Genomic DNA, 52,078 nt, shown 5'->3' on the forward strand with positions numbered 1-52,078 from the left:
GCTGGCTGTCGGACAGCGTATCGGTCTCGTTGAAATGCAGGGTGTATTCCTTGTCGCCCTTCAACACCATCATGTGCTTGAAGAACAGCACGAGGTCCGGACCTTCGTCGAACGAAGACAGCACGGCAAGCGCCGATTCCAGTTCCAGCGCCCGCCGGCGGGCATCCGGGTCGCCGGCGGCGGCAGCGCGCGCCAGGTTGCACATATGGATGACTTCCTTCGGCAGCACGCAGCCGATGCCGGTGATCGCGCTGGTGGCGCCGCAATTGACGAAGCCGTGGAACACGCAGGTATCGACGCCGATCATCAGCGTCACCTCGTCATCGCGGCTGGTGATGTTTTCCGCCGCATACCGCATGTCGTCGGCGCCGCCGAATTCCTTGAAGCCGACGAGATTGGGATGTTCGGCACGCAGCGCGAAAAACAGGTCGGCGCGGGTCGCAAAGCCGTAATACGGGCTGTTGTAGATGACCGCCGGCAGATCGGGCGCTGCAGACAGGATCGCCTTGAAATGGTTCTTCTGGGCGGCGATCACCGATCCGCGCGACAGGACGCGCGGGATGACCATCAAGCCTTTTGCACCGACCTTCTGGGCATGGGCGGCATGGGCAACGGCCAAGGCCGTGTTGACGGCGCCGGTGCCGACGATCACTGGTACGCCGGCCTTGACGAGACGTTCGACACCTTCCATGCGCTGCGCGTCCGTGAGAAGCGGCCAGTCGCCCATCGAGCCGCAATAGACGACGGCAGACATGCCCTTGGCGATCAGTTCCTTGCCCTTGCGCACCAGCGCATCGAAATCCGGGCTGCGATCGTCGTTGCACGGCGTCATCAGCGCGGGAATTACACCTGAGAAAATATTGGCCATTCTTTCACACTCCTCTTGCGAGCAAGCGCCCCTGCGCCGCCGTGTCCGCGATTATAAATACACGATAAATTTTATTTGTCGACAAGAAAAATACAAAACTTCATAAATCGATATCCAGCTGGCCGCGCCGGCTGAAAAGTTTCTGGATCTGCGAGACGATCTGCTCGGCATGGAGCTTGCCCAGGCGGTCGGCTTCCGTCAGATCCCGCGCCGCAATGGCCGCGATGATCTCTTCATGCTCATCGACGAAACGCGGCGGCAGCCGATCCTCGTAGGATTGGTAATAGAGCCGCAGGATGCGCCGGCCCTCATCCAGCAGCCGGTTGAAGAGGCTGATGAAATATGGGTTACGGCCGGCCTCGGCGATGGCTGCGTGGAAGGCGGCGTTGGTGGCGATCATGGCGAGCGCATCCTGCGCCTGCACCGCCGCGGCAAATTCCGCCTGCCGGGCATGGATGATCTCCAGGTCCGCCTCGCGGTGATATTCGGCAGCCAGACGCGTGGTGACGCGGTACATCAGCACCAGCGCATCGAAGAACGTATGCATGTTGATGAAATCGATGGTGGAAACCCGCGTCGACCGGTTGGGCAGGGTTTCGATCAACCCCTCGCTGGCAAGCCGCACAAGCGCCTCGCGGATCGGCGTGCGGGAAATGCCGAAGCGTTCGGCGAGATACACCTCGTCGATCGGACTTCCCGGGGCCATTTCCAGGTCGAGGATCTCGTCGCGCAGGACGTCGTAGACCATTTTTACACCGGAACCGCGTTTGCGCTCCGGTCCGGAACCTGCTTCAGCCATTGGCACCCCCTATGTCGACATCAGGGATACATGAGTGGCCAATCATCGGCAATCGCGCGGGCTGCTTCTGCCAGATCGGCTACGAATCCGCAAAGGGGTAGGTCGGTGGAAACATGTCCTTGACGGCCGGATGACCCCAAGTGCGTTCCGGATATTTGGCAACCAGACCTTCGAACTGCCGTTGGGCCTGTCTGCGGGCTTCATGCACATCGAAGCCTGGGACGTCTCCATCGCGCATCGACAGGCGGCCATCGACAAAAACCGCCCGCGTCACCCGGCCCGTCGCCCCGAAGATCAGCGACTGAACGGGGTCGACCGTCGGCACAAAGCCGCTGTCGCCCAGGTCGAAAATGGCGATATCCGCTTTTGAACCGGCCTGCAGACGGCCGAGATCGCTGCGGCCAAGCGCTTCGGCACCGCCGATCGTGGCCGCGTCGAACACCTCCGATGTCGCAAGCCCCTGTTCGTCGCCCTCGGCGAGGCGGCCCATCATCAGTGCCACGGCCATGTTCAGCACCATGTCCGGCGGTGCGGTATCCGTGCCCATGCCGATGCGGATGCCGAGGTCGCGGCAGCGGCGGAACGAGCGCAACAACTCGCCGCCCCGCGCATAAACCAGCGGGCAGTGGGCGATGGTGACACCGTGGCGGGCATAGAGGTCGAGATCCTCCGGCTCGGCCTCGACCGCATGCGGCGCGATCAGCCGCTCGTGCAGCAGGCCGTGCCGGGCGAGCCATTGTGGTGCCGTCGCGCCGTGCAGGCGTTGCACGGTTCGCCGCTCCATCTTGCCCTGCGCCATGTGCAACCGCACCGGCAGCCCCATCTCCGCCGACGCCGCCATGGTGCGCTTCAGGAGCGGCAGCGTGCAGGTCTCCACCCGGTCCGGCGCCAGCATTGCCTGCACCAGCCCTTCGTATTTCCCGGAGATCCGCCCGGCAAAACCGATGGCGTCCTCGAGCCCGCGAAGGCCACGGGCTTCGTCGAAGACAGGCTCCAGCACGCCGGGTGCCTCGCAGACCATGCCGCCGGAGCGATAGGCCGGCCCCAGCCAGACACGCAGCCCCAGATCGCCGGCTGCCGTCGCAGCCGCATCGAATTCGGCAACCGTTTCCGCCCATTCGCGATAGAACAGCGAGGCGATCGGTAGTGCCGTGGTGATGCCGTTGCGCAGCAGCTGGCTGAAGGCGTAACGCTTCTGGAACGCCAGTTCCTCCGGCGAATACATCTCGTACGGGCCACGATCGACATAGCTGCGCGGCCAGACACGGCCCGTCGCCCAGCCGGGACCGTAGTCCACCGTGAGGAGCGTCGTATCGAGATCGGAGAGCGCGTCGAGATCGATGAAGCCGGGCGACACGAGCATGTCGCCCAGATCGATCCGTCGCGCCACCTCGCCGGGAAAACGCGGGCCGACATAAACGACATCCGCCCCCTCGATGACGATTTCGCCGTCGCGCAACAGCCGGTGGCGACCATCGGCATGGGCGACGATCCATCGGGCCGATAGCGCCGTGCGTCCCTCGGGTCGCGCACCGAGCACAAGTTCGGACAGGCCTGTGGCAATCTCGCGGTCCGAACTCATGCTGCCCCCGCCAGATCACCCGCCCTGTCGCACGCAAAGGCATAGGTTCCCGCCTTCGAGATGCGAAAACCGTCGGCCGGGCGCCCGCCGCTCGACTCGTCTGGCAGTTTCGTCCCGGCGACAGGAGCCTGTTCGAGCATGGCGCGCTTCAGAATGCGACGGATGGCATCGGATATGGAGAACGTGGATTTTCGGGTCTTGACCCGGGAAGTGCCTGCCATGATCGTCCTGATCCGGATTGCGACGTGCGTTGAGAGGCGCCCGGTGATGGATAGGACTTTTCACTGTCTTCGTCCATCGCCCCGGAGTATCGGCAACGGCAAGAAAGGCCGGCCTGCGTCTTCCAAATCGGCGCCGGATTGTTTGAAGTCGCGGGGATTCGGCTGTAAACGTGGCCAAAATCGCGTCCGGTGAGTGCCGGACGATCCGAACGGGCTGGAGACACATCCTGGATTTCGAAGACGACACGCCATCCGATGCACCGACGCCGCGCATGTTCTCCTGGGCGCGCAACTCGACCATCTATCGCATCGAAAAGCGTATGCACACGCAAAAGCAGCTTTTCGAGGCGATAAGTCGCAAAGCCAGGGAGAAATTCGAAGGCATCAGCGCCGCACAGGTCAAGGCACTGGCGGATTCGGCCGTCCAGTTCGCCTACGACAACAAGGCGCTCGACGACACCGCCTTTGCCGAAATCAGCACCCGTTCCGGCACGCGAAGCGGCAAGTCGAAACGCGCCATCGCTCAAAAACTATCGCAGAAGGGCGTTGCGAAAGAGACGATCGCGATAGCCGTCGCCGAGGCGGACGACCTCCAGGCGGCCATCGCGCTTGCGCGCAAGCGGGCGTTCGGGCCGTTCCGCAAGGGTGACCTCGACGAGAAACGCAAGGCGAAGGAACTCTCGGCCTTCGCCCGGGCGGGTTTCAGCTTCGACATCGGCAAGCGCGTGTTCGAGATGTCGCTCGACGATGCCGAAGAGGCCTTGGATGCGGGTCGCGGCCTCTAGAAAAGTTTCGGCTCAAAGCCTGGGCGTCAGGGCGCAGCGCAGCCTCAGCCCGGGTTACGTCTGGATCGGCCAGGCGACGATCGGCGGCTGGCCGCGGATGCCGCTGGTGTTCCTCGTCGCCATCATCGGCATGTATGTGCTCTTGCGCCACACCTTGCTCGGCCGCTCGATCTTTGCCGTCGGCGGCAACCAGGTGGCATCGAATTCCGCCAGCAACCGGGTCCATCGCGTCAAGATATTGTCCTGAGGGAAAGCGCCGGGCCCATCTCTGCCCGGCGCCTGCGTTTCTCAGACGCGCTCGAAGGCGACGGCGATGCCCTGGCCGACGCCGATGCACATGGTGGCGAGCGCGTATTTGCCCTTGCGCAGCGACAGTTCCAGCGCTGCCGTGCCGGAAATCCGGGCGCCGGACATGCCAAGCGGATGGCCGAGCGCGATGGCGCCGCCATTGACGTTGACGCGGGAATCGTCGTCGGAAATCCCCAGTTCGCGCAGCGTCGCCAGCCCCTGGGAAGCAAAAGCCTCGTTCAGTTCGATGACGTCGAGCTGATCGACGCCAAGGCCGAGGCGGGCCGTGAGCCTTCTGGATGCCTGCACCGGGCCGATGCCCATGATGCGCGGCGGAACGCCGGCCGCCGCGCCGCCCATGATCCGGGCAATCGGCGTGAGGCCGTATTTCTTCGCCGCCGCCTCGGACGCGATGATCAGCGCCGCCGCGCCGTCGTTGACGCCGGACGCATTGCCGGCGGTCACCGTGGCTCCCTCGATCCTGTTGACCGGTTTCAGCCTGGCCAGCGCCTCGATGCTGGTGGCACGCGGATGTTCGTCCCGCGATACGACGACCGGATCGCCCTTGCGCTGCGGCACGCTGACGGGGGTGATTTCCCGGGCAAGGCGACCGTTTTCCTGCGCCGCGGCGGCCTTCGCCTGCGAGCGGACGGCAAAGGCGTCCTGATCCTCGCGCGACACCTTGTAATCGATCGCGACATTGTCGCCGGTCTCGGGCATGGAATCGACGCCGTACTGTTTTTTCATCAACGGGTTGACGAAGCGCCAGCCGATGGTGGTGTCGTAGATCTCGGCATTGCGCGAAAAGGCGCTTTCCGCCTTCGGCATCACGAACGGAGCGCGGCTCATGCTTTCCACGCCGCCGGCGATCATCAGCTCCGCCTCGCCGGCCTTGATGACGCGGGCAGCGGTGATGACGGCATCCATGCCCGAGCCGCACAGGCGGTTCATCGTCGTGCCGGGCAGGGACACCGGCAGGCCGGCGAGAAGCGTCACCATGCGGGCAACGTTGCGGTTGTCTTCGCCGGCCTGGTTGGCGCAGCCATAGATCACGTCGCCGGCCGCTTCCCAATCGACGCCGCCATTGCGCTCGATCAGCGCCTTCAGCGGGATGGCGCCGAGATCGTCGGCGCGAACGGCGGACAACGATCCGCCGAAGCGGCCGATCGGCGTGCGGATATAGTCGCAGATGAAGGCTTCAGTCACTTTTCTCTCCCTGGAGCGCCGGCACGATAAGATCGGCGACCGGACCATCGATATGCAGCCTGGCGCCCGTCATCGCCTGCAATTCGTCAAAACTCATGGCGGCCAGTTTTTCGCGCAGCACGAAACGCCTGTCCTTGATGTCGATGACGGCGTGGCTGGTATAGACTCGGGTGATGCAGGCGACACCGGTCAGCGGAAACGTGCATTTTTCCACCAGCTTCGGCTCGCCCTTCTTGGTGACGTGTTCGGTGATCACCGAAACCTGCTTCGCGCCGTGTACGAGGTCCATCGCGCCGCCGACGGCCGGAACACCCTTCGTGCCGACCCGCCAGTTGGCGAGATCGCCGTTTTCGGCAACCTGCAGCGCGCCGAGGATGGCGACGTCGAGATGGCCGCCGCGGACCATGGCAAAGCTGTCGGCATGGTGGAAGAAGGCGGCGCCTGGCTTCAACGTCACCGCCTTCTTGCCGGCATTGATCAGGTCCCAGTCCTCCTCGCCGGCGGGCGGCGCCTCGCCGAAATTCAGGATGCCGTTTTCGGTGTGGAAAATCGCCTGCCGGCCGGGCGGCTGGTAGCGGGCAACCATCTCGGGAAAGCCGATGCCGAGGTTCACATAGGCGCCGTCGCGGATGTCCTGGGCGGCCCGCCAGGCGATCTGGGCGTTGGAAAGCTTGATGTCTTCGCAGGTATCGACGGTCATACGTAGGCCACTCCGGCGCGGATGAGCGCTTCTTCCTGTTGCGGGTCGGCAACCTCGACGAGACGGTCGACGAAGATGCCGGGCGTCACCACATGCTCCGGATCGATCTCGCCGGCCGGCACGATGCGGGAAACCTGCACGATGGTCTGGGCGGCGGCCATGCACATCAGCGGACTGAAGTTGCGGGCGGCCTTGTTGTAGGTGAGGTTGCCGTAGGTATCGCCGAGTTCGGCCTTGACGATGGCGAAGTCGGCTTTCAGCCAGCGTTCCTGCACATAGGGACGACCGTCGAATTCGGCGATCACCTTGCCGGCCGCCAGTTCCGTACCGTAGGCCGTCGGGGTGTAAAACGCCGGAATGCCTGCGCCGCCGGCGCGGATGCGCTCGGCAAGCGTACCCTGCGGCACCAGTTCCAGCTCGATTTCGCCAGCGAGGTACTTGTCGGTGAAGGCGCGCGGATCCGACGATTTCGGAAACGAGCAGATCATCTTGCGGACCCGCCCGGCGTCGATCATCGCGGCGATGCCGATGCGGCCGTTGCCGGCATTGTTGTTGATGATGGTGAGGTCTTTCGATCCCTTGTCGATCAGCGCGTGAATAAGCTCGATCGGCGCCCCGGACCCGCCGAAACCGCCGATCATGACCGTCGCGCCATCGCCGATATCGGCAACCGCCTGCGCCAGGCTTTCATTCGTTTTGTCCATAAGCAAGCTCCATTGCCCACCATTTCTACGAGTTTGGAGATACGCCCCGAAGACATGGACCGCAATGCGTTTGTGCGCTATGTCGATATTTGTTCGATTATCGCACATACGGAGGCCCGCAATGGCAGTCAAGGAAAGGGACATGATGGGCAGCCTGGCCAAGGGGCTGAAGGTCGTCGAAGCCTTCACGGCGGAGAACCCGCGGCTCAGCATTGCGCAGGCTGCCGAAATCGCCGGCCTCGACCGCGCCACCACGCGCCGATGCCTGCTGACGCTGGCGGAACTCGGCTACTGTGCCTATGACGGCAAGTTCTTCACTGTGACACCAAGGGTTCTCCGGCTCGGCACAGGGTGCCTTGCGACCATGCCGCTGCCCCGGATCGTGCAGCCGTTCCTCGACGTGCTGTCGGAACAGATCGGCCAGAGCACCTCGGTTTCCATCCTCGACGAAACCGAGATCGTCTACATCGCCCGCGCAGCGCAGCGGCGTGTGATGTCGATCGCCCTCATGCCCGGCTCGCGCCTGCCGGCCTATTGTACATCCATGGGGCGCGTTTTGCTCGCCGCCGCCGGCGAGGAGACGACACTGCGGCTGCTCAAGGCCTCGCCGCTCGTGGCCCGGACGGAGTACACGGTCACCGACATCGACACGCTGATGGCGGAGATCGCCAAGGTGAAGGAGCGCGGTTTTGCAGCGATCAATCAGGAGGTCGAGATGGGGCTGTGCTCGATCGCCGTTCCGCTGAAGGCAGCCAACGGCAGGACGGTCGCCGCGCTCAATGTCGGGCTGGCGGCGGGCAAGGCAAGCATGGAGGATATCGAGCATATGTTCCTGCTGCCCCTGCTGCGCATGCAGGCGGAGTTGCGGCAATCGCTCATCTGATAGCAGCCACGAGTGTCTTGATCAGGGTTGGCGGCCGGATACGATCATTGCCGTGACCGCCCGCTGGGCGCGCCGCCCTTCGAGCGCATGCGCTTGCGGAAAGCAGTGGGTTTTTCGTTGAACCGTTCGCTGAATGCTTCATAGAAACGCGAGGCGGAGCCGAAGCCGGACTCGAAAGCCACGTCCGTGATCGACAGATCCGTGGCGATCAGCAGCGATTGCGCCGTGTCGAGGCGATGGCGGACAATCGCCTGGTTGATGGTCAGCCCGACGGCACGCTTGAACAGCGTCATGGCATAATTCGGGTGCAGGCCGGCATCGCGCCCCACATCGTCGGCGGAAATGTCGTCGAGGGCGTTTTCCGCGATAAAACGCAGCATGCGCTCGACATTTTCGATGCGTTCGCCGTCATGATGGTCAAGACTGGCAATGGCCGAGCCTTCCTCGCGCAGATCACGCCAGCCGTCGCGCTCTATGCGCAGAACCCGCGCCGTCAGTTCGTTGCGGACGATCTCCGTCAACCCTTCGTCTCCGGCCAGCAATTCCTCGCGCCAGCGCAAAAAGATGTCGTGGTCATACGGGCGAAGCTCCGTCGCCTCGATCATCGCGCCGCGAAACACCGCATCGCGAAAGCGCGTCAGGTTGGCAAGACCGAGGAAGAAGGACATCGGCACGTAGAGGCAGACGAAACGGGTTCCTTCCGCCCGGTCGATCACCTGATGCGGGATCATCCCCCAGAAGAGGCAGAGACGGCCCTTGCCGACCGTCAGCTCGCGGCCGTCGAACCAATAGGTCATGTCGCCTTCCAGGACGAAATTCAGCTCGATCTGGCTGTGCATGTGTGGGCCGGGCATGCGCTGGACGAGCAGCGCCTCGCCGGCGCAAAACCGGTGATCGCCGAAGATCACCAGCGGGTGCCGCGGATTCTGATCCGGGTGAACAGGAACGGATTCGTCTTGCGAAACGAGACGTGGCGCGACCATAACTTAGGATACCGGAGAAGTTAGCCGAAAAATCGGTAGATTATTACGGCTTTGCGCCAGATTATCAAGCTCAGCTGACGTGTGGATCCTGTGGGACCTGGATCAAGACCCGTTCTGCCATGCCAAGCATACCGGTCATAGGGAGGAAAACATGACCCTTTTCAAAAGTTTGCGCCTGCTCGCGCTGTCTGCGACGCTCTTGTCGACCGCCGCATTTGCCGGCGAAATCACCATCAATTCCGACCATTCCGACCCGGTGCCGAAGAAGGCCATGGAAGAGCTGATCGCCGACTTCCAGAAAGCCAATCCTGACGTCACCGTCAAGTGGAACAATTTCGACCACGAGGGCTACAAGTCGGCCATCCGCAACTTCCTGACCGCCGATGCGCCCGACGTCGTTGCCTGGTACGCCGGTAACCGCATGGCGCCCTTCGTCAAGGCCGGCCTGTTCGAGGATGTCACCGATGTCTGGACGGCCAATGGCCTCGACGAGCAGCTGAAATCGTCGGCCCCGTCGATGACCATCGACGGCAAGAAGTGGGGCATGCCCTACACCTACTATCAGTGGGGCATCTACTACCGCAAGGACATCTTCGCCGAACAGGGCATCACCCCGCCGAAGACCTGGGCGGAGCTGCTCGCCGCCTCGGAAAAGCTGAAGGCCGCCGGCGTGACGCCGTTCACCATCGGCACCAAGGCGCTGTGGCCGACGGCCGGCTGGTTCGACTATCTCGACCTGCGCGTCAACGGCTACGAATTCCATATGGATCTCACCGCCGGCAAGATCCCCTACACCGACCCGCGCGTAAAAACCGTGTTCGAGAAGTGGGGCGAACTGGTCAAGGCCGATTACTTCATCGCAAACCATGCCGCCATCGACTGGCAGGATGCCGTTCCGCAGCTGGTGCAGGGCAAGGCGGCCATGTACCTCATGGGCAATTTCGCCGTCGCGACCTTCAAGGATGGCGGCCTGAAGGAAGAGCAGATCGGCTTCCTGCAGTTCCCTGAAATCACCCCCGGTATTCCGGTGGCGGAAGAAGCGCCGACCGACACGTTTCACATCCCGTCGGGTGCCAAGAACAAGGAAGACGCCAAGAAATTCCTGGCCTATCTCGCCTCCCCGGCGGTTCAGGCCAAGATGAACGCGACTCTCGGCCAGCTGCCGGTCAACAACACGACCCAGAAGCCGAAGGACGTCTTCCTGGACGCAGGCTTCACCATCCTGTCCAACGCCCACGGGCTGGCACAGTTCTATGACCGCGACGCCCAGGCCGAAATGGCCAAGGCCGGCATGGAAGGCTTCCAGGAGTTCATGGTCAAGCCGGACAATCTCGACCGTATCCTCGAGCGCCTCGAAAAGATCCGCGCCCGCGTCTACAAGTAGGACATCGTCCTTCCAGCATCGGGTGCCGCGGGCATGATCGTCCGCGGCATCTGATGCTCTTTCCTTCCTTTTTCCAAAGGTGCAGCCGTGAGCAACACCGTTTCTCCTTCGTCCAGCTTCTGGAAGAAAAACCAGCAGAAGCTGGCGCCCTGGCTGTTTCTGGCACCGGGCATCCTGATGTTCGTCATCTATGTGCTGGTGCCGATCGTCCAGTCGATCTGGATCAGTTTCCACGACTGGGACGGGCTTGGAGAAAAAGTCTGGATCGGTCTTGGCAACTATGTCGAGCTTCTCGACGACGACACGTTTTACGTCGCGCTGAAGAACAACCTGATCTGGCTGGTGCTTTATCTCCTGTCGATCCCGGCGGGTCTGGCGGTCGCCCTGTTCCTGAACCAGACCGTCACCGGCATCCGCCTCTACAAGTCGCTGTTCTTCTTTCCCTTCGTCATCAGCCAGGTCGTCGTCGGCCTGATGTTCACCTGGTTCTATGCGCCTGACTTCGGCCTGTTCTCCAAGCTGATGGAATGGGTGACGGGCGAACAGATCGCCGTTCTCGCTGACGAACGCTACGTCACCTACGGCATTATCGTCGCCGGCCTCTGGCCGCAAACCGCCTATTGCATGATCCTCTATCTGACCGGCCTCAACACCATCAATCCCGAGCAGGTGGAAGCCGCCCGCATGGATGGCGCCAAGGGTTTTCGGCTGTTGTGGAACATCATCCTGCCGCAGCTGGGTCCGGCGACCTTCATCGCCATGGTTGTTACCGTCATCGGATCGCTGCGCTCCTTCGACCTCGTTTCGGTCATGACGGCCGGCGGTCCCTACGGATCGAGCCAGGTGCTGTCCTACTTCATGTATGAGCAGGCGCTGTCGGAATACGGCTTCCGCATGGGTTATGGCGCGGCCATCGCAGTCGTCCTGTTCCTGATCATGATGGTCTTCATCTCGCTGTTCATCGTGCGCATGCTGCGCCAGGAAAGGAGCGCCTGATGTTTCCGACACCCATCGAGAAATCCCCGCGCACCATCCGGATCGCCTACAAGATCGCCCTGCCGATCGCGCTCGTCCTCTGGCTGCTGCCGCTGATCGGCGTTGCCATTACCTCGGTCAGGCCGGCCGGCGACCTCGCCGCCGGCAACTACTTCGGCATTCCCTCCGGTTTTGCCGGGATCGAGAACTACACCGCCGTCTTCCGGGATTCGCCGATCGGCCTCTACATCCTGAATTCGTTCAAGGTGACGATCCCGACGGTGATCGGCGCCGTGGCACTGTCCTGCCTCACCGGCTTTGCGCTGGCGGTCTACAAGTTCAAGGGCAACCTGATCCTGTTCTTCCTGTTCGTCGCCGGCAACTTCATCCCGTTCCAGATCCTGATGGTGCCGGTTCGCGACATGACGCTGCGCGCCGGCCTGTATGACACGACGCTCGGCCTGGTGCTGTTCCATGTCGCCTTCCAGACCGGGTTCTGCACACTGTTCATGCGCAACTTCATCAAGGGCCTGCCCTTCGCGCTGATCGAATCCGCCCGCGTGGAAGGCGTATCCGAATGGCGGATCTTCCGCTACGTCGTGCTGCCGTTGATGCGGCCGGCCATCGCGGCACTTTCGGTGCTTGTCTTCACCTTCGTGTGGAACGACTATTTTTGGGCGACCGTGCTCGTGCAGGGCCAGCATGCCATGCCGGTAACGGCCGGCCTCTATTCGCTGAACGGCCAGTGGGTTGCCGCCTGGCACCTCGTTTCCGCCGGATCGATCGTCGCAGCGCTGCCGCCGGTCGCCACCTTTTTCCTGATGCAACGGCATTTCATTGCCGGCCTGACGCTTGGAGCCACCAAGGGATGAGTGAAATCGTGACTATCGGCGAGGGCGATTTTACCCTTTGCCTTCGCCTGCCCGAACGCGGCATGCCGGAAATCCTGTCCTTCGGCGGACCGGCGGTGACCCCCGACCCATTGTTCGATATCGACCGCTCCAGCCGGATCAACGGGATGGATGTCGCCGTGCCCTCCACCGTGCTGCTGCCAACCGGCGGCATGGGCTTCTTCGGCTGGCCTGCGATTGCCGGCCATCGCGGCGGCCGGGATTTCGTCGCGCAATTCGACGGCTGGATGGTGGAGCGGAGCGGCAATCGCACCGTTCTCAACGGCACCGATGCGGTGGCCAGGCTCGCCATCGCCATCACGCTCACCGCCCATGCCTCGGGCCTGATCTCGATGGCGACCCGGCTGACCAACCGCGGCGACGCCGCCTACCAGCTCGACCGCTGCATGGCCGCCACCTTCCTCGCACCGGCCGGCGACGTGCAGCTGATGAGTTTCACCGGCATCTGGGGACGCGAGTTCCAGACCCGCCGTGAGCTTCTGGGCAACGGCATCTGGTCGCAGGAAAGCCGGCGCGGCCGGACGTCGCACGATCGTTTCCCCATGCTGTTCATCGAGAGCGAAAGCCAGGTTTTCGGCGTGACGCTCGGCTGGAGCGGCAACCACCAGATGGTCATCGACCGCACCGACGACGGCCGGCGGCTGGTGCATCTCGGCGAACTGTTCGAGCCCGGCGAAATCACTCTCGCGCCGGATGAAAGCTACGAAAGCCCGGTTGCTTATGCCGGTGCGGATACGGAGGATTTCCATGCCTTTGTGCGCGAGGAGCTGACGCAATGGCCGGGCGGGAAAATGAGCCCGCGCCCGGTGACGCTGAACACCTGGGAAGGCAATTATTTCGACCACCAGATGGTTTCGCTGAAGGCGCAGGCCTCGGCCGCGGCCGAACTCGGCATCGAGCGTTTCGTGCTCGACGATGGCTGGTTCGGCAAACGCGACGACGATACGACCAGCCTCGGCGACTGGGATATCGATGCCCGCAAATATCCGGATGGGCTGAAACCGCTGGTCGACCATGTGACCGGCCTCGGCATGCAGTTCGGCATATGGTTCGAGCCAGAAATGGTCAACGCCGTCTCCGAGCTTTACAGGGCGCATCCGGACTGGGTGCTGCAGATCGATGGCCGTCCGCTGCTCGAATCCCGCAATCAGCTGGTGCTGGACCTGACGCGGCAGGAGGTTTCCGACCACCTGTTCGCCAAGATCGACGCGGTGCTGGCCGATCACGCCGTGTCCTACGTGAAATGGGACATGAACCGTGACCTCACCCATCCCGGCGGTCGCGATGGCAAGGCCAAATTCGCTGCACAGACAAGGGCCGTCTACGCGCTGATGGACAGGGTGCGTGCCGCTCATCCCGATGTCGAGATCGAGAGCTGCGCGTCCGGCGGCGGCCGCATCGATTACGGCGTGCTTGCCCGCACCCAGCGCGTCTGGACCTCGGATTGCACCGATGCCCTGGAGCGGCTGGAAATCCAGCGCGGCGCATCCGTCTTCGTGCCGCCGGAAATCCTCGGAAGCCATATTTCGGCGATCCCCAACCACCAGACCGGCCGCCGCCATACGCTCGCTTTCCGCGCACTCGTCGCCCTCGCCTATCATTTCGGCGTCGAACTCAATCCGCTGGAACTGATGGATGGCGAGCGCGAGGAACTGACGGTCTATATCGAAACCCATAAGCGACTGCGCGGCCTGCTGCATGCGCCGGGTGCGGCCTTCCGGCTGGACCCCGTCGACGGCCGCTACGTCTGGGGCGCCGCCAGCGCCGAAAAGATCGTCGTCATCGTCGCCCAGGGGCCGCAGATGGTCGGCGAACAGCCGGCGCCGCTGAAACTGCCCGATCATGTCACGCAATTCGGCGGCAAATGGACGGTTACCAACCTGCTGCCAGCCAAACCGCAATTCATCCGCATTTCCGAGGGGCAGACGAAATTGCTGGCCGGCGAAATCGGCTTTGACCTGGCGAATGCGGGCCTCGCCGGCCTGCCGCTGCCGATGCTGAGGCCCGAAAGCGCCATACTCCTCGAACTGGAACCTGCAAAGGGAGACAAGACCCATGGCTGATGTCCGGCTGCACGACGTCAAGAAACAATTTGGCGCCCTGAGCATCATCAAGGGCGTCGATCTTGAGGTCAGGGATGGCGAATTCTGCGTCTTCGTCGGCCCATCCGGCTGCGGCAAGTCCACGCTTTTGCGGATGATTGCCGGTCTTGAGGACATCACCTCCGGGGCGCTGTCGATCGGTGGGCGGGACATGACCACGGTCGGCCCCTCCGAGCGTGGCGTCGCCATGGTGTTCCAGTCCTATGCGCTTTATCCGCATATGACAGTTGCCGAAAACATCGGTTTCGGCCTGCGCATGACCGGCCACTCCAAGCAGACGATCGCTGAGCGCACCGCCGTTGCGGCCAGGATGCTGCAACTGGAGCCGATGCTGCAGCGCAAGCCCGGGCAACTGTCCGGCGGCCAGCGTCAGCGCGTGGCGATCGGCCGCGCCATCGTGCGCAATCCGGACGTCTTCCTGTTCGACGAACCGCTGTCCAACCTCGACGCGGCGCTGCGCGTGCAGATGCGCGGCGAGTTGTCGAAACTGCATCACGACCTGAAGGCGACGATGATCTACGTCATGCACGACCAGGTCGAGGCGATGACCATGGCCGACAAGATCGTCGTCCTGTCGGCGGGCAAGATCGAACAGGTCGGCACGCCGCTGGAACTTTATCACCGACCGAACAATCTCTTCGTCGCCGGTTTCATCGGTTCGCCGAAGATGAACTTCCTCAAGGTGACGGCAGCTCCGGCCGATGACGGCGCCACAAACGTTACGCTGCCCGGCGGCGTGTCTCTGACCGTCGCCGGTGGCGGCGCCGCCGGCGACATGACGCTCGGCCTGCGCCCGGAACATATCGACGCCACCGGCAAGGGTGACGTCGTCATCGAAGGCAAGGTGCGGCTTGCCGAATATCTCGGCTCGGAAACGCTGTTCTTCGTCACCCTCGCCGATGGTTCGGAAGTCGCGGCCAAGGCCGACGGCCTTGCCAGCGCCAAGCCGGGCGACACGCTGCGGCTCGGCATCAACGCCAAGGCCTGCCACCTCTTCAACAAGGACGGCATTGCCGTGATCAACGGGGATCTTTCTCGATAATGCTGGGTGTCTGTTATTATCCCGAACACTGGGACGAGACGCGCTGGGCGGAAGATGCCCGTCGCATGGTCGAGCTTGGCATTTCTTTCGTGCGTATCGGCGAGTTTGCCTGGTCGCGGCTTGAGCCTGCGCGTGGGGAATTCGATTTCGGCTGGCTCGACCGGGCCATGGATGTTCTCGCCGGGGCCGGCCTGAAGATCGTGCTCGGCACGCCGACGGCGACGCCGCCAAAGTGGTTGGTGGACGAGTACCCCGACATCCTGCCTTATGACGAACAGGGCAAGGTGCGCGGTTTCGGCTCGCGCCGTCACTATGCCTTCTCATCGCAGACCTGGTGGAAGGAGAGCGCCCGCATCGTCGAGATCGTCGCGGAACGCTACGGCCGGCATCCCGGCCTTGTCGGCTGGCAGACGGACAACGAATATGGCTGTCATGACACCACGCTCTCCTGGGGCGCCGAGGACCTGAAAAGCTTCAAGCGCTGGCTGCGGCTGCGCTACCAGTCGACCGACCAGTTGAACGAAGCCTGGGGCACGGTGTTCTGGTCGATGGAACTGAACAGTTTCGACGAGGTGGCGCTGCCCAACCTGACGGTGACCGAGCCCAACCCGGCCACGCGGCTCGATTTCTGGCGTTTCCACTCCGACCAGATCGCCGCCTACGACAGGATGCAGTGCGACATCATCCGCAAGCATTCGCCGGAGCGCTGGATCACCCATAACTTCATGGGTTTCGTCTCGGATTTCGATCATTTCAAGGTGGGCGACAATCTCGACCTCGCATCGTGGGACAGCTACCCGATCGGCTTCGTCGAAAAGTTTCCGTTTTCGGAAGAGGAACGCAATCGCTGGGCAGAGACCTCGCATCCTGACATCGCACCCTACCACCACGATCTCTACCGTGCCGTCGGCAAGGGGAGGTTCTGGGTGATGGAACAGCAGCCGGGGCCGGTGAACTGGGCACCGTGGAACCCCGTGCCGAAGCCCGGCATGGTGCGCCTGTGGACCTGGGAAGCGCTGGCACACGGTGCCGACGTCGTCAGCTATTTCCGCTGGCGGCAGGCGCCTTTCGCGCAGGAACAGATGCATGCCGGCCTCAACCTGCCGGGCCTCGATGAATTGTCGCCGGGCGGCATCGAAGCCGGTCAGGTCGCCGAGGAGCTGAAGGCACTCGGCCCCCTGCCGCAAACCGGCAAGGCGTCGGTCGCGCTCGTCTTCGATTACCAGAGTTACTGGACGACGATGATCCAGCCGCAAGGCAAGGATTTCCGCTACGAGGAACTGTGCTTCCGCTGGTACGAAGGTTTGCGCCGCCTCGGTCTCGATATCGATTTCGTCCGGCCCGGCGCCTCGCTGGAGGGCTATGCCCTTGTTGTCGTACCCTGCATGACGGAGGTGGACGTCGCGACGGAATCCGCCTTCAAACGGGCGACCGGCCGCATCCTGGTCGGCGCACGCACAGGGTCGCGGGACCGCAACTTCGCGATCCCGAAAAACCTGCCGCCAGGTCCGCTGGGCGAAAGCACCGGTAACCGGGTCATCCAGACGGCAACGCTGCGTCCGGGTTTGTCGGATGCGGTGTCCGGAACGGTTTCCGGCGCCGGCATCCGCTGGCGCGAATATCTGCAGACCTCGGCCGATGTGCTGGGCCGTTTTTCCAACGGCGATCCGGCGCTGACCGAAAACGGACGGATGTTCTACCTCGCCTGCTGGCCCGATGCGGCCCTGCTGGCAAACGTGCTGACACTCGTCGCGGAAAAAGCGGGGCTGCAGCTTTTCCCTGTTCCGGACTTCATCCGCATCCGCCGGCGGGGCAACCTCACCTTTGCCTTCAACTACGGCACGGAAGACTGGGTTCTGCCCCTGGAGGCGGACATCGTCCTCGGCAATCGCACACTCAAGCCGCAAGGCGTGCTGGCGTGGAAGATGGGTGACCGCCAGCCCTGATCGCAAGCACATTGGTGACGATCGGCGCCGGGCACCACCATTCCCCAAACCGGCGCGCCCCGCGGCCATGGAAAGCTTCGTCTGAAACAGGCCGCCGGCCCTGAGAGCCATCGAGACTTTCCGGCTTTCTCCGGAGACAACCATCAAGGGTTGTGATTGGATGGAGATCTCTACAATTTCACCGGATCCGGCACGGCCAGTTCTCAGCCACCCTTCATCCCCTTCCACATACTAAGTTTCGCTGATCATTGATTTAAACCACGGATGTCAAGCCTGAATTTAATAATATTTGTAATTTTGCAGATTCTAACGTTAATGCACCATTAACGTGTATATGCAAAAATTAGCAGATACGCAGCAAGATCGGCGAGATCCTGCGGCGACCTTTTTCAGCGGCATGTGTGGGACGAGTCCCCCGGAAGGATCGAGATGATCGGGATAACAGGTAGCAAGATGAAGGCGCAGGTCGCGGCTTTGGCGACCTTGAAGGCAAACGTCATGATCGCCGACAGCAAGCTCAACATCGTTTACATGAACGATGCGGTGCGCAAGCTGCTGACAGCCGCCGAGCAGGACCTCAAGAAGGAACTGCCCCGCTTTGCGGTGGACAAGCTCATCGGCAGCAACATCGATATCTTCCACAAGCAGCCGTCCCACCAGCGCAACCTGCTGGCGCGGCTGACGAAGCCGTACAGCGCGACGATCCGCGTCGGCAGCCACAGTTTCGACCTGCATGTGGTGCCGATCATGGAAGGCACGAAAATCACCGGCTTTGCGGTCGAATGGGGGGATGCAAAAGCGCGCCTGCTCAATCTCGACTACCAGAACCAGATAGCCGCCATCGGTCGGGTCCAGGCGATCATCGAATTCACGCCGGACGGGCACGTGGTCAGCGCCAACGAGAATTTCTGCAAGGCGATGGGTTATCGGCTGGATGAAATCATCGGAAAACATCACAATCTTTTCGTCGATCGTGCCTATGCCACCGGCCCGGCCTATGCCGAGTTCTGGAAAAATCTCCTCGGCGGTCAATTCCAGGTCGGGGAATTCGACAGGGTTGGCAAGAACGGCCGGCAAGTGGTTCTGAACGCCTCCTATAATCCGATCATGGACGAGCACGGAAAACTCGCCAAGATCGTGACATTCGCAACGGATGTCACGGAGCGTGTGCACGCGGTGACCACGATCGGGTCGTCTCTGAGCGACCTGGCGGACGGCAAGCTGGACTTCCGGCTCGAAACGCCCTTCGCCAAGGATTTCGAAAGCCTTCGGCACACTTTCAACGAGGCGATCGAAAAACTCGGCAGCGCCCTCGGTTCGGTCTCGGAGACGACCGGCAGGATCGACAACGGAACCCGCGAGATCGCCGCCGGGGCGAACGACCTGTCGAAACGCACCGAACAGCAGGCCGCCTCCCTGGAAGAGACCGCCGCAGCGCTGGACGAGATCACCGCCAACGTCAACAACTCCACCAAGCGCACGGAGGAGGCCCGCTCCGTTGCCAGCCAGGCCAATCATTCCGCTACCCGCTCGGCGGAGGTCGTTTCGCATGCCGAAGAGGCCATGCGGAAAATCGAGGAAAGCTCGCAGCAGATTTCCAACATCATCGGCGTCATCGACGAGATCGCATTCCAGACCAATCTTCTGGCGCTGAACGCCGGTGTCGAGGCCGCCCGCGCCGGGGAAGCCGGCAAGGGTTTTGCCGTCGTCGCCCAGGAGGTCCGGGAACTGGCGCAACGGTCGGCGCAGGCGGCGAAAGAAATCAAGGGGCTCATCCAGAACTCGACCACAGAGGTCGAAAGCGGCGTGAGGCTGGTTCGGGATGCCGGGGAAGCGCTGAAGACGATCGGCAAGTTCATCGTCGAGATCAACGCCCATATGGAAGCGATCGCCACATCCGCCAAGGAGCAGGCGACGGGGCTTGCCGAAGTCAACGTCGCCGTCAACTCGATGGACCAGACGACGCAACAGAATGCCGCCATGGTCGAGCAATCGAATGCGGCGTCGAATGCCCTGCAGGAGGAGGCCGTTCGCCTGCGCGAACTGGTGGGACAGTTTGCACTGCTGGCCACAAGCTCATCCCAGGTCGCTGCCCTCCGCCAGTCGGCTCGCGCCATGGCACGGTCGTCGCGGTCGGTTGCGGCACCCTCTGTGCCGCGCCGGGCCGCGGCCGCCGCATCGGCCTCCGACAGCTGGCAAGAGTTTTGACCGACGGCGGCGGGACTTCAGCTTGCTTACTGCTGTCTGAGGACAGCATCGACGACGAAAGCGCGGAATTGCGGCAGAGATTGTTGCCGTCTCCGTCGAACTTTCATCGCTCGGTCACCGGCACCGCCACCGCTGACGATGTCAGGCCTCCGCGACGTAGCAGGGATATTCCGCCTTCTGCTGCCGTGACAGGCCAGCATCGATTTCCACCACAACGAGGGGGCTTTCGGCGAATGTCTGCGCAAGCCTGCTTCCATCGGGAGCAAAAGCCAGGCCGCGCCCGCCGAAAGCCGGACTGTCGGCCGACTTGCCGACGCGGTTGGAGCTGAGAACATAACTGCCCGAAACGATCGCGGCCATCGCAGCGGCCGTCTCCCATTTCTCGTGCGACAATTCGGTGGCGCGGGGAACGGCGATCAGGTCCGCACCGGATCGGCCGTAATGGCGGGCATGCTCGTTGAACATCAATTCCGTGCAAAGCAGCACGCCGACCTTGACGCCAGCCACCGCGTGGACGATGAAACCGCTTCCGTCTCCGCCAAACCAGGCCGCTTCGTACCAGCCCTCCTCCTCCGGAAAGAACTGCTTGCGGTGGAGCGCCCTGACTTGGTCTCCTTCAAGAACGAAGGCCTCGTTCGCCAGCCTGCCGGCGAACGGAACAGGGCGGGATGAAATGATCGCGGGCACGCCGAGCGTTCGCAGGGCGGCGAGGCCCTGCTCATGCAGGGCAACGCTTGCACGCGCAATACCGTCATCGAACTGGTGCGCGGAGGCGATCCAGGTGCCGAAAGGCATCTCGTTGGTGATGAGGATATCCGGCCTCGCCTCCCTGACCTGCCGGCTGAGGATGTCCCACGTCTCTCCGGCCGGCTCAAGCCCCTCCGGCCATTCGACAAAAGCGCATCTTGCCATTCTGTTTCCCCCTGGCCCAGAGACTATGACGGATGCCGATGGATCGGATCCACCCAATAGACCTCCTCCGGCTTTTCGACCGGATCGACATCGGTGATGTTGACGACCACGGCCTCATTGTCCGAACGCACCAGGACACATTCCAGCACATTGTCGGGATCGGCGTTGATTTCCTGATGCGGCACGTAGGGCGGCACGAAGATGAAGTCACCCGGGCCCGCCTCGGCGACATATTCCAGCCTGTCGCCCCAGCGCATGCGCGCCTTGCCGCGAATGACGAAAATCACGCTTTCCAGCGCACCGTGATGATGGACGCCGGTCTTGGCATTCGGCTCGATGGCGACGGTGCCGGCCCAGATCTTCTGCGCACCGACACGGGCGTGATTGATCGCCGCCTGACGAAACATGCCAGGGGTCTGCGCCGTGTTGGAATCGAGCTGGTCACCCTTGATGACCCGTATGCCGTTGTGCTTCCACCGATCCTCATGCTCATGGCTGTGATCGTGATCCGTCATCGCTGCCTCCGCCTGTTGTCCCGTTGCGTGCATTTGTATCGGGTTCGATATGGATAAAACAAATGGAAAGATCTTCCGCCGGCACCGGACGACGGCAAGAATTGCCGCGTTCCCCTTGATTTTTTGGCCGCGAGGTCGAATTTTCCGTCGAAACTCCTGAAAATTGAGAAAAACTTCGCCGTTTTCCGAAGCTTTTGAAGTTTTGTGCGCTTCAAACATGTTTGCAAAATGCGATTGTCCTGTCCTCCCCGGCAGACGGGCCGGATGATAAAAGAATGGAAAAAACACGATGAAATGGACCCACACTCTCCTCGCCGCCGCAGCCGTTGCCCAGCTGGTCTTCGTCGGCGCTGCCCAGGCTGGCTCCAACCTTGAAACCGTCAAGACGGCGGGCGTGCTGAAGATCGGCACCGAAGGCACCTATGCGCCCTTCACCTATCATGACACTTCGGGCGCCCTCGTCGGCTTCGACGTCGAGATCGGCGAAGCCGTTGCCAAGAAGCTCGGTGTCAAGGCCGAATTCCTGGAAGGCAAGTGGGACGGCCTGATCGCCGGCCTCGATGCCAACCGGTACGACACCGTCATCAACCAGGTCGGCATCACCGAGGAGCGCAAGAAGAAGTACGACTTCTCCGAACCCTACATCGCGTCCAAGGCCGTGCTGATTGTCAAGAGCGACGATGACAGCATCAAGTCCTTCGAGGACCTGAAGGGCAAGAAGTCCGCCCAGTCGCTGACCAGCAATTTTGGCAAGCTCGCCCAGGCCTCCGGCGCAGAACTCGTCGGCACCGATGGTTTCGACCAGTCGATCCAGCTGGTGCTGACCGGCCGCGCCGACGCGACGATCAACGACAGCCTCTCCTTCCTCGATTTCAAGAAGCAGAAACCCGACGCACCGGTGAAGATCGCCGCCGAGCAGGCCGATGCCGATCATTCCGGCATCATCATCCGCAAGGGCGAGCCGGAACTCTTGGAAGCGATCAACAAGGCGCTGGCCGAGATCAAGGCTGACGGCACCTACGACGCCATCTCGCAGAAGTATTTTGGCGCCGACGTTTCGAAGTAAGCATCGCAGCGGTGGTTTCGCCGCCGGCTTCACTCATCTATAATCCGATCCGCTCCGGACGCCGGGGCGGATCATTTCCTTTAAAGAGGTCGTTTCTTGCCCGCCTGGCTCCAACTCATGCTGGATTCGCTCCAGCCGCTCCTCTGGGCAGGTCTGGTTTTCACCATTCCGCTGACGCTTCTATCCTTCGTGCTCGGCCTGGCGCTGGGCCTGGTCACCGCCATCGTCCGGCTTTTCGGGCCGAAACCGCTGGTGATGGTCGCCCGCTTTTATGTCTGGGTGATCCGCGGCACGCCGCTGCTCGTGCAGCTGTTCGTGATCTTCTACGGGCTGCCGAGCCTCGGCATCCTGCTCGACGCCTTCCCCGCGGCCCTGATCGGCTTTACCCTGAACATCGGCGCCTATACGTCCGAAATCATCCGCGCCGTCATCTCCTCCGTACCGCGCGGGCAGTGGGAGGCGGCCTATTCGATCGGCATGAGCTGGAGCCAGGCGATGCGGCGCACCATCCTGCCGCAGGCGACCCGCGTCGCCGTGCCGCCGCTCTCGAACACCTTCATTTCCCTGGTGAAGGACACCTCGCTGGCGGCCGCGATCACCGTGCCGGAACTTTTCCAGACGGCGCAGCGCATCGTCGCCACCACCTACGAGCCGCTGATCCTCTATATCGAGGCGGCGCTGATCTATCTGGCATTGAGTTCGGTGCTCTCGGCCCTGCAGGTCCGGCTTGAAAAGCGTTTTGCCCGCTATGGCGGCTTCCTGGAGGCGCGCGCATGATCGAGCTGTCGCATATCGAAAAGCGCTTCGGCGACAATGTCGTGCTTAGGGATGTCAGCGTCACCCTCGCGGAAGGCACGGTGACGGCGCTTGTCGGCCCTTCGGGCGGCGGCAAGAGCACGCTGCTGCGCTGTATCAACCTCCTGGAAATCCCGACTGCCGGCACGATCCGGCTGGGGGAGGAAACCGTAGAGTTTTCAAGCGGCAAGAAGGTCGGCTGGGATGCGATCCAGCGCCTGCGCCGCCAGACCGGCATGGTCTTCCAGAACTTCCAGCTTTTCCCGCACCAGACGGCGATCGAAAACGTCATGGAAGGCCTGGTCACCGTGTTGAAGTGGCCGAAGGACAAGGCGCGTGCCCGCGCCAGGGAACTGCTGCGGAAGGTCGGCATGGACCACAAGGCCGATGCCTGGCCGGCAACGCTCTCCGGCGGCCAGCAGCAGCGCGTCGCCATCGCCCGGGCGCTTGCCCCCTCGCCGCGCGTACTGCTCTGCGACGAACCGACCTCGGCGCTCGATCCGGAACTCGCCGAGGAGGTCGTGGAAGTGCTGAGCCGGCTTGCCCGTGAAGGCACGACGATGATCATGGCCACGCACGATCTGCGCCTCGCTTCTCGCGTCGCCGACCAGGTGCTGTTCCTCGACGGCGGCCTGATCGTCGAGAGCGGCGCGCCGAAGTCGATCTTCCAGGCGCCGGAGCGGGAGCGAACGAAAAAATTCATCTCCTCGCTCAATGCAGGACTCAGCTACGACATCTGAACTGTCAAATGCCGTTCGCACGACAGCGCGAACGGCAGCGATCAGGCGGCGAAGGCCTTGAGACCGTCGTCGATCGCAGCGCGGCAATCGGTCACCATGCGCTCGATCAGTTCGGCGCAGGTGGGGATATCCTCGATCAGCCCGATCACTTGACTTGCCCAGACGAGGCCGCCATCGACCTTGCCATCGACCAGCGCCTCGCGGCCGCGGGCGCCGGCCACCAGATGGCGGATGTCCTCGAATTCGCAGCCGCCCGGACGGCGTTCCGTGGCGACCACTTCCTCGGAAACGGCGTTCTTCAGCACGCGGCCGGTATTGCGCAGCGTGCGGAAAATCAGCGTCGTATCCGTCTCGCTGGCGCGCAGCAAAGCCTGCTTGATCTCTTCGTGGATGGGCGCTTCCTTCGTCGCACAGAAGCGCGTGCCCATGTTGACGCCTTCGGCGCCGAGCATCAAGGCCGCCGCCATGCCGCGGCCCGAACCGATGCCGCCTGAAGCGACCAACGGCACTTTCACCGCCCGCGCGGCAGCGGCAAAAAGCACGAGACCACCGATATCGTCTTCACCGGGATGACCCGCCGCCTCAAAACCGTCGATCGAGATCGCATCGACCCCGGCCCGCTCGGCCGAAAGCGCGTGCCGGACCGCCGTGCACTTGTGGACGATCTTCGCACCGGCACCCTTGGCCTTGGCGATGAATTCCTTGGGGCTGCGGCCGGCCGTTTCGATGATGCGGACGTCCGACTCCAGGGCCGCATCGAGATAGTCTTCATACGGCGGCGGCGCGGTCGATGGCAGGATCGTCAGGTTCACGCCGAACGGTTTATCGGTCATTTCCCGGCAACGTGCGATTTCGGCCCGCAACGCCTCCGGGCTCGGCTGGGTCAGCGCGGTCAGGATGCCCAACCCGCCGGCGTTCGAAACAGCCGAAGCCAGTTCGGCCCGGCCGACCCACTGCATTCCGCCCTGGATGATCGGGTAGCGCGTGCCCAAAAGTTCCGTAATACGCGTTTTCATCTGTCCTCCCAAAGACACTGCCCCGCATCACCAAGTCTCAAGAAAAATACGGGGCGATTGCCGATAATAATTTCCGTTTCTCCAAACAATTTGTCGTGTCGATCGAGCTGAAAGGCCGGCGCCGGTCAGCCCTCGACGATCAGGGCGTCCACAGCAACCGCGCCGTTTTCGTAGACCATCAACGGGTTGACATCGAGTTCCGACAGGCTGTCGAGGGAATGCGCCGCGTATTCGGCAATCGCCATGATCGCGTCGATGACCGGCTCCAGGTCGGCGCGCGGCTTGCCGCGGAAACCGTCCAGCAACGGAAACGTCTTGAGACTGCGCAGCGCCGCCTCGACATCGCCGCGCGACACCGGCAACAGCATCGGGCGAGCGTCCTTGAGCAATTCGACGAAGATCCCGCCGGCACCGACGACGAGCATCATGCCGAACAGCGGGTCGCGCTTGACGCCGACGATCAGTTCGGCGAGCGGAGCCGCCTGCATCGGCTCCATCAGGTATTTTTCGAGCACGACACCGGGCGCATGCGCTGCAACGCTGGCCAGCATGCGATCGGCGGCAGACTGGACATCGGCGCGGCTGCGCAGGTTGAGCGCGACGCCGCCGACTTCCGTCTTGTGCGGCAGGTCGTCGTGCAGCACCTTGAGCACGACCGGCGCATCGAGGCTTTCCGGAAGCCCGTCGATGTCGACGCGGGTCAGGACCTGCCCGTTCGGCACTTTCAGGCCGAAGGCGGCCAGCCGCTGCTTGGATTCGCCTTCGTTGACCGTCCTGGCCGTTCCCTCCAAAGCCTTGACCGGATGAAGCGCCAGGTCGGCACGCGGCTGCGCCCTTGTCGCATCCTGCCGGATGGTTTCGTGATGCTCGGCCCACAGCGCAATGACCTTTGCCGCATCGTGGAGGCCCTGCAGCGGTATGACGCCCTGCTCGAACATCCAGATCCGCACGTCCTCCGGAATGGATTCCGGGTTCACCGATCCCATGAACACCGGCTTGCCGGTTGCTTTGCCGGCCGCGGCAAGCGCGCGGATCATGGCGAAAAGCGGTTCGCCCGCATCTTCCGCCACCTTCGGCGCCGGATAGTCCATGACCATGAGGCCGCTGTCGTAGCCGTCCTCCAGCATGGTGGTGAACATCGGCGTCAGCAGTGCTTCGTTGCCCCAGTAGCCCGCCGTGAAATCAAGGGGATTGGAGACGTGGCCGTAATCCGGCAGCAGCGGCTTGATTGCGGCGACCTGCGCCTTGCCGGGCTGGGGAAGCGCCAGGCCGGCAAAGGAGCAATAATCCGCCGCCAGCCCGTTGTCGCCGCCGGAGCTGGAGAAGACGGCAACCCGCTTGCCGGTGACCGGCGGGGCGACGGCGGCAACCTTCAGCATTTCGAGGAACTGCGGCACCGTATCGGTGGACAGGACCCCGAGGCGGGCAAACAGCGCGTCATAGTATTCGTTCTGGCCGGCAAGCGAGCTGGTGTGGCTGGCCGCCATCGCGGCGCCGAGTTCCGACCGTCCCGAGCGGCAGACGATCACCGGCATGCCCTTTGCGCGGGCGCGAAGGCAGGCCTGCGAAAACCCGGCAACATCGCGGATACCCTCCATGAACAGGCCGATACAACTGACGTTCGAATCGTCGGTGAGATAGTCGATATAATCCTCGAAACCGAGGATCGCCTGGTTTCCGGCGCTGATGAGATAGCTGAACGGCACGGACCGCTGGTTCGACGTCAGGTGAATGCAGACATTGCCGCTCTGGCCGATGACGGCGGCGCCGCGATTGGTCGCCAGCGGTTGATAGACCGATGGCCACATGCTGCCGTGGTTGACATAGTTGACGAGGCCGTAGCAATTCGGCCCGACGACGGCCATTTCGCCGGCGGCGGTGATCAGGCGGCGATTGCGCTCTGCACCCGCCTCGCCGATCTCGGAAAAGCCCGAGGCGTAGCAGATCACCCCGCCGGCACCGATGCGGTTCAGCTCACCCAGCGCATCGATCGTCGCATCGGCGTTGACGCCCAGATAGGTGGCATCCGGCGCAACGGGCAGATCCGACAGGCTACGGTAACATTTGTGCCCGGCGATCTGGTCGCGCTTGCCGTTGACGACATAGATGTCGCCGCCGAATTTGTGCCGGACGATGTTGCGCAATGCGGACTCCACCTGCCCGCCGCCCATGAAGGCGATGTGGCGCGGCGCCAGCAGGCGGCGGAAATTCTCACGTCGGGCATCCGAAAGCCGCGAGGCGAGAATGGTGTTCGGTTCTGAAGACATGGGGCTCTGCCTTTGCAAAAGTCACGATGATGCACACCCCGCCGGGCGGCCCGGCAGGTTCAAGGCAGGGCGCGAACGCCCGTGCCGCTGTCATGGTTCAGAATGCGAGTTGCGACTGGAGTTCAGCCAAGTCGAACGGGGGTGTCGTCGGATGCTTCGCCGGATCTTCCTTGAAAACCTCGCAGAGCCAGTCCCGCATCAACTCGCGGCACCGTGTATCGTCGTAGGCCTTCTCGAGAACCAGACCCAGCCAAAGGCCATCGATCAGCTGCGTGAAGATCAACATCGTGCTTTCGACGTCGATCTTCAGGCCGCGCTCTTCGGCGACTGCGGTGATGCGGCGCGCAATCGACGTGCGGTAGCGCGTGTAAAGCGCTGCACGCACTTCGGCAAATTCCGGCTGTATCAGCGACGCGCTCCAGAAGTGGAGCCACACCTCGCGGTAGGGCTCGTTCTTCAGAAACGTCACCATCGAAGCCGCCAGAAGCTTGTCGAAATGGCTGGTTCCCCAAGACCTCACCACCTGCCTGTGGAAGTTTTCCAACAACTCGGTCAGGTAGCGGAAGGCAAAGAGAATAAGATCGTCCTTGTTCTTGAAATAGTGGCTGATCAATCCGCGTGACAGGCCGGATTCTTCGCTGATCGTATTGATCGTCGAATTCATGTAGCCGTGCTTGCGGATGGACTCCAGTGTAGCGATGCTCAACTCGCGCCGACGCGTTTCAAGTGTGAGGATTTTCTTTTCAGCCCGCTTCATCCATGTCCCCCTGTTGTCGCACCCCTAGCTTAGCTGCGGTAGGGCCGCAAGATATCCTTGGCGATAATGTCCCGGTGGATTTCCGAGGTTCCCTCCCAGATGCGCTCGATCCGCGCATCGCGCCAGAAGCGCTGGATCGGGAAATCCTCCATCATGCCCATGCCGCCGAAAATCTGCACCGCGTTGTCCGCAACCCGGTAGACCATTTCGGAACAATATAGGTTGACCATCGAGGCCTGTGAACGGTCCATCAACCCCTGGTCGAGTTTCCAGGCGGCTTCCTTCACCATCAGGTCGCCGAGACGGATGTCGATGGCCATGTCGGCGATCTTGAAGCCGGTTCCCTGGAATTCGCCGATGGTCTTGCCGAATGCCTTGCGGTTGGCGGCCCAGTCGCAGCTCATCTCGTAGATGCGTTCTGCCCGGCCGACGCAATGGGCAGAGAGATTGACGCGGCCGCCATACAGCCAGTCATTGGCCATGTCGAAACCTTCACCCTCATTGCCGAGAATCTTGCTGTCGGGTACGCGGACATTCTCCAGATACACCATGTTCGGATTGTAGCCGCGGGTGCAGATCGATTTCATCGGTTCGATGCGCAGGCCGGGCAGGTCGCAGTCAAGCAGGAAGGCGGTAAAACGCTTCCTCGGACCTTTCGGCGTTTCATCAGTGCCGGTCACCGCGATCAGGATGATGAAATCCGAGTCGTCGGCATGCGAGATGAACTGCTTGACGCCATTGATCACCCATCCGCCACCGTCCCGCACCGCCTTGGTGACGATGCCGCGGGCATCCGAACCGGCGCCCGGCTCGGTCAGCGCAAAGGCGTCGGTCTTCTCGCCGCGGATCGCCGGCATCAGGTAGTCGTCGATCTGGTCGCCCTGGCACTTCAGCAGGATCTTCGTCGGCCGCTTGATCAGCAGCGAGAGTGCAGCGGACGGGCGGCCCATGATGCGTTCGGCCTGGGCGAGCGTCTGGTGGTCGAGCCCCGGGCCGCCCAGTTCCTCCGGCATGTTCATCGCCATGAAGCCGGCGTCCTTCGCCTTCTGGCGAATGTCCTGGGCGATATCCTCGGGAACCTTTCTCAGTTCCTCGACGATGTTTTCATGCGGATAAAGCTCCTTTTCGACGAATTCACGCAACGAGTCGACGAGGGCTTCCTGCTCAAAAGAAAGACTGAAATCCATGTTATTCGTTTCTCCTGAGAGCATTTCCGCTTTTCTCCGAAACGCGAAAACGCTCTATCTCCTTGTTTCCACGCAATCCCGGACGCAAAACCGCTCGGCGCTTTTGCTGGGATTGCTTTAGGCGCCGACGAAATTGGGAACGCGGCGCTCGTTTGCCGCCGCCAGTCCCTCGGCGTGATCCTTCGTCGCTCCGCAGATGTGGCCGGCGGCGACTTCCTCGAGTTGCTGCTCGGCGAGCGAGCGCGTGAACGAGGCGTTCATCAGTTTTTTCGCCAGGCCGATTGCGACGGTCGGGCCGGCGGCAAGCTGCTGCGCGAAGGCAAGCGTATGGTTGAAAAGCTCTTCCCGCGGGCTGACATGCGAGACGAGGCGGTTTTCCAGCGCCTTATCCGCCATCCAGAGTTCGCCCGTAAAGGCGAAGCGTTTTGCCGCCTCCAGCCCCATGACGCGCGGCATCAGCCATGTGCCGCCGCAATCCGGGGAGAAGCCGACATTGGTGTAAGAGCAGATGAACTTCGAGCGGTCGGACGCGTAGCGAAAGTCGCAGGAGAGGGCCAGGTCCAGCCCCGCCCCCACCGCCGCACCGTCGATCATGGCGATCGTCGGCTTCATCAGGCCGTGGACTTCCTGGATCAGCTTCAACGATTCCTCGACCCAGTTCATGTCCGGCCAGGGATTGTCACCTTCGCTCTTGCTCGCCCACTCCTTGACATCGGCGCCCGCCGAGAAGGCGCCGCCCCGGCCCGTCAGGATCAGCGCCCGCAGGCTCGTATCCGCAGCCGCTTCCTTGATCGCCCGTCGCAGCTCGATCGTCAGACCCATGCCCAGCGCGTTGCGGGCTTCCGGGCGGTTGAGGGCAATGACCCCAACCGCACCATGGCGTTCCGTCTCAATGAACTTGTACATCTGCCCTGTCCTTCCCCGACTGCGATGGCAGTCGTCGTTTGAATCGAATGGTTGCTGTTGCCGGCCGTCGCCCTTCAGGCGCCGGTCCATTTCGGCGGCCTGCGCTCCAGGAAGGCGCGTTGTCCTTCCAGCATGTCGTCGGAGGCCAGCATGCGCGCAAAAGCCTGGTATTCCGGGCCGCTGTCGCCGCGGATCTCCATGGCATCCCGATCCGGCATGCCGTCGATATTGCGCAACACTTCCTTGAAGGCCTGCTGCGCCAGCGGCGCATCGAGCGCCATCTTGTGCGCGATGGAAAATGCCAGCGCGCGCAGTTCTTCAGCGGGTGCCGTGCGGTGAACCAGGCCCCACGACATCGCTTCCGCAGCCGTCATACGCTCCCCGGTCCAGATCATCGCCGTGGCGACATTGTAGGGAATGCGCCGCGGCAGCCGCTGCAGGCCACCACCATCCGGCAACAGGCCGCGCTGCAATTCGGGAAGCTGGAAATAGGCGTGTTCGGCCATAACGATGAGATCGCAGGCCAGTGCCAGTTCCATGCCGCCACCGATTGCCGGCGCATTGATCGCCGCGATCAGCGGCTTCTTGAGGTCCCACAGCCTGGTGATGCCGCCGAACCCGCCCTTGATCGCACCGACGCCGCCGTCACCATCCGACGACACGGACTCGTTGAAGTCCATCCCGGCCGAAAATGCCCGGTCATGCGCGCTGGTGAGGATACCCAGCTGATAATCTCCACTCTCCTGCAGGAAGAGTGCGGCCTGCTCGATCGACCGGCTCAAGCGCCGGCAGATGGCGTTGACCTTCGGCTTGACCATGCGGATTTCCAGGACGCGGCCTTCGCCGTGCAATTCGACGAAACCGGCCAGTTCAGCATTCAGCGTCTCGATCATGTCATGGCTCCCGCTTGCGGTTGGCGAGCAACTGCAGCACGAGCGGCGGCACGGTCGCGATGATCAGCATCAGGGTGGAAACAGCCGCAATCGTCGGATCGACATCGTCGCGCAGCGTCGAGAACATCACCTTGGTCAGCGTCGAGTTCGGGCCGGCCGAGATGAAGACCGAAATAACCACCTCGTCGAAGGAGACGATGAAGGCGAGAAGGGCTGCCGAGATCACCGAAAACTTCAGTTGCGGCAGGGTGACGGTGAAAAACGCCTTCAGCCGGCTGGCTCCGAGGCTTCGCGCCACCATCTCCTGGCTGAGATCATAAGTCTTGAAGCCGGCGGTCATGGTGATCAGCACGAAGGGGATCGCCACCAGCGTATGGGCGATGACCAGGCCGAGCATGCTGTTCAGCAGCCCCGCCGAGGCGTAGACGAAGAACATGCCGATCGCCAGCAGGATCGAGGGGATGGCCAGCGGCGCGATCAATACGCTGGAAATCGTGCCGCGCAGGGCAAAGCTGCCGACATGCAGGCCGTAGGCCGCCGCCGTACCGAGGGTGGTCGCCACGATCATCGTGCCGAAGGCGACGCGCAGCGACACCCAGGCCGACAGCAGCCATTTCTCCTGCCCGAAAAAGCTCTCGTACCAGCGCATCGACCACCCGGGCGGCGGGAAAGCCAGCGAGTTTGCCGAGCTGAAGGACATGGGGATGACGATGAGGGTCGGCAGCACCAGGAAGATCAGGATCAGGGCCGTCAGTGCGTAGAGCCAGAGGCGCTGCTTGTGGGGGACATGGGATTCCATCGGCTCATTTCCTCACTGGTTGGCCGTCAGCCGGCGGACGATCAGCCAGCTGAGAGCGAGGAAACCGGCGGTCAGGACCAGCAACACCACGGCAAGCGCCGAGGCCGGCCCCCAGGTCGGGAACAGCGAGACGGACTGCTCGATGCGCTGCGCAATCATCTGCACCTTGCCGCCACCCAGCAGCGACGGCGTGATGTAGAAGCCGAGGCACATGACAAAGACCATCATCGTGCCGGCGATCAGGCCGGGCATCGACAGCGGCAGGAAGACATGCCGGAAGGCATGGCCGGGCGAGGAACCGAGATTGGCGGCCGCCCGCATGAAATTGCCGTCGATCGACTTCATCGAGGCATAGAGCGGCATGATCAGGAACGGCAGCATGATGTGAACCATGCCGATCACCACGCCCGTCATGTTGTTGACCAGCGCCAGAGGCCGTTCGATCAGTCCGAGCGCATCGAGCGTTTCGTTGACGATGCCGCGTCGCTGCAGGAGCACGAGCCATGCATAGGTGCGCACCAGCAAGGACGTCCAGAACGGCACGAGCACGGCGAGGAGCAGCAGTTGGGCCCAGCGGTCCGGCAGCATCGCCAGCACGTAAGAGACCGGATAACCGAGCAGAACGCAAAAGACCGTGACCAGAACCGCCACCTTGAAGGTGGTGACGAAGATCGAGATATACGCGCCTTCGGTGAGGATGCGACTGTAGTTTTCGAGGCTCAGCCCGCCGCCTTCGCTGACGAAAGACAGGGAAAAGAGCCAGCCGATCGGCGCGACCATCAGGATGATGACGATGGCGAGCGCCGGCAGCGCAAGGCGCAGCAGCTGGATGTTTTCGCGCCGGCGGTCCTTTTCCAGGGCGCGCGCATTGTACGCAAGCTCGGCATCCGTGACGGGAGGCCTGATATGGCCGAGGGAGGTATCGGTCAGCGCCACGGCTCAGCCCTCCCCCCGCACGATACGCGTATCGAACCGGTTCAGCAGCAGATCGACACGCTCGCCCTTCGAGGGGAGGTTTTCCGTGCACTGCGAGCGGTTCGACTGCCGAACCTGGACGACATCGCCCTGATCCAGCCCTACCTCGAAAAGCAGGCTTTCGCCCTGGAACACGACGCTGCGGACAGTGCCGTTGAACATATTGGTGTTCTCGTCGCGTGCAGCCTGACCGGCGTAAACGACATCGAGACGTTCGGGACGCAGCATCAGCATCGGTTCCGGAAGGTCCGCGTCGGCGGCATCGGCGAGGTGCAACAGCTGACCGCCGTAAGCGAGTCCGCCCGAAACCTTCTGGACCGGCAGGAAACTCGACTCGCCGATAAAATCGGCGATGAAGCGGCTCACCGGCCGTTCGTACAAATCCTTGGGCGCGGCGACCTGGGCCAGGCGGCCGCGGGAAAATACGGCAACGCGATCGGACATGGTCAAGGCTTCGCGCTGGTCATGAGTGACGGAAATCGTGGTCATGCCGAGACGATCGTGCAGGCGGCGGATTTCGATCTGCATGGTTTCACGCAGCTGTTTGTCCAGCGCCGAAAGCGGTTCGTCCATCAGCAGGATGCGCGGTTCAAAGACGATAGCGCGTGCCAGCGCGATGCGCTGGCGCTGGCCGCCAGAGAGTTGCGTGATCCGCCGGTCCTGGTAACCGCCAAGCTGCACCAGATCGAGCACCTTGCCGACACGCTCGCCACATTCCATTCGGCCGACACCGCGCAGCTTCAGCGGATAGGCGATGTTTTCGCCGACGCTCATATGCGGAAAGAGGGCGTAATTCTGGAAGACCATGCCGATATTGCGCTTGTGCGGCGGCAGGTGCACCACCTCCTGATCGCCAAGGCGCACGGAACCGGACGACGGGCGCGCAAATCCGGCCAGCATCATCAACAGCGTCGTCTTGCCCGAGCCGGAGGGGCCGAGAAGGGTCAGGAACTCGCCGGCGGCGATATCGACCGAAACAGTGTCGACCGCGCAGAACGCCCCGTAATGCTTGCTCAAAGAAGAAATAAAAACCGGCAGTGCCGAAGGCGCTGAACGTGACATACAAACATCTCGCAGTTTTTTCGAGTTGGGAAGGCCGTTGGCGCCGCAACCGCGTTGCGCACCGTGTTCTGCCTGGATGTGCCCGGCCGTAAAGCCGGGCACATGCTCCGTTTTTACTGCTTGAATGTGTCCCAGCGTTCCTGGAGCCCCGTGGCGTGCTCGGCCCAGTAGGCTGCATCGATCACCAGCTGCTGCTTGATATTTTCCTCGCTGGTGACGATCTTGGCCGCCTTCTCCGGCGTGATCTTGCCGCTCTTGAAGGCATCCTGGTTCATCGGCCCGTAAGGAATGAAATCGGGCAGATTGGCCTGATAGTCCGGATCGAGCAGGTGATTGACCAGCTTCATCGCACCCTGCGGGTTCGGCGATCCCTTGGGAACGACCAGGCATTCGACGTCCATGATCGCTTCGTTGATGGTGTAGGCGTAGGGCGCGCCTTCCTTGATTGCCGCTTCGATGCGCGCCGCCCAGATGCTGAGCATGTCCACTTCCTGGCTCGTCGCCAGCTGCGTGGCCTGCGACCCCGACGTCCAGAACACCGAAACATCCGGCTTCAGCTTTTCCAGCTTGGCAAAGGCGCGGTCGACATCGAGCGGATAGACCTTGTCGCGTGCAACGCCGTCGGCGAGAAGCGCCAGTTCAAGATTGCTCTGGCCGCTGTAGCCGGAAAGGGCGCGTGTGCCCGGAAATTTTTCGGTGTCGAAAAAATCGGCCCAGTTCTTCGGCGGATTGTCCTTGTAGACGTCCGTATTGTAGGCAAGCACGGTAGAATAGGCCGTGAAGCCGATCCAGTAATCGTTGCGCAGCCGCTCGGGGATGCCTGCCGCATTGGGGATCTTGCTGTAGTCGAGCTTTTCCAGCAGCCCTTCGTCCGCCGCCTGCTGGCAATAACCGCCATAAAGTTCAGCGACGTCCAGGTCGTTGGCGCCGCCCTTCACCTTTGTGCGGACATCTGCGATGCCGCTCTGCAGCGTGTATTCGGTAACCTGCATATCGTGATCCTTCGGCAGGTGATCGAGGATCGCCTTGCGCACACCTTCCTGATAGGCGCCGCCATAGGATGCATAACTGACCGTCTCGGCCGCCAGAGCCGGCATCGCAGCAAGGGCGCACGCGCCGAGCGCGAACGAAGCAATGAATTTCATGAGTTCTCCTCCTCAAGAGCCCTCTCCACAGGCTCCATTTATGGCTATCATTAAATTTGCCGGACGTCCAACTTTTTTTAATGTGAATTGAGTTGGGATATGTCGGCAGGGGAATTCCGGCCCACGATCTTGTACGCCACGGCAACTGGCGGCCTTGCAAAAGCACCTTAACGCCGGCTCGAAATACATCGCAAATAAATTTGTTGGACGTCTAACTTTTTTTATGTACCGTTCATCATCGATTGCCCGGCACCCTGCCGCGGCATGATCCGAGAGAGAGATCCGGGGCTGTACGGCCGGGCTTTGGAGAGGCCCGGGAGAATATCGCATGCCCTCGCCATGAACCTGAAAAATCGAAATGAGGCCGAGATGAATGGTGCTGAAAGCCTGGTTCGCAGTCTGCTGGCGAACGGTGTCGATACGTGTTTTGCCAATCCGGGAACCAGCGAGATGCACTTCGTCGCCGCTCTCGACCGCGTCGATGGCGTGCGTTGCGTGCTCGGGCTGCATGAAAACGTCGTCACCGGCATGGCGGACGGATATTACCGCATCAGCGGCAAGCCGGCGGCGACCCTGCTGCATTGCGGCCCCGGCCTCTCCAACGGATCGGCCAATCTTCACAATGCACGCCGCGCCGAAAGCGGCATCGTCAATATCGTCGGCGACCACGCGACGGGCCATCGTCCCTACGATTCACCGCTGACCGCCGACGTTCCCGCCCTCGCCGGCGCGGTGTCCGCCTCTGTCTGCACACCCGCCAACACCGAAACATTGGGCGCGGATGCCGCAAGAGCGGTGGCGATTGCCAGGCAACATCCGGGGCGGATCGCTACCCTGATCTTGCCGGCCGACATCTCGTGGTCGGAAGGCGGCGTCGAGGCCGCGACACACAGCGCTACCCCGCCTCCCGTCATCGATCCGCTCGCCGTCGAAACGGCCCGGCAACTGCTGGGTGGAGATGGGCGTAGCCTCATCCTGCTCGGCAACAGCACGGCCACGCATGAGGGCATCGGCCTTGCTTATGCCATTGCCGGCCGTGCCGGCGCCGATGTGATGGCAAGCTCCACCGTCGCCTCCCATCCGGGCGGCCGTGGCACGCATCCGTTCCCCCGCGTGCCCTATCCCGTCGACGCCGCGATAGAGGTGCTGGCGGCCTATGACAATGTTTTGCTGGTGAACTGCCCTCCTCCCGTCGGCTTCTTCGGTTATCCCGGCAAACCCTCGCTGCTCTGCCGGCCGGATGCAGTGGTTCACACCCTGTCCCGACGCGAACAGGACGGAACCGAAGCACTGCGCCTGCTGGCTACCGCTTTCGGCCTCGACATCGGTGAGATGAACCGCCCGGCCATTGGACCAAGGCAGGAGATCGAGCTGCCACACGGCGAACCGACCCCGGAAAAGCTGGACCAGGCACTGGCGGCCCTGCTGCCGGACCGCGCCATCATCGTCGACGAGAGCATAACCTATAGCAACGGCTTCACGACGACGCGGGCCGCGGCAGCGCCGCACGACTGGCTGGTCATCACCGGCGGCGCCATCGGCGGCGGCATGCCGGTGGCGACCGGTGCGGCGATTGCCGGCGGAGGGCGGCAGGTGGTCAACCTGCAGGCCGACGGCTCCGCCGCCTATACGCTGCAGGCGCTCTGGACACAGGCCCGGGAAAACCTGCCCTGCACGACGGTCCTGCTCAACAATCGCCGCTACAACATCCTTCTCGGCGAATATCGCAATGTCGGCGCCGTTCCCGGACCGACGGCCATGAGCATGCTCGATCTCGACAACCCCGATATCCGCTGGGCGGACCTCGCCCGCTCGCTCGGCGTCGAGGCGGTGTGTGTCGCCACCATGGAGGAATGCGCCCAGGCCCTGTCCCGGGGCTTTGGATCGGGCAAGCCGTATTTCATCGAACTTCTGGTCTGAAGCAGACCGATGCGCCTCACGCTCGCGCCTTCGCCGGTGGTGCAGGGAATGGTGATGGTGTGCACCGCCTCGCTGTGCTTCAGCCTGAACGACACGTTCACGAAGTTCCTTGTCTTCCGCTACGGCATTTCCGAAATCATCTTTCTGCGCAGCCTGATCGCCCTGCCGCTGCTGGCGGCGATGGCGATCGTCATCGGCCGGACGACGATCCGCTGGTCGTCCAGGCTGTTCTTCCACGCCATACGCGGCGCGCTCAACCTTGCGGCCGCCTATCTCTATATCAACGGCCTGCAATATCTCAGCATCGCCGAAACAACGGTGATCCTGTTTTCCTCGCCGCTGATCGTGACGCTGGCCTCGGTTTTCTTCTTCAAGGAGGTCGTCGGCTGGCAGAAATGGGCGGCGGCCATCTGCAGCTTTACCGGTGTCGTCGTCGCCATCCGCCCCGGCGCGGAGGCCTTTCAGCCGGCGTCATTGTTCATCCTGGCCTCCAGCTTCCTCTACGCCGCCAATTCGCTGACGGCGCGGTGGATCCCGGAAGCCGACAATCTCTGGACCATCAGCTTCTTCGGCGCCGCCTTTTCCGCCCTGTTCGTGGCGCCGCTGGCGGTAAGCGAGTGGATTCCGGTCCACAGCGAAGACCTGATGTTCCTGACCGCGGCGGCACTCTGCTCAAGCCTCGGGATCGGCCTCAGTTCGCTTGCCTATCGGCTGGCCCAGGCCTCCGATCTTGCCCCTTATGCCTATTCCGGCCTGATCTGGTCGCTGGGGATCACGATGCTCGTCTGGGGCGCCGTCCCCACTGCCTGGACATTCCTCGGAGCAGCGATCATCGCCGCCAGCAGCCTTTTCCATTTCTTCTGGTCGCGCTAACCTATCGAAGCGAATAGGCCTGAAAAGGCTCTATCCGTTTCCTGTCGATGACGGCGCCGAGGCCGGGCAGCGGGTTGACGCGCAACGTGCCATCGCGTTCGATCGCCTGTTCCGGCGGGTTTTCGAGCACCTGGACGTAGGTGTTGGAATCGCTGAAGTAAGGATAGACTTCGAGGTTCATGGCGTTCGGGATCGCGGCGCAGAGCGACAGCGAAGCGGCCGAGCACAGCGAGCTGGCGCAATTGTGCGGCGAAACGCGAACATTGTAGGTTTCCGCCATGCCGGCGATCTGCACCGCTTCCAGCATGCCGCCGCAATTGGCGATGTCGGGCATGACGATCGAGACGGCGCCGGTATCGAGGACGTTGCGGAACCCGCCGCGCCCATAGACCCGCTCGCCGAGCGCGATCGGGATGCCGCTTCGTGCCGCCACCCGCGTCAGGCCGGCAAGGTTGAAGGGATCGAGCGGTTCCTCGATCCAGCTGATGTCGAGATCGCGGCAGACATCGAGAAACCGCATCAGCTGGTCGTCGCAGAGGCCGCCCGACAGGTCGAGCATCAGCTCGATCTCCGGCCCGACTTCCGCACGCAAGGCTTTCACCCGTTCGATCGCCTGGCGGAAGCGGCCGTCATCCAGCATGCGCGCCGAAACATGGCGGAACGTGCCGTCCGGCAGTTCATAGGCGAAAGGATAAGCCTTCAGGGCGCGAAAACCGTCCGAGAGCGGCCGGGCTGCGGCTTTTGCCCAGTTGACCACATCGTCGTGTTCATGGTTCCAGCCGTTGGCATACAGCTTGATGTCGCTGCGTACCGCCCCGCCCAGCAGTTCGTGGACCGGCAGGCCTGCCGCCTTGCCCTTGATGTCCCATAGCGCCAGCTCGATGGCGCTGATCGCGGCGAAGGAGACGGCTCCTCCGCCCTTCGCCCAGAAGGAGTGGTCGTAGAGATCCTGCCAGATGCGGCGGATCTCAAGCGGGTTGCGGCCGGAGAGCCGCAACGCCATGTCTTCGAGCATGCCGGCAACGGCGGGAGCGCCGTAACCATAAGCGACGCCGGCCTCGCCGAACCCGGAAATGCCCTCGTCCGTCTCGATCTCGACGAGCACGGGGCGCAGGCCGCCGCCTTCGATACGGTAGATCCTGACATTGCTGATATTCATCGGAGAGCCTTTCTGAGAGGGTTCGGCGGGCGGGATCAGGCGTGCGCGGTGACGACGATTTCGATCAGCGTCGTGCCGCCGAGATCGGCGACGCCGACGGTGGCGCGGGTCGGAAAGCTCTCGGGCGACAGCCATTCCTTCCAGACCACGTCCATCTGCGGCTTCAGAGCCATGTCGGTGATGAAGATGGTTGCCGACAGCAGCTTGGTCTTGTCCGAGCCGGCTTCCGCGAGATAGCTGTCGAGCTTGGCGAGGATTTCGCGGGTCTGGCCGGCCATGTCGAGGCCTTCGTCGTCGCAGGTGGTGCCGCCGACGAAGATCAGGCCGTTGTGCGAGACGACACGGTGCATGATGGGGGTCTGGATATGACGGTTCGTCATCGGTTCTTTCCTTCTTCTTCGAGTGAATGCTGTTCGGGTGTCCGGCCGGTGACGGCGAAGACGGCGGCCGGCGTCTGCGGAAGGGCGCCGAGCTCGGCAAGGCGCAGCGGCTTGACCGGCGCCCGCAGGCGGTAGGTGCCGATCTCCGCCGGGCTGACGCCGCGCTCCTCCGCCATGATTTCGGTGACGGTCGAGGCGCACATGCGGCCCTGGCAAGGCCCCATGCCGCAGCGCACGAAAGTCTTGAGCTGGTTCGGTCCCGGCACGCCGAGCGCGATCACCTGCCGCAGCGTGCCGGCACGCACCTCCTCGCAGCGGCAGACCATGGTGTCGGGATCGGGCGGCGCGAGAAACTGGCGGGCTGGCCGGTAGAGCGTATCGAGGAACGTTCGGCCACGACGGTAGGTCTGCCGTTTCTTCTCAAGCCCGGCGAGACGGCCCGCACTTTGCGACGACGACAGCAGGCCGATATCCGCAAGTGCTGCCAGTGCCGCGATGCGGCCGCAGACCGCGGCATGCTCCGCCCCGCCGATTCCGGCCCCGTCGCCGGCCGACAGCACGCCGGCAAGCGAGGTGCGGCCATGGCTATCCGTCCACGGCTGGAAGGCGCGCTGGGTGTCGTTCCATTCGATGGTGCAGCCGGCGGCGCTGGCGAGGTTGATGCCGGGAATGATGCCCTGGTGGAGAAGCACGCAATCGGCAGCGATCGCATCTTGCCTCCCGCCGGCGCGAAAACGCACCCCTTCGGCGTGATTGCTGCCGGCAATCGCCAGTTCTGTCACGCCTGAGATCACTCTCGCACGCCGCCGGACACCCAACAGCAGGGAAAGACCCTTGGCGACATAAGGAGACAGGAGAAAATCCGGAAGATGGCGCAACGCCGCCATCCGTTGCTTGCTGTCGGCGGTGTCGAGCAGCGCCGCGATATCCGCGCCCGCCCGCAGCAACTGATCGGCCAGCAGGTAGAGCAGCGGCCCGCAGCCGGCGAGCACGATGCGGCCGGCGGGAATGCCGGAAACCGATTTCAGCGCGATCTGCGCCGCCCCGGCGCTCATCACGCCGGGAAGCGTCCAGCCGGGCACGGCCATGGGCCGCTCCATCGCTCCCGTCGCTAGGATGACGGCGCGGGCGGACACCATGCGCGCGGCGCCGGCAAGCGTCAGGCCGAGCGTCGCAACACCCGTCTTCTCGCCGGATGCAGGGCTGTCGCAGATGGAATGAGAGGGTGCCGCCTGTCCCTTCTCCCCCGCGGGGAGAAGGTCCCGGCAGGGGGGTGAGGGGGCGTCACACGGCAAGACCTGTCCGCTTGGCCCCCTCATCCGGCCCTTCGGGCCCCCTTCTCCCCGCCGGGGAGAAGAGGAAAGCGGCGATGTTGCGGCATCGAGGCTCCAGACGGTGGTTGCAGCGGCATAATCGACGGATGAAGCGGCGAACGCATCGGTTATGGCACGCCCCTTCCAATAATCCTTTCCGAAGAAATCCTGCCGTTCCGGCGTGTTGCGGGTAATGCCGCGATAAATCTGACCGCCGGGGGCAAGGTTCTCGTCGGCAACCAGCACCGAGGCGCCGGCCGCAGCCGCCTCGGTTGCGGCAGACAGACCGGCCGGGCCGGCACCGACGACGACGAGATCGTAGTGCAGCGCAAGCTGCCCTGCTTCGGTCACAACACGCATGCTCATCGGTTTTGCCCCCCACAGACAAGGCGTGCACCGGACTGGCTGGTGACGACCATGCCCTGGCGCACCTCGACCAGACAGCTCTGGCGGTTCTGGATGCCGTCAACCGTCACGAGGCATTCGAAACAGACGCCCATCAGGCAATAGGGTGCACGCGGCTCTCCGCCCACGACGCTCTCACGGACCGTATCGACACCGGCAGCGAGAAGGGCGACAGCCAGCGTGTCGCCGCGCGCTGCGGTCACGCTTCTGCCATTGAAGGAAAAGGTGACGGGTTCGGCAGGCTCACGAATTCTCAGAAGCATGGAACCTCCGTGAGTGGAACGGTGCGAGATCGGGCGAAAGCGCGCCGGCAGCGATCTGCGGCGCAACGACCAGCGCATGGTTGGCCGCCAGCGTCACGCCGGAATGGCAGACGGTGACGAAGGCGCCGGGATGGGTCACCGACTGCTCGTAGATCGGAAACCCGTCCTGCGTCTTGACGCGGAAACCGGCCCAGCTGCGCACGACGTTAAGTTCGGCAAGGCAGGGAAACACCCGCATGGCCCTGTTGGCGAGCACCATGCTGATCTCCTGGTTGGTGGCGATAGTCGCGGTGTGCGTCTCTTCGCTGTCCCCGATCATCACCCCGCCCTCATCGGCCTGGCGGATCGTCGCCGAGGTGTAGTCGAAGAACGGGCGGCATTTTTCGGTAACGAGGATCTGGCCCTTGCTGCGTTTCAGCGGCGCAGTGAGCCCCATCATCGGCGCCAGCCGCTGGTTGTCGATGCCGGCGGCCAGCACGATGCGGCGGGCAAAGACCGTGCCGTAGGGGCCGGAGAGCCGGAAACCGCCGGCCTCCGGATCGATGCGCTCGACGGCATGGCCGGCGCGATAATCGACGCCGCGATGGCGCATGGCCGCATGCAGCGCCCGGAAGAGGCGCAGCGAGTTCACATGCCCGTCCGCCGGCGAATAGGCTGCGCCGACAACATCCGGGCCGATCTGCGGCAGGCGCCGGCGGGTCTCTTCCGCAGACAATATTTCATAAGGGGCGGCGGCACCGCCGGTCTCGATGGAAATCGTGTGCAATTCCGCCGCCAGCGTATCAAGCTCGTCCTGCGAAAGCGCGAAAGAAAAGGCGCCGCGCTGGCTGAGCGCGACATCGATGCCGGTGTCTTCGGCGAGCGCTACGGCAAAGGTCGGCCAACGTTCGGCCGAGGCCTTGGACCACAGGGCATAATGCGGCGCATGCAACCCCTTGCCCTGCACCCAGACGAGGGCGAAATTGGCACGCGACGCCCGCGGATCGAGGTCCGCGCCGTCCAGCACCATGGTCTTCAGGCCGGCGCGGGCAAAGCCCCAGGCCAGCGCTGCGCCGACGAGTCCACCGCCGACGACCGCGATATCGCTTTCGTCCAGTAAAGGCATCAGAAAATGTCCGGTTGCTGCGCTCCGGAGCGTCTCTCCCAGTGGGAAAAATGCTCCGGCTCTCGTTGTGGCGCAATCGCGCCGGCTGGTGCGGCCCGAAAGCCGCACCGGATCACGTCACGGCATCAGCCGCGCGGGCTGACGTCGACCTTGAACCACTTCAGCGACAGGTCCTTGATGGTGCCATCAGCCAGAGCGCCCTTGATCGCTTCGTCAAACTGGGCCTTCAGCGCGGTATCGTCCTTGCGCAGGCCGACGGCGATCACGCCGAAGACGCCGCCGGAAAACAGCGGGCCGGAGAGTTTGGCGCCCTGCATGTCCGGCTTGGCCAGCGCTTCGGCCAGCACGGTCGCATTGGCGAGAACCGCATCGAGACGGCCGCTGACCAGATCGAAATTGTGCTCTTCCGTGGTTTTGTAGGCGCGGATATCGACGCCGTCCTTGAAATAGGTTTCCATGAAGGTCGATGCCGTGGTCGAACCCTGCACGCCGACGGCCTTGCCGTTCAGCAGGGTGGCAATCTCGTCGATGCGCTTCTGGGCGTCGGCCGCCTGGCTGTCGAGCGAATAGCTCTCGCCAGTGCCGGGCATGTCGGCGAGCGGGCTGTCGGCGGCGACGGCGAAGCCGTTGATGCCGGCGGCATAAGGAGCAGAGAAGGCGATGACTTCTTCACGCTTCGGCGTCACGCTCATGGCTGCCATGATGGCATCGTATTTTTTCGCAGTCAGCGAGGGGATGATGCCGTCCCAGTTCTGGGCGACGATTTCGCATTCGACCTTCATGCGCTCGCAGAGCACTTTGGCGAGATCGATTTCGAACCCTTCGAGAGCGCCGTTCGGGCCGGAAAAATTCCAGGGCGCATAAGCGCCTTCCGTGGCGATCGTAATCTTCTGCTGCTCCTGCGCGGAAACGGGGGCAGCCGCGACGACGGCGAGGAGCAGGGCGGCAAGTGTGGATTTCAGCTTCATTCGGTTCACCTCTGGTTTGCTCTTGCTGATGGAATGACGGGTTAGGCGTTTTCCCGCGAAATGAACTGCTTGAAGCGCTCAGATCGCGGGTTCGAAAACATTTCGGAAGAATGGCCCTCCTCCTCGATCCGGCCCTGGTGCAGGAAGACCGTGCGGGTGGAGACCTCGCGGGCGAAAGCCATCTCATGGGTGACGATCAGCATGGTGCGGCCTTCGGCGGCGAGATCGCGCATGACCTTCAACACCTCGCCGACGAGTTCGGGATCGAGCGCCGAGGTCGGCTCGTCGAACAGCATGACGCTCGGCCGCATCGTCAGCGCCCGCGCGATGGCGGCGCGCTGCTGCTGACCGCCGGACAGATGCGCCGGATAGCTGTTGCGCTTGTCGGCGATGCCGACGCGCTCCAGAAGCGCCTCGGCTTCGGCCAGACAGTCCTTGCGGTTGCGCTTCTGGACATGGACCGGCGCCTCTATGAGGTTTTCCAGGATGGTCAGGTGGGACCAGAGATTGAAGGACTGGAACACCATCGCCGCCCTGGCGCGCAGGCGGTTGACCTGGGCATTGTCGCGCGGCCTGGGCGCCCTGCCCGGCGTCTGGTCGAGTGCAATCGCCTCGCCGTGGATCGAGACGGAACCGCCGTTCGGCACTTCGAGCATGTTGATGCAGCGCAGCAACGTCGACTTTCCCGAGCCGGAGGAGCCGAGGATGGAAATTACCTCGCCTTCCCGTGCCTCGAGCGACACGCCGTGCAGCACTTCGAGCGGGCCGTAGCTCTTGCGGATGCCGGACAGCGCGACCGCGGGTGTGGTGGTGGCGTCAGGCACGGCGTTCCTCCGGCTTCCTGGTCTCCGGCGACACGGTGTATTCCAGCCAGGCGAACAGCCGGGCAACCAGAAAATTGATGGCGAGATAGATGGCGCCGGCGCAGACGAAGACTTCCACCGGGCGATAGCTTTCCGAAATCAGCTTGGCGGCGATGCCGGTGATTTCGAGCAGCGTAATGGTGGAGGCCAGCGCCGTCGATTTCACCATCAGGATGATTTCGTTGCTGTATCCCGGCAGCATCTGCCTGAGCGCCAGCGGCATGACGATGCGGCGGAACAGGAGCAGGCCGGACATGCCGCAGGCACGCGCCGCCTCGACTTGGCCCGCCGGCACTGAAAGCAGCCCGCCGCGGATGATTTCCGCGCTGTAGGCGGCGGTGTTGAAAGCCAGCGCCAGCACGGCGCACCAGTAGGCTTCGCGCAGGAAGGGCCAGAGAAAGCTGTGGCGCAGCACCGGAAACTGGCTGAGGCCGTAATAGATGATGTAGATCTGCACCAGGAGCGGCGTGCCGCGGAAAACGAAAATGTAGAACTGCGCCGGCACATCCAGCCACCATTTTCCGGAAATGCGCATGAAGGCGAGTGCGAAGGCGAGGATGCCGCCGGCGACGACGGAAAGCACGGTCAGCTGCAGCGTCAGCGGAATGCCCTTCAGCAGGGCGACAAAGCTTTCGGCGAGGAACGGAAGGTCGAACGGCATCAGACAGCCCTCCGGATGCCGCGCATCGCCCGCTGTTCCGCCAGCTTGAAACCGCGGCCGGAAACGAAAGCGATCAGCAGGTAGAGCACGCCGGCCGTCAGGTAGAAGCTGAAGGGCTGCCGCGTCGAGCCGGCGCCAATCTGCGCCTGCCGCATCAGTTCCACCAGGCCGATGACCGATATGAGCGCCGATTCCTTCAATACCAGCTGCCAGACATTGCCGACGCCGGGAATGGCGAAACGGGCGGCCTGCGGCAGGACGATGCGACGGAACAGCAGCAAGGGCGGCATGCCGTAGGCACGGCCGGCCTCGATCTCGCCTTTCGGCAGCGCCAGCACGGCGCCGCGAAACACCTGCATCTGATAAGCGCCGGAGACGACGCCGATTGCCAGCGCGCCAGTCAGGAACGCGGGAGCGCCGACAAAACCTTCGGCTCCGAACAAGGCCCCGACGCTCGATATCAGCGAGCTGGAGCCGAAATAGAAGAGGTAGATGACCAGCAGGTCGGGGATGCCGCGCAGGAGGGTCGTGTAGATATCGGCGGCGGAACGAAGAGCGCGGAACCGCGAAAAACTGGCCGCCGCCCCGAGACAGCCGAGCATGGCGCCGACGAGGAAGCCGCAGACCGCCACCGCCACCGTTACCCCGGTTGCCGCCAGCAGGCTGTAACCCCAGCCATCTGGCCCGAAGCTCATAAGCCGCAAATAATCCACCAGCCCAGCCTTTCCTTGTCCGATGCCTGGCAACGCGCATCATCGCTCCGGCACGCGAGACGGGCCGGTTATGGGCGCTTTTTTTGTTCCCGGAGAGATTGTTTTTGCCTTCGACGAGCCCAGAAGATCGCGGAAGCTTGCCCTTTCCATTGACAGAAGGGATCGCATGCACGAACCATACAGTCAAATTCGAAAAACCGGCACAAGAATAACCAGATGTTATGGAGAGCGGCATGAACCTCCGGCAGGTCGAGGCATTCCGCGCCGTCATGCTCACCGGGCAGATGACCACGGCCGCCGAGCTGATGTCGGTCACCCAACCTGCGGTCAGCCGTCTGATCCGCGATTTCGAGCATGCTACCCGGCTGCGGCTCTTCGTGCGTCGCGGCAACCAGATCACGCCGACGCAGGAAGCCGTCACCCTGTGGAAAGAAGTCGACCGGGCCTTCATCGGCCTGAGCAGGATCGCCACCGTTGCGGATGAAATCGCCAGGCAGGCGGCCGGCACCTTGCGGATCGCCGCCATGCCGGCGCTGGCCAACGGCATCCTGCCCCGTTTCCTGGCCGGCTTCCTGCGCGACAAGCCGAACCTGCATGCCTCGCTGAGCGGCCTGCCATCCTCCATGGTCATCGAGGCGGTGGCAGCGGGACAGGCGGATATCGGTTATGCGGACGGCCCGCTCGACCGCCAGGGGTTCGTCATTGAAACCCGCCCGCTCGCCGCGGTCGTCGCGATTCCCGAAGGCCATCCGCTGTGCGAGAAACACACGATCGTTCCGGCGGACCTGAAACGGCAGCGGATGATCAGCCTCGAGCCCGGCACGATCTTCGCCATGCGTGTCGAGGTGGCGCTGGCGGGCGTGCCGCGGCTTTCGACGCTCGAAACCCGCCTGTCGCATACGGCGCTGACCCTGGTCGGCGAGAGTGCCGGCATCGCCATCATCGATCCGACCTCCGCCAGCGAGTTTCTGCAGCGCGGCGTCGTCGTCCGGCCCTTTTCAATCTTCATCGACGCCAGTTTCCTGGCCATCCGCCCGGCCGGACAGACCCGGTCCGACATCATCGAACGGTTCTTCGCGGAATTCTGGGATTTCCATGACAGGATCATCAAGGCCGCCGGCATTACCCCTTCCTGAGCGAGACTGCAGGAGACCGGCGTTATCCGCTTGGCGAAGCGGTGCCGGAAGCTATATGTGCTGCTATCCCGCCAAGACCAACCGCTTCGCTCAAGTCAGCCTCTCATGAAAAACAAAACCCTGGGCTATATCTATGTCCTCCTCGCCGTGACCATTTTCGCCGGACAGGACGCCTTTTCCAAATTGCTCGGCGAAAAATACCCGCCGATCATGGTTACGATGATCCGCTTCTGGGCGTTCGCGGTGTTCGTCACCATACTGGCGGCGGCCGCACCCGGCGGACTGCGGGCCAACATGCGCACGAAGAAGCCCCTGTTGCAGGTGTTTCGCGGCGCCCTGCTCGTCATAGAAGTGGTTGTCGTCGTCTTTGCCTTCACGACCGCCGGGCTTGCCATGAGCCAGGCGATCCTCCAGGCGACACCGCTGATCGTCACGGTCCTTTCGGTGCCGCTGCTGGGCGAACAGGTCGGATGGCGCCGCACCGTCGCCATCGCCGTCGGCATGCTGGGCGTGCTGGTGATCCTCAACCCCATCGGCGTGGATTTCGACATTCGCCTGCTGATCCCACTCGCCGGCAGCTTCATGTATGCGATCTACAGCATTGCGACGCGCGCTGTCGGACGCCACGACACGTCCATAACCAGCGTGTTTTATGCCGGCGTCATCGGCGCGATCGTCGCATCGGTCATCGGGCCGTTCTACTGGACCCCGATCGCGGTGAGCGACTGGCCCGCCATGGCGGCACTGTGCATCTGCGGCGCCCTCAGCCACTATTTCCTCATCCTGGCCTACCGCATGCTGAGCGCCGTGGAAGTGCAGCCGCTGACCTATCTGCAACTTGTCCTCAGCGTTGCCCTGGCGACCATTTTCTTCGACGAATCCCTGACCCCGAACATGATCGTCGGCGCGGTCATCGTCGTCGGCGCGGGCCTTTTCACGGTCTGGAGAGAGCACCGCCTCGGCATCCGCAAGCAGGAAACCGAGCCGTAACAGACGCGATTCTCCGGCGACAACGCTCCCTTGCCGCCGAAATCGTCCCCGTGCCCCCCTCCTCCAGGGAGGGAAAACGCCTATTTCGACCGGATAAACACATAATCGTCATTCGAATGCATCTTTTCGCTTGGCTTTGGGATCGAAATTTGTAATTTGCGGTTCAATCGAATTCGCCCAGTTTTTAAAGGCAGTCCTATGCAGGTATTGGTTCGCGACAACAACGTCGATCAGGCTCTCCGTGTTCTGAAGAAGAAGCTTCAGCGCGAAGGTATCTTCCGTGAAATGCGCATGCGCGAGGCTTTCGAAAAGCCGTCGGTCAAGAAGGCGCGCGAAAAGGCTGAAGCCGTCAGCCGCCAGCGCAAGAACGCTCGCAAGCAGATGCAGCGCGAAGGCCTCCTGCCGGCGCCGAAGAAGAAGACCACCCGCTAATCGTCATCGACGGTTGCTCTGGTACAGTTTTGGAATTTGAGCTGACCTATCAGCTAAAATTTCAGTGATCATATGGCGTCGCCGGCCATTGCCGGCAGAACGTTGTCCGTATGTCCATAGATTGGGCGCGTCGTGATTCTGAAAGATCACGACGCGCTTCTCTACGTTCACAGCAATACAAAATTAGCCATAACCGCCGGTGTTTCGGAACAGCCGAATCATGTCTCGCGTTTCTCCCGCACAGACAGGGAGTGCGAAACATGATCGACTGGCTGAATGAACGTTATATTTCGCGCGCCGAACACAACGATATCGTCGGATATTACCAGAAGCTGGTGGCGCGGCTTCACGGCGCAGTGAAAGAGTTGCAGCAGCGGGTGGATGCTTCGACCGGGCCAATCGCTGCCCGACACAATCCCATCACCAGCGAAAGTCCGGTTTCACCGGACCAGCGACGGCCCGGAGACAATGTGATCGTGATCGATTTCCGACTGCGCCGGCCGAAGGCATGATATTCGCCCTCGCCGAAAATACCTGCCGTCAGCCGGGCTGACGTTTGGAGAGGCACAACCGCCGCCGCGTCAGCGCGGCGAAAAACGTTCGGGCCGGAAGGTGGCGAGCATCGGATGCTCCGCGCCGGTTGCGATATCGCAGGCCAGCAGTTCGCCGACGTCGTCCGCCGCCCAGTCCGCATCGATCGAGATCGTGCTGCCCGGTCCCGGCCGCACATCAATCCGGGGCGTATTGAGGACGGCACGCAGAGGATGCGCGAGCGGCTTGGTCTGCACCAGAGGCGCAATCGGTGTGTCGCCGCCCATCGCCTGCCCGGTTTCAGCCGCCATCCTCGGCACGGCAGGTCCCGTGGCCAGCAGCACGACATCGGCGACAAAACGGTTTCCGGCCGCCGTCTCGGCACCGAAGGCACGGCCGCATTCGATCGCCAGGCTTGCCGCCCCCTTGGTCACTGCCGAGCGTGCCGCCAAGGCCGGCGAATTCTTCAAGCAGCAGGCCGGCTCGGCAGGTCGACCCAGCCTTCACCGGGATTGAAGATGGCGCCCGGTTGCGTGACGGCACTGTCATCAAGGCCCGGTGTCACGGTCGCGATGCGGCAAAAACCACCAATATTGGACGATCGGCAGGGGCAGCGACCTATTGCCACGGGCCGAAAGTGCGTGCCACCTTATCCCATTCGAAAGATTAGGGAATTGGTGATGCTCGCACTCAATCCAGCACGCATCAGACTTCCGCTGTCGCGCAACAGGCGCAAGCCCGTCGATATCGTCTATGCCAATTCCGACCGGCCGCCGACGCCTGCCCTGATGGCGCTTGGCGGACAGCATGCGGTGATGGCCATCGCGCTCTCCACCTATGCGCTTGCGGCCGCAAAACTCGGCGGACTGTCGGTCACGGACACGCAGACATTTCTGTCCTATTCGCTGCTCGCCATGGCGGTGGCGACCTTCCTGCAATCCTGGGGCGGACGGTTTGGCGCGGGGGCGCTGATCGTGCATATCCCCGGCCCGATCATGGTTCCTTTCGTGACCGTGATGCTGCACGAATATGGTGCCGGCGGCATGTTGATGCTGGGCCTTGCAACCGGCATCCCCGCCATGGGCCTCAGCCGGCTCATCCCGCATCTGCGGGCGCTGTTTCCGCCGACCGTTCTCGGCGTCATCGTCTGCATGGGCGGGTTTTCGCTCATCCAGGGTGCTGCGCGGCAATCCCTCGGGCTGAACGAGGCCTATACGATCGACCCGTTGAGCGCGCTGATTGCCGGTGCGACGCTCACCGTCATCGTTGCCCTCTCCGTCTGGGGCAATCGCACGATGAAGCTCTTCGGGCTGGCATCGGGGATCATCGTCGGCGTGATCGTCGCTGCATTCTGCGGACGCCTGACCGGCATGGAACTGTTCGCGACCGCGCCGATCGTCGCCTTGCCGAGCCTGCCGACCCCTGTCTTTGCCATCGATCCCGGATTGCTTGTCGTCGTTGTCGTCGTCGGCCTTCTCGGGCAGTTCGATACCTTTGCCAGCACCGTGATCGTTGACCGGATGGACGATGCCGACTGGCACCGCCCCGACATGAAGACGGCCGGCGGCGGCGTGATGGCCAACGGCATCGGCAACATCGTCGCAGGCATCGTCGGCGGCATGCCGAATGGCGCCTCCTCCGCAAACATCGGTCTTGCCCATGCGACGCGGTCGACCTCGCGCTGGATCGGCCTGACGGCCGCGCTGATCATCGCCGTCGTGTCCCTGCTGCCGCAGGCAACGCTGGCCCTGACCCTGATCCCGACGCCGGTCATCGGTGCGATCCAGGTCTATGCCGCTGCATTCCTGATGGTCTCCGGCCTCGAACTCGCCACCTCGCGGGCCATCGACAGCCGCAGCATTTTCATGATCGGCATATCGCTGTTCGTCGGCCTCTGCGTGATGCTCATCCCGCAACTCGCCGAGAGCGTGCCGGTTTCGTTCCGGCACTTCCTCGGCAGCGGCTTCGTCATGGCCGGCATCATCGCCATCCTACTCAACCTGCTGTTCCGCATCGGCACGTCGATCGTCGCACAACAGTCGCTCGCGGAGGAGGACGATGTCATCACCGCGATCAACGAGTTCATCGAAAAGCAGGGCGGCAAATGGGCGGCCCGCCGCGAAGTCGTCAGCCGCGCGTCGCTCGCTGCCATCGAGACCACCGAGTTGATCCTGGTGTCCGGCCAGGGACGCAGGCCGACGGCGATCCGCGCCCGTTTCGACGAACTGAATTTCGACGTGGAGATCTTGCATTCGGGACCGCCGCTGGTGCTCGGCGGCATGACGGCGCCGGAGGTGAGCGATTGGCTCGATGCCGACGAGGATGCGGTGCAAAACGCCATGGCGAACGTGTCCATGGTTCTGGTGCAGCGGCTCGCCGATCGGGTGCGGCCTGGCACACGCGACGGCAGCGCATCCATCCTGCTGCATTTCGACCATTGACATCGGGTTGTCGTCTGAACGACGCTAAAATGCGAAAGGCCGGCGCTTGACCCAGCACCCAACGAAAAAGTGGAATCCAGGTAGATATTGATGCCATAGCCCGTTGCGACATAGGCCGTTTCGGACGGTTTATCTTTGAGAAATCTCCGCGAGGCATTATGCGCACCCAACTGTCGCCGAATGTCTGTTTCGCGACACGCTTTACCCGGTGGTAGGGCAAAACGAAGAGACGATTTTGGCAGAGATATCGAAGTTCGTCATTGGCCCAATATTGCTGATGTTTTTGTCTTACTTGCAGCCACCATTCGCTCCAGCTATTCATTGAGGACGGACTGTTGTTGCCTCCTCGCGGGGGCGTGGATTGAAACACCCTCCGGCAACTCTTTGACGCGCCACTATGTAGCAGTTGCCACAAGTAATTTCCTTGACGCTTTTGTAGTCTCCGGCCGAAGAAACCGGAGTTGTGAGTATGGATGTTGTTGGCGATCTGAAAAGGAAGAAGAGCGAAATCGGCACGGAGATCGAAGCGCCGCGTTCCAAGATCGCCGTGCTTGAAGAGCAGAAGGGCGCATTTGCGGTCGTCATCGGGACCTATGATCCGGGTTTCTCCTAGGAAGCGTCGACCACTCCTAGGAAAAGGGCGGCTCAAGGCCCACGAATCCAGATTGTTATCGTCTATGATGACGCGAGTGATCGTGCGGTTGGGCGCTCCGATGTTTGCCTCGCGCATGGCCATGATGCAGCTTCTATTGCCGTTCTGGTTCTGCTGCAGGCGAAGGTCATCGTTTCAATCCACGCCCCCGCGAGGAGGCGACATGCCCTGCCCCGACAGTCGCGGTCAGACCTTCGAGTTTCAATCCACGCCCCGCGAGGAGGCGACGCGCTGTTCCTGCCGGCAATAGGCGATCTCCGCCAGTTTCAATCCACGCCCCCGCGAGGAGGCGACCGTGGCACGTCTTCGGCTTCACGGCCGATGAGAAGTTTCAATCCACGCCCCCGCGAGGAGGCGACGAAAGGTATGCACCTGCCGACGCGGCTCGACCTCGTTTCAATCCACGCCCCCGCGAGGAGGCGACGGCAACCGTCGTCGATCGTGTCCCAGGAGGTGGTGTATCAGGGTATCGGCGGTCACCAGTGTTTTTCCGGTAGGGTCGGGTTGTTCAAGACCAACCTGATGGAAAGATCACCGATGACCGACGACATGATGACCCTGCGCTCGCTCGTTGAGAAGAGCGCTGATGCCGATTTGCTCCGGGAGATGATCGGCTTTGCTGCCGAGAAGTTGATGTCCCTGGAGGTCAGC

At 62.8% G+C, this 52,078-nt stretch carries 50 protein-coding genes and 1 pseudogene (1 of these 51 running past the window's edge); 21 read left to right on the top strand and 30 right to left on the bottom strand.

Annotated features, from left to right (window positions below):
• The 4 genes from DEM27_RS26830 to DEM27_RS26845 all read right to left on the bottom strand — a co-directional run.
• Positions 1–868: the 5' portion of a dihydrodipicolinate synthase family protein gene (locus DEM27_RS26830; RefSeq protein ID WP_109461320.1), read on the bottom strand. It extends 92 nt beyond the left edge of the window; 868 of the gene's 960 nt are visible here — the first part of the coding sequence; it begins with the start codon at positions 866–868; its stop codon lies beyond the left edge, outside the window.
• A 100-nt stretch (positions 869–968) separates the two neighbouring features.
• Positions 969–1,667 carry a GntR family transcriptional regulator gene (locus tag DEM27_RS26835; RefSeq protein WP_109461321.1) on the bottom strand — a complete coding sequence of 233 codons (699 nt, stop codon included), beginning with the start codon at positions 1,665–1,667 and terminating at the stop codon, positions 969–971.
• 79 nt (positions 1,668–1,746) lie between these two features.
• A complete protein-coding gene (locus DEM27_RS26840) occupies positions 1,747–3,249 on the bottom strand; it encodes an amidohydrolase family protein (protein WP_109461322.1) in 1,503 nt (500 codons plus the stop codon).
• Complete coding sequence (locus DEM27_RS26845) at positions 3,246–3,470, bottom strand: hypothetical protein (protein WP_109461323.1); 225 nt, start codon at positions 3,468–3,470, stop codon at positions 3,246–3,248. The genes DEM27_RS26840 and DEM27_RS26845 overlap by 4 nt, the downstream gene beginning before the upstream one ends.
• 272 nt (positions 3,471–3,742) lie before the next feature.
• Here DEM27_RS26845 and recX point away from each other — a divergent pair, with 272 nt between their 5' ends.
• Complete coding sequence (gene recX, locus DEM27_RS26850; protein ID WP_245446147.1) at positions 3,743–4,255, top strand: recombination regulator RecX; 513 nt, start codon at positions 3,743–3,745, stop codon at positions 4,253–4,255.
• Complete coding sequence (locus DEM27_RS26855) at positions 4,236–4,502, top strand: ABC transporter permease subunit (protein WP_245446141.1); 267 nt, start codon at positions 4,236–4,238, stop codon at positions 4,500–4,502. The genes recX and DEM27_RS26855 overlap by 20 nt, the downstream gene beginning before the upstream one ends.
• A 41-nt stretch (positions 4,503–4,543) precedes the next feature.
• On the opposite strand, the gene pcaF is transcribed toward DEM27_RS26855, so the two are convergent.
• From pcaF to DEM27_RS26870, 3 genes are read right to left on the bottom strand one after another with little or no spacing between them, the layout of a single operon-like run.
• Complete coding sequence (gene pcaF / locus DEM27_RS26860; RefSeq protein ID WP_109461325.1) at positions 4,544–5,749, bottom strand: 3-oxoadipyl-CoA thiolase; 1,206 nt, start codon at positions 5,747–5,749, stop codon at positions 4,544–4,546.
• Positions 5,742–6,449, bottom strand: a complete 708-nt coding sequence (locus DEM27_RS26865) for a CoA transferase subunit B (protein WP_109461326.1) — start codon at positions 6,447–6,449, stop codon at positions 5,742–5,744. Before DEM27_RS26865 ends, pcaF begins: the two co-directional genes overlap by 8 nt.
• A complete protein-coding gene (locus DEM27_RS26870; protein WP_109461327.1) occupies positions 6,446–7,153 on the bottom strand; it encodes a 3-oxoacid CoA-transferase subunit A in 708 nt (235 codons plus the stop codon). The genes DEM27_RS26865 and DEM27_RS26870 overlap by 4 nt, the downstream gene beginning before the upstream one ends.
• 121 nt (positions 7,154–7,274) lie before the next feature.
• Between DEM27_RS26870 and DEM27_RS26875 the strand changes: the two genes are divergently transcribed.
• Positions 7,275–8,036, top strand: a complete 762-nt coding sequence (locus tag DEM27_RS26875; RefSeq protein ID WP_109461328.1) for an IclR family transcriptional regulator domain-containing protein — start codon at positions 7,275–7,277, stop codon at positions 8,034–8,036.
• Positions 8,037–8,080: 44 nt separating this feature from the next.
• Here the strand turns inward: DEM27_RS26875 and DEM27_RS26880 are convergent, their stop codons facing one another.
• Entirely contained in the window at positions 8,081–9,019 is a 939-nt protein-coding gene (locus tag DEM27_RS26880; RefSeq protein ID WP_109461329.1) for a helix-turn-helix domain-containing protein, read from the bottom strand.
• A gap of 151 nt (positions 9,020–9,170) precedes the next feature.
• Here DEM27_RS26880 and DEM27_RS26885 point away from each other — a divergent pair, with 151 nt between their 5' ends.
• The 7 genes from DEM27_RS26885 to DEM27_RS26915 all read left to right on the top strand — a co-directional run bounded on the left by DEM27_RS26885 (position 9,171) and on the right by DEM27_RS26915 (position 19,587).
• Complete coding sequence (locus tag DEM27_RS26885) at positions 9,171–10,403, top strand: ABC transporter substrate-binding protein (RefSeq protein ID WP_109461330.1); 1,233 nt, start codon at positions 9,171–9,173, stop codon at positions 10,401–10,403.
• Positions 10,404–10,490: 87 nt separating this feature from the next.
• On the top strand, positions 10,491–11,399 hold the full coding sequence (locus DEM27_RS26890) for a carbohydrate ABC transporter permease (RefSeq protein ID WP_109461331.1): 909 nt from the start codon (positions 10,491–10,493) through the stop codon (positions 11,397–11,399).
• Positions 11,399–12,250 carry a carbohydrate ABC transporter permease gene (locus DEM27_RS26895; protein ID WP_109461332.1) on the top strand — a complete coding sequence of 284 codons (852 nt, stop codon included), beginning with the start codon at positions 11,399–11,401 and terminating at the stop codon, positions 12,248–12,250. The genes DEM27_RS26890 and DEM27_RS26895 overlap by 1 nt, the downstream gene beginning before the upstream one ends.
• Entirely contained in the window at positions 12,247–14,352 is a 2,106-nt protein-coding gene (locus tag DEM27_RS26900; protein WP_109461333.1) for an alpha-galactosidase, read from the top strand. Before DEM27_RS26895 ends, DEM27_RS26900 begins: the two co-directional genes overlap by 4 nt.
• Positions 14,345–15,433: an ABC transporter ATP-binding protein gene (locus DEM27_RS26905; RefSeq protein WP_109461334.1), complete on the top strand. Its 1,089-nt coding sequence runs from the start codon at positions 14,345–14,347 to the stop codon at positions 15,431–15,433. Before DEM27_RS26900 ends, DEM27_RS26905 begins: the two co-directional genes overlap by 8 nt.
• On the top strand, positions 15,433–17,379 hold the full coding sequence (locus tag DEM27_RS26910; RefSeq protein WP_109461335.1) for a beta-galactosidase: 1,947 nt from the start codon (positions 15,433–15,435) through the stop codon (positions 17,377–17,379). The genes DEM27_RS26905 and DEM27_RS26910 overlap by 1 nt, the downstream gene beginning before the upstream one ends.
• A gap of 429 nt (positions 17,380–17,808) precedes the next feature.
• The gene (locus DEM27_RS26915) at positions 17,809–19,587 is read left to right on the top strand and encodes a methyl-accepting chemotaxis protein (RefSeq protein WP_109461336.1); all 1,779 of its coding nucleotides are present in this window, start codon (positions 17,809–17,811) and stop codon (positions 19,585–19,587) included.
• A 141-nt stretch (positions 19,588–19,728) separates the two neighbouring features.
• Here DEM27_RS26915 and DEM27_RS26920 read toward each other — a convergent pair whose 3' ends face one another.
• Positions 19,729–20,499, bottom strand: coding sequence for a carbon-nitrogen hydrolase family protein (locus DEM27_RS26920; protein WP_109461337.1), 771 nt, complete (start codon positions 20,497–20,499; stop codon positions 19,729–19,731).
• A 23-nt stretch (positions 20,500–20,522) separates the two neighbouring features.
• Complete coding sequence (locus tag DEM27_RS26925; protein WP_109461338.1) at positions 20,523–21,014, bottom strand: cupin domain-containing protein; 492 nt, start codon at positions 21,012–21,014, stop codon at positions 20,523–20,525.
• A 289-nt stretch (positions 21,015–21,303) separates the two neighbouring features.
• Between DEM27_RS26925 and DEM27_RS26930 the strand changes: the two genes are divergently transcribed.
• The 3 genes from DEM27_RS26930 to DEM27_RS26940 all read left to right on the top strand — a co-directional run bounded on the left by DEM27_RS26930 (position 21,304) and on the right by DEM27_RS26940 (position 23,615).
• A complete protein-coding gene (locus tag DEM27_RS26930; RefSeq protein WP_109461339.1) occupies positions 21,304–22,080 on the top strand; it encodes an amino acid ABC transporter substrate-binding protein in 777 nt (258 codons plus the stop codon).
• 96 nt (positions 22,081–22,176) lie between these two features.
• Positions 22,177–22,857, top strand: a complete 681-nt coding sequence (locus tag DEM27_RS26935; protein WP_109461340.1) for an amino acid ABC transporter permease — start codon at positions 22,177–22,179, stop codon at positions 22,855–22,857.
• The gene (locus DEM27_RS26940) at positions 22,854–23,615 is read left to right on the top strand and encodes an amino acid ABC transporter ATP-binding protein (protein ID WP_109461341.1); all 762 of its coding nucleotides are present in this window, start codon (positions 22,854–22,856) and stop codon (positions 23,613–23,615) included. The genes DEM27_RS26935 and DEM27_RS26940 overlap by 4 nt, the downstream gene beginning before the upstream one ends.
• A gap of 41 nt (positions 23,616–23,656) precedes the next feature.
• Here the strand turns inward: DEM27_RS26940 and DEM27_RS26945 are convergent, their stop codons facing one another.
• From DEM27_RS26945 to DEM27_RS26990, 10 genes are all read right to left on the bottom strand, one after another.
• Positions 23,657–24,631 carry an NAD(P)H-dependent flavin oxidoreductase gene (locus DEM27_RS26945; RefSeq protein WP_109461342.1) on the bottom strand — a complete coding sequence of 325 codons (975 nt, stop codon included), beginning with the start codon at positions 24,629–24,631 and terminating at the stop codon, positions 23,657–23,659.
• A gap of 125 nt (positions 24,632–24,756) precedes the next feature.
• Positions 24,757–26,898 carry an acetate--CoA ligase family protein gene (locus tag DEM27_RS26950; RefSeq protein ID WP_109461343.1) on the bottom strand — a complete coding sequence of 714 codons (2,142 nt, stop codon included), beginning with the start codon at positions 26,896–26,898 and terminating at the stop codon, positions 24,757–24,759.
• Positions 26,899–26,995: 97 nt separating this feature from the next.
• On the bottom strand, positions 26,996–27,655 hold the full coding sequence (locus DEM27_RS26955) for a TetR family transcriptional regulator C-terminal domain-containing protein (RefSeq protein WP_109461344.1): 660 nt from the start codon (positions 27,653–27,655) through the stop codon (positions 26,996–26,998).
• A 29-nt stretch (positions 27,656–27,684) separates the two neighbouring features.
• The gene (locus tag DEM27_RS26960; RefSeq protein ID WP_109461345.1) at positions 27,685–28,842 is read right to left on the bottom strand and encodes an acyl-CoA dehydrogenase family protein; all 1,158 of its coding nucleotides are present in this window, start codon (positions 28,840–28,842) and stop codon (positions 27,685–27,687) included.
• A 117-nt stretch (positions 28,843–28,959) separates the two neighbouring features.
• Positions 28,960–29,748, bottom strand: a complete 789-nt coding sequence (locus DEM27_RS26965; RefSeq protein ID WP_109461346.1) for an enoyl-CoA hydratase/isomerase family protein — start codon at positions 29,746–29,748, stop codon at positions 28,960–28,962.
• Positions 29,749–29,822: 74 nt separating this feature from the next.
• Positions 29,823–30,641 (bottom strand): enoyl-CoA hydratase-related protein, encoded by an 819-nt coding sequence (locus tag DEM27_RS26970; RefSeq protein WP_109461347.1) that lies wholly within the window; start codon positions 30,639–30,641, stop codon positions 29,823–29,825.
• Position 30,642: 1 nt separating this feature from the next.
• Positions 30,643–31,440: an ABC transporter permease gene (locus DEM27_RS26975; protein WP_109461348.1), complete on the bottom strand. Its 798-nt coding sequence runs from the start codon at positions 31,438–31,440 to the stop codon at positions 30,643–30,645.
• A 12-nt stretch (positions 31,441–31,452) separates the two neighbouring features.
• Complete coding sequence (locus DEM27_RS26980; RefSeq protein WP_109461374.1) at positions 31,453–32,265, bottom strand: ABC transporter permease; 813 nt, start codon at positions 32,263–32,265, stop codon at positions 31,453–31,455.
• A gap of 114 nt (positions 32,266–32,379) precedes the next feature.
• Positions 32,380–33,477, bottom strand: a complete 1,098-nt coding sequence (locus tag DEM27_RS26985) for an ABC transporter ATP-binding protein (RefSeq protein WP_109461349.1) — start codon at positions 33,475–33,477, stop codon at positions 32,380–32,382.
• 113 nt (positions 33,478–33,590) lie between these two features.
• Positions 33,591–34,622, bottom strand: coding sequence for an ABC transporter substrate-binding protein (locus DEM27_RS26990; protein WP_109461350.1), 1,032 nt, complete (start codon positions 34,620–34,622; stop codon positions 33,591–33,593).
• A 369-nt stretch (positions 34,623–34,991) separates the two neighbouring features.
• Here DEM27_RS26990 and DEM27_RS26995 point away from each other — a divergent pair, with 369 nt between their 5' ends.
• Both DEM27_RS26995 and DEM27_RS27000 read left to right on the top strand, forming a co-directional pair.
• Positions 34,992–36,542, top strand: coding sequence for an acetolactate synthase large subunit (locus DEM27_RS26995; RefSeq protein WP_109461375.1), 1,551 nt, complete (start codon positions 34,992–34,994; stop codon positions 36,540–36,542).
• A 9-nt stretch (positions 36,543–36,551) separates the two neighbouring features.
• Positions 36,552–37,415 (top strand): DMT family transporter, encoded by an 864-nt coding sequence (locus DEM27_RS27000; RefSeq protein WP_109461351.1) that lies wholly within the window; start codon positions 36,552–36,554, stop codon positions 37,413–37,415.
• A 1-nt stretch (position 37,416) separates the two neighbouring features.
• Here DEM27_RS27000 and DEM27_RS27005 read toward each other — a convergent pair whose 3' ends face one another.
• From DEM27_RS27005 to DEM27_RS27045, 9 genes are all read right to left on the bottom strand, one after another.
• On the bottom strand, positions 37,417–38,574 hold the full coding sequence (locus DEM27_RS27005) for a mandelate racemase/muconate lactonizing enzyme family protein (RefSeq protein WP_109461352.1): 1,158 nt from the start codon (positions 38,572–38,574) through the stop codon (positions 37,417–37,419).
• A 35-nt stretch (positions 38,575–38,609) separates the two neighbouring features.
• Positions 38,610–38,954, bottom strand: coding sequence for a RidA family protein (locus DEM27_RS27010; RefSeq protein WP_109461353.1), 345 nt, complete (start codon positions 38,952–38,954; stop codon positions 38,610–38,612).
• Positions 38,951–40,633 (bottom strand): FAD/NAD(P)-dependent oxidoreductase, encoded by a 1,683-nt coding sequence (locus DEM27_RS27015; protein ID WP_109461354.1) that lies wholly within the window; start codon positions 40,631–40,633, stop codon positions 38,951–38,953. Before DEM27_RS27015 ends, DEM27_RS27010 begins: the two co-directional genes overlap by 4 nt.
• Positions 40,630–40,935: a (2Fe-2S)-binding protein gene (locus tag DEM27_RS27020; RefSeq protein WP_109461355.1), complete on the bottom strand. Its 306-nt coding sequence runs from the start codon at positions 40,933–40,935 to the stop codon at positions 40,630–40,632. Before DEM27_RS27020 ends, DEM27_RS27015 begins: the two co-directional genes overlap by 4 nt.
• Positions 40,916–42,040 (bottom strand): NAD(P)/FAD-dependent oxidoreductase, encoded by a 1,125-nt coding sequence (locus DEM27_RS27025; protein WP_109461356.1) that lies wholly within the window; start codon positions 42,038–42,040, stop codon positions 40,916–40,918. Before DEM27_RS27025 ends, DEM27_RS27020 begins: the two co-directional genes overlap by 20 nt.
• A 125-nt stretch (positions 42,041–42,165) precedes the next feature.
• A complete protein-coding gene (locus DEM27_RS27030; RefSeq protein ID WP_109461357.1) occupies positions 42,166–43,008 on the bottom strand; it encodes a lysine/arginine/ornithine ABC transporter substrate-binding protein in 843 nt (280 codons plus the stop codon).
• Between the two features lie 41 nt (positions 43,009–43,049).
• A complete protein-coding gene (locus DEM27_RS27035; RefSeq protein ID WP_109461358.1) occupies positions 43,050–43,832 on the bottom strand; it encodes an ABC transporter ATP-binding protein in 783 nt (260 codons plus the stop codon).
• Entirely contained in the window at positions 43,825–44,532 is a 708-nt protein-coding gene (locus tag DEM27_RS27040; protein ID WP_109461359.1) for an ABC transporter permease, read from the bottom strand. The genes DEM27_RS27035 and DEM27_RS27040 overlap by 8 nt, the downstream gene beginning before the upstream one ends.
• Complete coding sequence (locus DEM27_RS27045) at positions 44,532–45,227, bottom strand: ABC transporter permease (RefSeq protein WP_109461360.1); 696 nt, start codon at positions 45,225–45,227, stop codon at positions 44,532–44,534. Before DEM27_RS27045 ends, DEM27_RS27040 begins: the two co-directional genes overlap by 1 nt.
• A gap of 251 nt (positions 45,228–45,478) precedes the next feature.
• On the opposite strand from DEM27_RS27045, the gene DEM27_RS27050 reads away from it, so the two are divergent.
• The 4 genes from DEM27_RS27050 (at position 45,479) to DEM27_RS27065 (ending at position 48,315) form a co-directional block, all read left to right on the top strand.
• Complete coding sequence (locus DEM27_RS27050) at positions 45,479–46,381, top strand: LysR substrate-binding domain-containing protein (RefSeq protein ID WP_109461376.1); 903 nt, start codon at positions 45,479–45,481, stop codon at positions 46,379–46,381.
• A 105-nt stretch (positions 46,382–46,486) separates the two neighbouring features.
• A complete protein-coding gene (locus DEM27_RS27055; protein ID WP_109461361.1) occupies positions 46,487–47,371 on the top strand; it encodes a DMT family transporter in 885 nt (294 codons plus the stop codon).
• A gap of 198 nt (positions 47,372–47,569) precedes the next feature.
• Positions 47,570–47,803, top strand: coding sequence for a 30S ribosomal protein S21 (gene rpsU / locus DEM27_RS27060; protein WP_109461362.1), 234 nt, complete (start codon positions 47,570–47,572; stop codon positions 47,801–47,803).
• Positions 47,804–48,063: 260 nt separating this feature from the next.
• Complete coding sequence (locus DEM27_RS27065) at positions 48,064–48,315, top strand: hypothetical protein (protein WP_109461363.1); 252 nt, start codon at positions 48,064–48,066, stop codon at positions 48,313–48,315.
• Positions 48,316–48,384: 69 nt separating this feature from the next.
• Here DEM27_RS27065 and DEM27_RS27070 read toward each other — a convergent pair.
• Positions 48,385–48,908: pseudogene (locus tag DEM27_RS27070) on the bottom strand (FAD-binding oxidoreductase/lyase); the annotation flags it as partial.
• 106 nt (positions 48,909–49,014) lie between these two features.
• Between DEM27_RS27070 and DEM27_RS27075 the strand changes: the two are divergent.
• Both DEM27_RS27075 and DEM27_RS34195 read left to right on the top strand, forming a co-directional pair.
• Positions 49,015–50,775, top strand: a complete 1,761-nt coding sequence (locus tag DEM27_RS27075) for a uracil-xanthine permease family protein (protein WP_165823628.1) — start codon at positions 49,015–49,017, stop codon at positions 50,773–50,775.
• A gap of 469 nt (positions 50,776–51,244) precedes the next feature.
• Positions 51,245–51,388: a hypothetical protein gene (locus DEM27_RS34195; RefSeq protein ID WP_165823630.1), complete on the top strand. Its 144-nt coding sequence runs from the start codon at positions 51,245–51,247 to the stop codon at positions 51,386–51,388.
• The last annotated feature ends 690 nt before the right edge of the window (positions 51,389–52,078 follow it).

Source organism: Rhizobium album, assembly GCF_003122325.1.
Classification (GTDB): domain Bacteria; phylum Pseudomonadota; class Alphaproteobacteria; order Rhizobiales; family Rhizobiaceae; genus Metarhizobium; species Metarhizobium album.

Excerpts from the sequence above, each read along its gene's own strand:
- DEM27_RS26835 (WP_109461321.1), bottom strand. The coding sequence starts at position 1,667 with ATGGCTGAAGCAGGTTCCGGACCGGAGCGCAAACGCGGTTCCGGTGTA.
- DEM27_RS26840 (WP_109461322.1), bottom strand. The coding sequence starts at position 3,249 with ATGAGTTCGGACCGCGAGATTGCCACAGGCCTGTCCGAACTTGTGCTC.
- DEM27_RS26845 (WP_109461323.1), bottom strand. The coding sequence starts at position 3,470 with ATGGCAGGCACTTCCCGGGTCAAGACCCGAAAATCCACGTTCTCCATA.
- recX (WP_245446147.1), top strand. The coding sequence starts at position 3,743 with ATGTTCTCCTGGGCGCGCAACTCGACCATCTATCGCATCGAAAAGCGT.
- DEM27_RS26855 (WP_245446141.1), top strand. The coding sequence starts at position 4,236 with ATGCGGGTCGCGGCCTCTAGAAAAGTTTCGGCTCAAAGCCTGGGCGTC.
- DEM27_RS26865 (WP_109461326.1), bottom strand. The coding sequence starts at position 6,449 with ATGACCGTCGATACCTGCGAAGACATCAAGCTTTCCAACGCCCAGATC.
- DEM27_RS26870 (WP_109461327.1), bottom strand. The coding sequence starts at position 7,153 with ATGGACAAAACGAATGAAAGCCTGGCGCAGGCGGTTGCCGATATCGGC.
- DEM27_RS26875 (WP_109461328.1), top strand. The coding sequence starts at position 7,275 with ATGGCAGTCAAGGAAAGGGACATGATGGGCAGCCTGGCCAAGGGGCTG.
- DEM27_RS26880 (WP_109461329.1), bottom strand. The coding sequence starts at position 9,019 with ATGGTCGCGCCACGTCTCGTTTCGCAAGACGAATCCGTTCCTGTTCAC.
- DEM27_RS26885 (WP_109461330.1), top strand. The coding sequence starts at position 9,171 with ATGACCCTTTTCAAAAGTTTGCGCCTGCTCGCGCTGTCTGCGACGCTC.
- DEM27_RS26895 (WP_109461332.1), top strand. The coding sequence starts at position 11,399 with ATGTTTCCGACACCCATCGAGAAATCCCCGCGCACCATCCGGATCGCC.
- DEM27_RS26900 (WP_109461333.1), top strand. The coding sequence starts at position 12,247 with ATGAGTGAAATCGTGACTATCGGCGAGGGCGATTTTACCCTTTGCCTT.
- DEM27_RS26905 (WP_109461334.1), top strand. The coding sequence starts at position 14,345 with ATGGCTGATGTCCGGCTGCACGACGTCAAGAAACAATTTGGCGCCCTG.
- DEM27_RS26910 (WP_109461335.1), top strand. The coding sequence starts at position 15,433 with ATGCTGGGTGTCTGTTATTATCCCGAACACTGGGACGAGACGCGCTGG.
- DEM27_RS26915 (WP_109461336.1), top strand. The coding sequence starts at position 17,809 with ATGATCGGGATAACAGGTAGCAAGATGAAGGCGCAGGTCGCGGCTTTG.
- DEM27_RS26920 (WP_109461337.1), bottom strand. The coding sequence starts at position 20,499 with ATGGCAAGATGCGCTTTTGTCGAATGGCCGGAGGGGCTTGAGCCGGCC.
- DEM27_RS26925 (WP_109461338.1), bottom strand. The coding sequence starts at position 21,014 with ATGACGGATCACGATCACAGCCATGAGCATGAGGATCGGTGGAAGCAC.
- DEM27_RS26930 (WP_109461339.1), top strand. The coding sequence starts at position 21,304 with ATGAAATGGACCCACACTCTCCTCGCCGCCGCAGCCGTTGCCCAGCTG.
- DEM27_RS26940 (WP_109461341.1), top strand. The coding sequence starts at position 22,854 with ATGATCGAGCTGTCGCATATCGAAAAGCGCTTCGGCGACAATGTCGTG.
- DEM27_RS26945 (WP_109461342.1), bottom strand. The coding sequence starts at position 24,631 with ATGAAAACGCGTATTACGGAACTTTTGGGCACGCGCTACCCGATCATC.
- DEM27_RS26950 (WP_109461343.1), bottom strand. The coding sequence starts at position 26,898 with ATGTCTTCAGAACCGAACACCATTCTCGCCTCGCGGCTTTCGGATGCC.
- DEM27_RS26955 (WP_109461344.1), bottom strand. The coding sequence starts at position 27,655 with ATGAAGCGGGCTGAAAAGAAAATCCTCACACTTGAAACGCGTCGGCGC.
- DEM27_RS26960 (WP_109461345.1), bottom strand. The coding sequence starts at position 28,842 with ATGGATTTCAGTCTTTCTTTTGAGCAGGAAGCCCTCGTCGACTCGTTG.
- DEM27_RS26965 (WP_109461346.1), bottom strand. The coding sequence starts at position 29,748 with ATGTACAAGTTCATTGAGACGGAACGCCATGGTGCGGTTGGGGTCATT.
- DEM27_RS26970 (WP_109461347.1), bottom strand. The coding sequence starts at position 30,641 with ATGATCGAGACGCTGAATGCTGAACTGGCCGGTTTCGTCGAATTGCAC.
- DEM27_RS26975 (WP_109461348.1), bottom strand. The coding sequence starts at position 31,440 with ATGGAATCCCATGTCCCCCACAAGCAGCGCCTCTGGCTCTACGCACTG.
- DEM27_RS26985 (WP_109461349.1), bottom strand. The coding sequence starts at position 33,477 with ATGTCACGTTCAGCGCCTTCGGCACTGCCGGTTTTTATTTCTTCTTTG.
- DEM27_RS26990 (WP_109461350.1), bottom strand. The coding sequence starts at position 34,622 with ATGAAATTCATTGCTTCGTTCGCGCTCGGCGCGTGCGCCCTTGCTGCG.
- DEM27_RS26995 (WP_109461375.1), top strand. The coding sequence starts at position 34,992 with ATGAATGGTGCTGAAAGCCTGGTTCGCAGTCTGCTGGCGAACGGTGTC.
- DEM27_RS27000 (WP_109461351.1), top strand. The coding sequence starts at position 36,552 with ATGCGCCTCACGCTCGCGCCTTCGCCGGTGGTGCAGGGAATGGTGATG.
- DEM27_RS27005 (WP_109461352.1), bottom strand. The coding sequence starts at position 38,574 with ATGAATATCAGCAATGTCAGGATCTACCGTATCGAAGGCGGCGGCCTG.
- DEM27_RS27010 (WP_109461353.1), bottom strand. The coding sequence starts at position 38,954 with ATGACGAACCGTCATATCCAGACCCCCATCATGCACCGTGTCGTCTCG.
- DEM27_RS27015 (WP_109461354.1), bottom strand. The coding sequence starts at position 40,633 with ATGAGCATGCGTGTTGTGACCGAAGCAGGGCAGCTTGCGCTGCACTAC.
- DEM27_RS27020 (WP_109461355.1), bottom strand. The coding sequence starts at position 40,935 with ATGCTTCTGAGAATTCGTGAGCCTGCCGAACCCGTCACCTTTTCCTTC.
- DEM27_RS27025 (WP_109461356.1), bottom strand. The coding sequence starts at position 42,040 with ATGCCTTTACTGGACGAAAGCGATATCGCGGTCGTCGGCGGTGGACTC.
- DEM27_RS27030 (WP_109461357.1), bottom strand. The coding sequence starts at position 43,008 with ATGAAGCTGAAATCCACACTTGCCGCCCTGCTCCTCGCCGTCGTCGCG.
- DEM27_RS27040 (WP_109461359.1), bottom strand. The coding sequence starts at position 44,532 with ATGCCGTTCGACCTTCCGTTCCTCGCCGAAAGCTTTGTCGCCCTGCTG.
- DEM27_RS27045 (WP_109461360.1), bottom strand. The coding sequence starts at position 45,227 with ATGAGCTTCGGGCCAGATGGCTGGGGTTACAGCCTGCTGGCGGCAACC.
- DEM27_RS27050 (WP_109461376.1), top strand. The coding sequence starts at position 45,479 with ATGAACCTCCGGCAGGTCGAGGCATTCCGCGCCGTCATGCTCACCGGG.
- DEM27_RS27055 (WP_109461361.1), top strand. The coding sequence starts at position 46,487 with ATGAAAAACAAAACCCTGGGCTATATCTATGTCCTCCTCGCCGTGACC.
- rpsU (WP_109461362.1), top strand. The coding sequence starts at position 47,570 with ATGCAGGTATTGGTTCGCGACAACAACGTCGATCAGGCTCTCCGTGTT.
- DEM27_RS27065 (WP_109461363.1), top strand. The coding sequence starts at position 48,064 with ATGATCGACTGGCTGAATGAACGTTATATTTCGCGCGCCGAACACAAC.
- DEM27_RS27075 (WP_165823628.1), top strand. The coding sequence starts at position 49,015 with ATGCTCGCACTCAATCCAGCACGCATCAGACTTCCGCTGTCGCGCAAC.
- DEM27_RS34195 (WP_165823630.1), top strand. The coding sequence starts at position 51,245 with ATGGATGTTGTTGGCGATCTGAAAAGGAAGAAGAGCGAAATCGGCACG.